Origin of the sequence: Pseudomonas sp. NY15354 (genome assembly GCF_048068075.1) — a bacterium.
GTDB lineage: Bacteria > Pseudomonadota > Gammaproteobacteria > Pseudomonadales > Pseudomonadaceae > Aquipseudomonas > Aquipseudomonas guariconensis_C.
Genome location: NZ_JBLUPV010000034.1, coordinates 1 through 54,354 on the forward strand (window position 1 = coordinate 1; position 54,354 = coordinate 54,354).

Annotated in this window: 39 protein-coding genes and 10 pseudogenes; 15 read left to right on the top strand and 34 right to left on the bottom strand. The window is 60.5% G+C overall.

Annotated elements, in window-relative coordinates; translation table 11 throughout:
- Window positions 1-138 (bottom strand): annotated as a pseudogene (locus tag ACNFCH_RS22605) (IS3 family transposase); the annotation flags it as partial.
- A gap of 33 nt (window positions 139-171) precedes the next feature.
- On the opposite strand from ACNFCH_RS22605, the gene ACNFCH_RS22610 reads away from it, so the two are divergent.
- Genes ACNFCH_RS22610 through ACNFCH_RS22620 form a run of 3 tightly spaced genes read left to right on the top strand, consistent with a single transcriptional unit; the run spans window position 172 to window position 3,873 of the window.
- Window positions 172-1,116: an aldehyde dehydrogenase family protein gene (locus ACNFCH_RS22610; protein WP_416743914.1), complete on the top strand. Its 945-nt coding sequence runs from the start codon at window positions 172-174 to the stop codon at window positions 1,114-1,116.
- Between the two features lie 10 nt (window positions 1,117-1,126).
- Entirely contained in the window at window positions 1,127-2,209 is a 1,083-nt protein-coding gene (locus tag ACNFCH_RS22615) for an alpha-hydroxy-acid oxidizing protein (protein WP_416743916.1), read from the top strand.
- Window positions 2,206-3,873 carry an acetolactate synthase large subunit gene (locus tag ACNFCH_RS22620; protein ID WP_416743917.1) on the top strand — a complete coding sequence of 556 codons (1,668 nt, stop codon included), beginning with the start codon at window positions 2,206-2,208 and terminating at the stop codon, window positions 3,871-3,873. Before ACNFCH_RS22615 ends, ACNFCH_RS22620 begins: the two co-directional genes overlap by 4 nt.
- 138 nt (window positions 3,874-4,011) lie before the next feature.
- On the opposite strand, the gene ACNFCH_RS22625 is transcribed toward ACNFCH_RS22620, so the two are convergent.
- Window positions 4,012-5,040 (bottom strand): zinc-dependent alcohol dehydrogenase family protein, encoded by a 1,029-nt coding sequence (locus ACNFCH_RS22625; protein ID WP_416743919.1) that lies wholly within the window; start codon window positions 5,038-5,040, stop codon window positions 4,012-4,014.
- A gap of 104 nt (window positions 5,041-5,144) precedes the next feature.
- Here ACNFCH_RS22625 and ACNFCH_RS22630 point away from each other — a divergent pair.
- A pseudogene (locus ACNFCH_RS22630) lies at window positions 5,145-5,522 on the top strand (winged helix-turn-helix transcriptional regulator).
- Here ACNFCH_RS22630 and ACNFCH_RS22635 read toward each other — a convergent pair.
- The gene (locus ACNFCH_RS22635) at window positions 5,519-6,436 is read right to left on the bottom strand and encodes a LysR family transcriptional regulator (RefSeq protein ID WP_416743921.1); all 918 of its coding nucleotides are present in this window, start codon (window positions 6,434-6,436) and stop codon (window positions 5,519-5,521) included. The pseudogene ACNFCH_RS22630 and the gene ACNFCH_RS22635 sit on opposite strands and share 4 nt — an antisense overlap.
- A 109-nt stretch (window positions 6,437-6,545) precedes the next feature.
- Here ACNFCH_RS22635 and ACNFCH_RS22640 point away from each other — a divergent pair, with 109 nt between their 5' ends.
- Window positions 6,546-7,733 (top strand): MFS transporter, encoded by a 1,188-nt coding sequence (locus tag ACNFCH_RS22640; RefSeq protein WP_416743979.1) that lies wholly within the window; start codon window positions 6,546-6,548, stop codon window positions 7,731-7,733.
- A gap of 13 nt (window positions 7,734-7,746) precedes the next feature.
- Here the strand turns inward: ACNFCH_RS22640 and ACNFCH_RS22645 are convergent, their stop codons facing one another.
- Both ACNFCH_RS22645 and ACNFCH_RS22650 read right to left on the bottom strand, forming a co-directional pair.
- Window positions 7,747-8,577 carry an SDR family NAD(P)-dependent oxidoreductase gene (locus ACNFCH_RS22645; RefSeq protein ID WP_416743923.1) on the bottom strand — a complete coding sequence of 277 codons (831 nt, stop codon included), beginning with the start codon at window positions 8,575-8,577 and terminating at the stop codon, window positions 7,747-7,749.
- 4 nt (window positions 8,578-8,581) lie between these two features.
- Window positions 8,582-10,246: a GMC family oxidoreductase gene (locus ACNFCH_RS22650; RefSeq protein WP_416743925.1), complete on the bottom strand. Its 1,665-nt coding sequence runs from the start codon at window positions 10,244-10,246 to the stop codon at window positions 8,582-8,584.
- A 124-nt stretch (window positions 10,247-10,370) separates the two neighbouring features.
- Between ACNFCH_RS22650 and ACNFCH_RS22655 the strand changes: the two genes are divergently transcribed.
- On the top strand, window positions 10,371-11,384 hold the full coding sequence (locus ACNFCH_RS22655) for an AraC family transcriptional regulator ligand-binding domain-containing protein (RefSeq protein WP_416743927.1): 1,014 nt from the start codon (window positions 10,371-10,373) through the stop codon (window positions 11,382-11,384).
- Window positions 11,385-11,590: 206 nt separating this feature from the next.
- On the opposite strand, the gene ACNFCH_RS22660 is transcribed toward ACNFCH_RS22655, so the two are convergent.
- Window positions 11,591-12,205, bottom strand: a complete 615-nt coding sequence (locus ACNFCH_RS22660) for a recombinase family protein (protein WP_416743929.1) — start codon at window positions 12,203-12,205, stop codon at window positions 11,591-11,593.
- 292 nt (window positions 12,206-12,497) lie between these two features.
- Here ACNFCH_RS22660 and ACNFCH_RS22665 point away from each other — a divergent pair.
- From ACNFCH_RS22665 to tnpC, 5 genes and pseudogenes are all read left to right on the top strand, one after another.
- Window positions 12,498-12,719 (top strand): annotated as a pseudogene (locus tag ACNFCH_RS22665) (PAS domain-containing protein); the annotation flags it as partial.
- A 201-nt stretch (window positions 12,720-12,920) separates the two neighbouring features.
- Complete coding sequence (locus ACNFCH_RS22670) at window positions 12,921-14,006, top strand: methyl-accepting chemotaxis protein (protein ID WP_416743981.1); 1,086 nt, start codon at window positions 12,921-12,923, stop codon at window positions 14,004-14,006.
- Window positions 14,007-14,042: 36 nt separating this feature from the next.
- Window positions 14,043-15,737 (top strand): putative bifunctional diguanylate cyclase/phosphodiesterase, encoded by a 1,695-nt coding sequence (locus ACNFCH_RS22675; RefSeq protein ID WP_416743983.1) that lies wholly within the window; start codon window positions 14,043-14,045, stop codon window positions 15,735-15,737.
- 331 nt (window positions 15,738-16,068) lie between these two features.
- A pseudogene (tnpB, locus tag ACNFCH_RS22680) lies at window positions 16,069-16,299 on the top strand (IS66 family insertion sequence element accessory protein TnpB); the annotation flags it as partial.
- A gap of 87 nt (window positions 16,300-16,386) precedes the next feature.
- Window positions 16,387-17,896: pseudogene (gene tnpC / locus ACNFCH_RS22685) on the top strand (IS66 family transposase).
- Between the two features lie 372 nt (window positions 17,897-18,268).
- Here the strand turns inward: tnpC and ACNFCH_RS22690 are convergent.
- The 16 genes and pseudogenes from ACNFCH_RS22690 to bcsQ all read right to left on the bottom strand — a co-directional run bounded on the left by ACNFCH_RS22690 (window position 18,269) and on the right by bcsQ (window position 39,596).
- Entirely contained in the window at window positions 18,269-19,132 is an 864-nt protein-coding gene (locus tag ACNFCH_RS22690) for a methyl-accepting chemotaxis protein (RefSeq protein WP_416743984.1), read from the bottom strand.
- Window positions 19,124-19,930 (bottom strand): annotated as a pseudogene (locus ACNFCH_RS22695) (MCP four helix bundle domain-containing protein); the annotation flags it as partial. The pseudogene ACNFCH_RS22695 and the gene ACNFCH_RS22690, both read right to left, overlap by 9 nt.
- A gap of 2,060 nt (window positions 19,931-21,990) precedes the next feature.
- Window positions 21,991-22,494, bottom strand: a complete 504-nt coding sequence (locus tag ACNFCH_RS22700; protein WP_416743931.1) for a hypothetical protein — start codon at window positions 22,492-22,494, stop codon at window positions 21,991-21,993.
- A 328-nt stretch (window positions 22,495-22,822) separates the two neighbouring features.
- On the bottom strand, window positions 22,823-23,431 hold the full coding sequence (locus ACNFCH_RS22705) for an SDR family oxidoreductase (protein WP_416743933.1): 609 nt from the start codon (window positions 23,429-23,431) through the stop codon (window positions 22,823-22,825).
- Window positions 23,432-23,694: 263 nt separating this feature from the next.
- Window positions 23,695-24,093: a carboxylesterase family protein gene (locus ACNFCH_RS22710; protein ID WP_416743935.1), complete on the bottom strand. Its 399-nt coding sequence runs from the start codon at window positions 24,091-24,093 to the stop codon at window positions 23,695-23,697.
- Window positions 24,094-24,241: 148 nt separating this feature from the next.
- Window positions 24,242-24,439 carry a hypothetical protein gene (locus ACNFCH_RS22715; protein ID WP_416743937.1) on the bottom strand — a complete coding sequence of 66 codons (198 nt, stop codon included), beginning with the start codon at window positions 24,437-24,439 and terminating at the stop codon, window positions 24,242-24,244.
- Window positions 24,440-24,466: 27 nt separating this feature from the next.
- Window positions 24,467-24,799, bottom strand: a complete 333-nt coding sequence (locus ACNFCH_RS22720; RefSeq protein ID WP_416743986.1) for a carboxylesterase family protein — start codon at window positions 24,797-24,799, stop codon at window positions 24,467-24,469.
- Window positions 24,800-24,868: 69 nt separating this feature from the next.
- Window positions 24,869-26,017 (bottom strand): alginate O-acetyltransferase AlgX-related protein, encoded by a 1,149-nt coding sequence (locus tag ACNFCH_RS22725; RefSeq protein WP_416743939.1) that lies wholly within the window; start codon window positions 26,015-26,017, stop codon window positions 24,869-24,871.
- A gap of 10 nt (window positions 26,018-26,027) precedes the next feature.
- On the bottom strand, window positions 26,028-27,443 hold the full coding sequence (locus ACNFCH_RS22730) for an MBOAT family O-acyltransferase (protein WP_416743941.1): 1,416 nt from the start codon (window positions 27,441-27,443) through the stop codon (window positions 26,028-26,030).
- Between the two features lie 18 nt (window positions 27,444-27,461).
- On the bottom strand, window positions 27,462-28,115 hold the full coding sequence (locus tag ACNFCH_RS22735; protein WP_416743943.1) for an alginate O-acetyltransferase AlgF: 654 nt from the start codon (window positions 28,113-28,115) through the stop codon (window positions 27,462-27,464).
- Window positions 28,112-28,771 carry an SGNH/GDSL hydrolase family protein gene (locus tag ACNFCH_RS22740; RefSeq protein ID WP_416743944.1) on the bottom strand — a complete coding sequence of 220 codons (660 nt, stop codon included), beginning with the start codon at window positions 28,769-28,771 and terminating at the stop codon, window positions 28,112-28,114. The genes ACNFCH_RS22735 and ACNFCH_RS22740 overlap by 4 nt, the downstream gene beginning before the upstream one ends.
- 18 nt (window positions 28,772-28,789) lie before the next feature.
- On the bottom strand, window positions 28,790-32,773 hold the full coding sequence (locus ACNFCH_RS22745) for a cellulose synthase subunit BcsC-related outer membrane protein (RefSeq protein ID WP_416743946.1): 3,984 nt from the start codon (window positions 32,771-32,773) through the stop codon (window positions 28,790-28,792).
- Entirely contained in the window at window positions 32,749-33,948 is a 1,200-nt protein-coding gene (gene bcsZ, locus ACNFCH_RS22750) for a cellulose synthase complex periplasmic endoglucanase BcsZ (RefSeq protein WP_416743948.1), read from the bottom strand. Before bcsZ ends, ACNFCH_RS22745 begins: the two co-directional genes overlap by 25 nt.
- 4 nt (window positions 33,949-33,952) lie before the next feature.
- Window positions 33,953-36,220: a cellulose biosynthesis cyclic di-GMP-binding regulatory protein BcsB gene (gene bcsB / locus ACNFCH_RS22755; RefSeq protein ID WP_416743950.1), complete on the bottom strand. Its 2,268-nt coding sequence runs from the start codon at window positions 36,218-36,220 to the stop codon at window positions 33,953-33,955.
- Entirely contained in the window at window positions 36,217-38,439 is a 2,223-nt protein-coding gene (gene bcsA, locus ACNFCH_RS22760) for a UDP-forming cellulose synthase catalytic subunit (RefSeq protein WP_416743952.1), read from the bottom strand. Before bcsA ends, bcsB begins: the two co-directional genes overlap by 4 nt.
- Window positions 38,436-39,596: a cellulose biosynthesis protein BcsQ gene (gene bcsQ, locus ACNFCH_RS22765; RefSeq protein WP_416743954.1), complete on the bottom strand. Its 1,161-nt coding sequence runs from the start codon at window positions 39,594-39,596 to the stop codon at window positions 38,436-38,438. The genes bcsA and bcsQ overlap by 4 nt, the downstream gene beginning before the upstream one ends.
- A 448-nt stretch (window positions 39,597-40,044) precedes the next feature.
- On the opposite strand from bcsQ, the gene ACNFCH_RS22770 reads away from it, so the two are divergent.
- Complete coding sequence (locus ACNFCH_RS22770; RefSeq protein ID WP_416743956.1) at window positions 40,045-41,616, top strand: methyl-accepting chemotaxis protein; 1,572 nt, start codon at window positions 40,045-40,047, stop codon at window positions 41,614-41,616.
- Between the two features lie 88 nt (window positions 41,617-41,704).
- Here ACNFCH_RS22770 and ACNFCH_RS22775 read toward each other — a convergent pair whose 3' ends face one another.
- Window positions 41,705-42,448, bottom strand: a complete 744-nt coding sequence (locus tag ACNFCH_RS22775) for an SDR family oxidoreductase (RefSeq protein WP_416743958.1) — start codon at window positions 42,446-42,448, stop codon at window positions 41,705-41,707.
- Between the two features lie 106 nt (window positions 42,449-42,554).
- Here ACNFCH_RS22775 and ACNFCH_RS22780 point away from each other — a divergent pair, with 106 nt between their 5' ends.
- Window positions 42,555-43,595, top strand: coding sequence for a LysR family transcriptional regulator (locus tag ACNFCH_RS22780; RefSeq protein ID WP_416743960.1), 1,041 nt, complete (start codon window positions 42,555-42,557; stop codon window positions 43,593-43,595).
- Between the two features lie 70 nt (window positions 43,596-43,665).
- On the opposite strand, the gene ACNFCH_RS22785 is transcribed toward ACNFCH_RS22780, so the two are convergent.
- The 3 genes from ACNFCH_RS22785 to ACNFCH_RS22795 form a co-directional block, all read right to left on the bottom strand.
- Entirely contained in the window at window positions 43,666-44,262 is a 597-nt protein-coding gene (locus ACNFCH_RS22785; protein WP_416743962.1) for an alginate O-acetyltransferase AlgF, read from the bottom strand.
- A 125-nt stretch (window positions 44,263-44,387) separates the two neighbouring features.
- Window positions 44,388-45,245 (bottom strand): alginate O-acetyltransferase AlgX-related protein, encoded by an 858-nt coding sequence (locus ACNFCH_RS22790; RefSeq protein ID WP_416743964.1) that lies wholly within the window; start codon window positions 45,243-45,245, stop codon window positions 44,388-44,390.
- A gap of 41 nt (window positions 45,246-45,286) precedes the next feature.
- On the bottom strand, window positions 45,287-45,595 hold the full coding sequence (locus tag ACNFCH_RS22795) for an NfrA family protein (RefSeq protein WP_416743966.1): 309 nt from the start codon (window positions 45,593-45,595) through the stop codon (window positions 45,287-45,289).
- Window positions 45,596-45,669: 74 nt separating this feature from the next.
- Here ACNFCH_RS22795 and ACNFCH_RS22800 point away from each other — a divergent pair.
- Window positions 45,670-46,882, top strand: a pseudogene (locus tag ACNFCH_RS22800) (IS3 family transposase).
- 200 nt (window positions 46,883-47,082) lie between these two features.
- On the opposite strand, the gene ACNFCH_RS22805 reads toward ACNFCH_RS22800, so the two are convergent.
- From ACNFCH_RS22805 to ACNFCH_RS22840, 8 genes and pseudogenes are all read right to left on the bottom strand, one after another.
- Entirely contained in the window at window positions 47,083-47,289 is a 207-nt protein-coding gene (locus tag ACNFCH_RS22805; protein WP_416743968.1) for a hypothetical protein, read from the bottom strand.
- A 225-nt stretch (window positions 47,290-47,514) separates the two neighbouring features.
- Window positions 47,515-48,225, bottom strand: coding sequence for an FAD-binding oxidoreductase (locus ACNFCH_RS22810; RefSeq protein ID WP_416743970.1), 711 nt, complete (start codon window positions 48,223-48,225; stop codon window positions 47,515-47,517).
- Between the two features lie 13 nt (window positions 48,226-48,238).
- A complete protein-coding gene (locus ACNFCH_RS22815) occupies window positions 48,239-48,484 on the bottom strand; it encodes a hypothetical protein (RefSeq protein ID WP_416743971.1) in 246 nt (81 codons plus the stop codon).
- Between the two features lie 837 nt (window positions 48,485-49,321).
- A complete protein-coding gene (locus ACNFCH_RS22820; protein ID WP_416743973.1) occupies window positions 49,322-49,552 on the bottom strand; it encodes a glutaredoxin domain-containing protein in 231 nt (76 codons plus the stop codon).
- A 215-nt stretch (window positions 49,553-49,767) separates the two neighbouring features.
- Window positions 49,768-49,896: a hypothetical protein gene (locus ACNFCH_RS22825; RefSeq protein ID WP_416743975.1), complete on the bottom strand. Its 129-nt coding sequence runs from the start codon at window positions 49,894-49,896 to the stop codon at window positions 49,768-49,770.
- An 86-nt stretch (window positions 49,897-49,982) separates the two neighbouring features.
- Window positions 49,983-50,735: pseudogene (istB, locus tag ACNFCH_RS22830) on the bottom strand (IS21-like element helper ATPase IstB); the annotation flags it as partial.
- Window positions 50,736-50,752: 17 nt separating this feature from the next.
- Window positions 50,753-52,204: pseudogene (gene istA, locus ACNFCH_RS22835) on the bottom strand (IS21 family transposase).
- Window positions 52,205-52,570: 366 nt separating this feature from the next.
- A complete protein-coding gene (locus tag ACNFCH_RS22840) occupies window positions 52,571-52,807 on the bottom strand; it encodes a hypothetical protein (RefSeq protein WP_416743977.1) in 237 nt (78 codons plus the stop codon).
- A 314-nt stretch (window positions 52,808-53,121) separates the two neighbouring features.
- On the opposite strand from ACNFCH_RS22840, the pseudogene ACNFCH_RS22845 reads away from it, so the two are divergent.
- Window positions 53,122-53,637, top strand: a pseudogene (locus tag ACNFCH_RS22845) (IS5 family transposase); the annotation flags it as partial.
- Between the last annotated feature and the right edge of the window lie 717 nt (window positions 53,638-54,354).

Consider the following 54,354-nt stretch of genomic DNA (forward strand, 5'->3'; position numbering starts at 1 on the left):
GAGCTGGGAAGCATGCAGGCCGAGCTGTTCGGCAGCCTTGCTGACGCCAATGCGCTCGGCCAAAGCCAGCGCTTCGTCCTTGTAGGCTTGGGAATGGCGGGTGCGGGTCTGTTTCATTGGGGTTGCTTGTCTTGCCATGATTCACCTCGTTGCAGTTTATCGCTTAACGGGGTGTCCACTGGGACTGGGCAAGATCAGTTCAGCGACGCGAGCGAGGATGGCCAGAGCATCGGCCCGCTGTTCACCCAGTTGCCGTTCAACCATCTGTTCTTCACCGGCTCGCCGCAGACCGGCAAGGCGGTGATGGCCAACTGCGCCGCCAACCTCACTCCGGTGACGCTGGAACTGGGTGGCAAGTCGCCGGCCATCGTCGCGCCCGACTATCCTCTGCAAACGGCTGCCGAACGCATCCTCTGGGTGAAGATGCTCAACGCCGGGCAGATCTGTACCAACGTCGATTACCTGTTTGTGCCCGAGGGTCAGGAGCAGGCCTTCATCACCCACGCGCAGCGGATCGTCGCGCAGCGCTACCCCGACCTGCTGAGCGGCGACTACACGGCCATCATCGACCAGCGCCAGTACGACCGCCTGCAAGCCATGCTGCAGGACGCCATCGACCAGGGCGCGCGAGTCGTGCCGTTGTGCCCCGGCCAGGCCGGCGACGCGGGGCGGCGCATCATGCCGCCGGTGGCGCTGCTCAACGTGCACGACGGCATGCAGGTCATGCAGCGCGAGATCTTCGGCCCGCTGCTGCCCATTCGCAGCTACCGCAACCTGGATGAGGTGCTGCACTACATCAACGAGCGGCCCAACCCGCTGGCGCTGTACCTGTTCAGCCACTCGCGCCCGTTGCAGGAGCAGGTACTGAGCCAGACCCTCTCCGGCGGCGTTACGCTCAACGACACGCTGCTGCATGCCGGCCAGCACCATCTGCCGTTTGGCGGTGTGGGCCACAGCGGCATGGGCCATTACCACGGCCGCGAAGGCTTCCTGACCTTCTCCAAGCTGCGCCCGGTATTCCAGCAGGGCCTGCTGCGCACCGTGAGTTTTCTGCAGCCGCCCTACGGTGGCCTGCCCAGCAAGATGCTGGATATCATGCTCTGGCGTAACCGCTGAGGAGTCGCCCATGTATCCCGCCACCGTTGCCGACTGGCGTGTCTTGGCACAGCGCCGACTGCCGCGCTTTCTGTTCGACTATGTGGAGGGCGGTGCGGGCGACGAAGCCACGCTGGCCGCCAATGTCGCCGACTTTGCCGCCATCAGGTTGCGCCAGCGCGTGCTGCTCGACGTGGCGCAAGTAGATACCCGCAGCCAGCTCGCCGGGCAGGCCTGTGCCCCGCCGCTGGCCGCAGGCGTGCCGTTCACGCTGTCCACCGTCGGCATCTGTCCGCTGGCCGAGGTGGTGGCCGCCACCGGGCAGGCGCCCTGGTTCCAGCTCTACATGCTGCGCGACCGTGGTGCCGTCCGCGCCTTGCTGGAGGCGGCCTGGGCCGGCGGCTGCCGCACCCTGGTATTCACCGTCGATCTGCCCCTGCCCGGCATGCGCTGGCGCGACGTGCGCAACGGCATGGCGGCCAGCAGTGCGCGGGCCGCGCTGTTGCGTGCTCGGCAAGTGCTGGCGCGCCCCGGCTGGGTGAGCGACGTGGTCATCGGCGGCAGGCCGCTGAGCTTTGGCAATTTGCACCGGCAGGTGCCCGGCGGGCGCGACCTGAATACCTTCAAGGCCTGGATCGACGCGCAGTTCGACCCTGGCGTGAGCTGGCGCGACATCGACTGGCTGCGCGATCAGTGGCAGGGTCGATTGCTGCTCAAGGGCATTCTGGAGGTGGATGACGCCCGTGCCGCCGTTGCCAGCGGGGCCGATGGCATAGTCGTTTCCAATCACGGCGGACGCCAGTTGGACGCGGCCCCGGCCAGTATCACCGCGCTGCCGGCCATCGCCCGTGCGGTGGGTAGTCGGACCGAGGTGCTGATGGACGGCGGCGTGCGCAGCGGCGTGGACATCTTCAAGGCCCTGGCCCTTGGCGCGCGCGGCGTGCTCATCGGCCGGCCCTGGGTCTGGGCCCTGGCGGCGCAGGGCCAGGCCGGCGTCACCCGGCTACTCGCGCACTGGCAGCGCGAACTGCTGTTGACCATGACGCTGGCCGGCGTCAGCCGAATTGCCGACATCAACCCCAGCCATCTCATCACCCCACCGGAGCGCCCATGAACGGAGCCCAAGCCTTGCTGCAGACCCTGGCCGATGCCGGCATCGAGGTCTGCTTCACCAACCCCGGCACCAGCGAAATGCACTTCGTTGCCGCGCTCGACAGCGAACCGCGCATGCGCGCCGTGCTGGCCCTGTTCGAGGGCGTGGCCACCGGCGCCGCCGATGGCTACGCGCGCATGGCCGACAAGCCTGCCGCCACGCTGTTGCACCTGGGCTGCGGCCTGGGCAACGGCCTGGCCAACCTGCACAACGCACGCAAGGGCCGGGTGCCGGTGGTCAACATCGTCGGCGACCATGCCATCTACCACACTCAGTACGACGCGCAGTTGCAGTCGGATATCGAAACCGTGGCGCGCAACGTCTCGCCGGGGTTTGTGCGCACCAGCGCCAGTACCGCGCAACTGAGCCAAGACGCGGTGGATGCGGTGAAGGCCGCTCAGGGCTTGCCGGGCCAGGTGGCCACGCTGATCCTGCCGGCCGATGTATCCTGGGGGGAGGGGGCTCAGTCGTGCGCCATGCCCGCTCGCCGTGCCGCACCGGTGGCCGATGACTCCGTGGTGCAGGCCATCGTTCAGGCCATTCAGAACGGCAACCAGAGCGGCGGCAAGACTGCGTTGCTGCTCGGCGGCCAGGCGCTGCGCGAACCGGGCCTGCTGGCGGCGGCGCGGATTGCCGCGCAGGCCGGGGTCAAGCTGCTGGCCGAAGTATTTCCCACTCGCCTGACACGCGGTGTCGGCCTGCCGCCTGTCGAGCGTATCGCCTACCTGGCCGAGATGGCCGGGGTACAGTTGGCCGACATTCAGCACCTGATCCTGGTCGATGCCAAGGCGCCGGTGTCCTTCTTTGCCTATCCCGGCAAGCCGAGCTACCTGGTGCCCGACAGTTGCACGGTGCACACCCTGTCCTCCCCCGAGCAGGACGCACCGGCCAGCCTGACCAAGTTGGCCGTCGCCCTTGGCGCCAGCCAGGCTCAGCCGCAGTTGCAGGCCGCCCAGCGTCCCGGCCGGCCTCGCGGCAAACTGACCGCGCCCAAGGTGTGCAAGGCGGTCGGCCACCTGCTGCCGGAGAATGCCATTCTGATCGACGAAGCCATCACCTCGGGGCTGATGCTCGGCGCGATGACCGCCGGCTGCCCGCGCCACGACCTGATCACCCTGACCGGCGGCGCTATCGGCCAGGGCCTGCCCAACGCCGTCGGCGCGGCCGTGGCCTGCCCGGACCGGCCGGTGGTGGCCCTGATCGGTGACGGCACCGCGATGTACACCATCCAGGCGTTGTGGAGCATGGCCCGCGAGCATCTGCACGTGGTCAACATCATCTTCAACAACGCCAGCTATTCGGTGCTCAACGTCGAACTGGAGCGTGTGGGGGCTGGCAGTGGTGGCGACAAGGCGCGCGCCCAGCTGGATCTGGACGGGCCGCGGCTGAACTTTGCCCAGCTGGCCCAGGGCATGGGCGTGCACGCGGTGCGCACCAACAGCGCCGAGGACTTCACCAAGGCGCTTGAATATGCCCTGACCCACCCCGGCCCGCACCTGATCGAAGCTCTGGTGCCCGAGTCGCTCAGTGGTGCCAAGCGCAAAGTCCTGCCCTGGTTGTTGCGCTCGCTGCCGAATCTGCCCCGGCCGTTGGCACAGGCGCTCAAGCGTAAGATCGCGCCCTAGCAGGCGCCTGAAAAAGGCGATCTCGCGCTGCTGGCAGCGCTCTTGCCCGTCAGTCGCGTTACTGAAAGCGCATTGAGGTCAAGAATGCTGTTTGCGTTTCACCGGTATGGCTGGCCGGTCTTCGACCGTGGCTTGTGCTCAATCGGCGCCAAGCCACTGATCTGCCTCGCTCGCGACCTCGATAACCACTTTGCCGACTGCCTGGCCACTCTGTACAAGATCATGCGCCTGATGGGCCTCTGAGAGCGTGAAGCGATGCTTGTCCAGAATAGGGCGCACTTCTCCCTTCTCGATGAGTCGCGTCGCGTTTGCCAGCACCTGTCCCTGGTGGGCGCGTCCCTGGCCGCTAAGCATTGGCAACAACACGAACACCCCGGTTAGCGTCGCGCAGCGCAGTGAGCTGGTGGCCAGGTTGTGTGTGCCGAAGGCTGCGCAGCTGGCGATGTGGCCATATGGCGCAATCGCCGCCAGTGAATCGTCCAGGCTTTTGCCGCCAGCAGAATCAAAGATGACCTCGAACCCCCTGGCCTGCGTGTGGCGGGATATGTACTGCTCTACCGTGCTGCTGTGGTAGTCGATCGGCACCGCGCCCAGTTGCTCGACCAAGCTGTGTTTTGCCTGGCTGGCAGTGGCAAAGACGTTCGCGCCTAAGCTGCGGGCGATTTGCACTGCCATGTGCCCCACGCCCCCGGCGCCGCCTTGGATCAGGACGCTTTGGCCTTGCTTGAGTTTGGCGCCATCCACCAGCCCTTGCCAGGCGGTGAGAAATGTCAGCGGGACGGCTGCGGCTTCTCGGAAACTCAGGTTCTTCGGCTTGTGCGCGAGCAGGTCGGCGTCGGCAACCTGATAATGCGCCAGGCTGCCTTGCAACCCTCGCACGCCGCCCGTCATGCCGTACACGGCATCGCCCGGCTTGAAGGTGGTGACCCCCGCGCCGACGGACTCGACAATGCCAGCCATGTCCGTACCCAGCACGGCGGGTAGCTCAGGCATGGCATAGGACGCGATACCTGTGCGGATCTTGTAGTCGATTGGATTTACGCCGCTGGCAATCACACGAACCAGCACCTCACCCTGGCCTGGGGCGGGGCGTTCGATCTGTACGTCACGAAATTGTGCGGATTGGTAGCTCTCCAGGAGCAAGGCCCGCATGGTGGGTTTCGACATGGCAACCTCAAGGCAAAGGATCAGAAGGTGTGCATAATGCTCAATCTTCAGTCTATGTTTGTCTACTAGGCACTTTTTGGTTGCCTAGTCACCTTGAGGTAACCATGACTTATCTGGTGGTTAATGAAACCTGTGCGCCGCGGCGCGTTCATCAACTGCTCACGCCGAAATGGACGTCGATGGTGCTCTATATCCTGCACTTCCAGGCGCAGCGCACCGGCAGCCTTCAGCGCAGCATGCCGGGCATCTCGAAAAAGATGCTGATCCAGACGCTTTAGGAGCTACAGGGTGATGGTCTCGTGCACCGCGAGGTGTTCAACGTTGTACCGCCGATGGTGGAGTATTCGCTAACGGAGCTAGGTAAGCGTTGTGTGCAGCCGTTGCTCGCTCTGTACGAGTGGGCAGAGACACATTCAGATGTTCTCGATGAAGTGGAAGCCAACCGGCTGGCGGCACAGCGTTTGGCTGAAGAGGTGAGCTAGCCGACCATTTCCGCTATCCCGTTGTAGAGCGCATCTACAAGGAGCCGCACCTTGGGCAGCGTTTCTCGGCTCTTGAGCCAGGCCAGGTTGATGGGCAGGCCGCGCGTACTCAGCTCTGGCAGCACCTGAACGAGCCTGCCCTCGCGCAGATGCCCTTCGACCAGCCAGGTCGGTAATTGAGCGATGCCGAGCCCCGCAAGAATCATGGCCAGCTGCCCTTCGCTGTGGCCAATCGCAATTTTGCCCGATACTACCCGCATTTCGCCGTCGTTGGCATGGGCTCCGGGAAAGTGGAGCGGGTAAACGCTTCCGTCAGTTTTTCCATAGAGCACGCATCCATGCTGGTGGAGTTCGCTTTCGGAGGTGGGCGTCCCATGCTCTTTCAGGTAGCTCGCAGAGGCGCAGAAGATCAGGCGCTGCGTGCCTAATAGGCGCCTTTCCACACCGGCCGGCCAGGTTTCCGGCCCGCCGATTCTGATCAGGATGTCGATACCGTCTTCGACCTGATCGACAAACCGGTCAGTCAGTGTGATGTGCGGCATCATCTGCTGGTGCTGCGCCACGAAGCGAATGATTTCAGGCAACACCTGCAGCCTGCCATAGGAGGCCGGCATGTCGATGCGAACACGGCCCCTAGGTTCAATTTGTTCGACGTGCATCTGCATTTCGGCTTCGTCCAACTCCGTCAGCACTTCCTTGCAGGTGCGGTAGTAAGTCTGACCCGCATCGGTAAGCGCCAGGCGCCGCGTCGTCCTCTCCAGCAGCCTGATCTGCAGACGCTCCTCCAGCCGTGCCAGGCTTTTGCTGATGGCTGATGTGGTGAGGTTCAAGCGCTCTGCAGCGGCAGTGAGACTCCCGGCCTCGGCTACGCAGACAAACACGGCGATGCCTTTCAGGCTCCGTTCGCTGAGCATTCCGCTCTCCAGCATTGTTGAAATTTATTCCAATTGATTGCGTATTAATTACCAATGATAGGGTTTTATGTACAGGATAGCCTATCGCTCCGTTACTTACCCTTTGGAGTTGGCCCTTATGCAAGCCACTTTTGGCCCCGCTGCGTCCGCACCGGATACACGAGCAGCAGGCAGTATCCTAATCCTCACCATTGCGGCCTTTGCGCTGCTGACCACCGAGTTCATCATTCTCGGCGTCCTGCCCGGGCTGGCGCGCGACCTGAACATCAGCATCACCACCGCGGGCTACCTAGTGACGCTGTTTGCCTTTACCGTGATGCTGGTCGGGCCGTTTCTCACGGCAGCAATCTCGCACTTCGATCGCAAGAAGACTTTTCTCGCGATTCTGGTCATTTTTGCGCTTTCCAACGCGCTTTCAACGATGGCCAGCGGCTTTTGGAGCATGGCCTTTTCCAGACTTTTGGCGGCCATTGTGTTGCCGGTGTTCTGGGGTACGGCGAGCGAATCGGCCGCGCAACTGGCCGGTCGTGGGAACGAAGGAAAAGCCGTTGCGCGCGTCTATCTGGGCATCACTGCCGCGTTTGTGTTTGGTATTCCGCTCGGTACGCTGGCGGCCGCCTCGGTGGGCTGGCGCGGGACGTTCTGGATCCTGGCAGGGTTGTGCCTGGTGATTGCCGTGCTGATGTGGCGGCTGATGCCGCAACTGCCCAAAGCTCCCGCGCAACAGGCTGGGCAGCGGCAAAGTGCGATCCTGAAGGATTCACGCTTTGTCCTCCATGTCGTGCTCTCCGTCGTGGTATTTACCGCAATGTTCACCGCCTACACATACCTGGCAGACATGCTTGAGCGACTTGCCCGGATCCCGAGTGAGCAAGTGGGATGGTGGCTGATGGGCTTTGGCGCGGTGGGGATGATCGGGAACGCTATCGGTGGTCGGCTGGTCGAGCGTAGCCCCTTAGGGGCAACTATGGTGCTTCTGATCGTGCTGGGGGCGGGGATGTCTGCGGTTGGCCCAACGGCAGACAGACTTTGGCTGCTGGTAGTGGCGTTGGCGACCTGGGGGATCGCCTACACCGCCTTGTTTCCTGTCTGCCAGGTGAGGGTCATGATGGCCGGGGCGAAGGCTCAGGCGCTTGCCGGCACGCTGAATGTGTCGGCCGCCAACGGCGGTATTGGCCTCGGCGCGGCGGTAGGTAGCGTGAGTATTCAGCACCTTGGCCTGGTTTCCTTGGGGTGGGTTGGCACGGCGATAGCTGCACTCGCATTGGCGATGTCCTGGGCGATGAATCGCAAGTAATCGATGCGGCCAGTTAGCGTGTGCGCAGCCGGCGCGCATACCACCTGGTCAGCAGGTGACTGAGCGGGCGCATGAACCCGGGCGCATGGCGGTAGCCCCAGGCGGTCAGCCGGGGCAGCAGCCCCACGCCGATCTCGAAACGCCGCCGGGCGATGCCGCGTAACATGCCCCGGCAGGCCGTTTCGACATCCAGCACGCCGGGGAACTCGGCCAGCGCGCGGGTCAGCGGGTGCTCGACCTCGTGCTCTGCCTGCACCATCGGAGTGAGGATGACGCCGGGACAACACACGCTGACATCCACGCCCAGCAGGGAGAGTTCGATGTCCAGCACCCGGGCCAGGCCGACCACGCCGAACTTGGAGGCGCTGTAAGCGGCATAGCCGTAGTTGCCCAATAGCCCGGCCAGTGAGGCCACCAGCACCAGGTGAGAGCCGGGACTCAGGTACGGCAAGGCCGCCGCGCTGGTATTGCGCGAACCGATCAGGTTGACCCGCACCACCCGTTCGAAGTCATCCGCCGACAGCTCGGCAAAGGGCGAGGAGACGATGATCCCCGCCGAGTTGATGATCAGCTGCGGCGAACCCAGTTGCGCGGCAGCCTCGGCGAACGCGTGGCGCAACGCGGCCTCATCCATGACATCGGCCGCAAAGCTGCTGAAGCGCTGGCTCGGCGACCGCGCGAGGGTCTGCAGCTCCTCGACCACCGTCGGGGCCAGGCGTCGATTGAAGATCGCCACGCTGCCCCCTTCCTGCGCCAGTCGGCGGGCGAACTCACGGCCGATGCCGCTGCCGCCGCCGGTGATGAACACCACCCGTGGCGCGCCTTTTTTCCAGGCAAACGTCATGGCATTACTCCGGGTAATAGTCGGCAGGGTTGGAGGCCAGCGGCATGTTCCAGTCCTGGCGAATCATCTCGGCGCCTTTCTCGCCGATCATGATCGACGGGGCCATGGTGTTGCCGCCGACGATGCGCGGCATGATCGAACTGTCCACCACGCGCAGCCCCTGCAGCCCGTGCACGCGCAGGCGGGCATCGACCACCGAATCGGCGGCATCGCTACCCATGCGGCAACTGCCGACCGGGTGGTAGTTGGTGCCGGCGGCGGCGCGGGCGAACTGCGCCCAGTCGGCATCGCTGCGGCAATGCGCGGTGCGCATGTCACGCTTGACGCGGCCGGCGAAGGTCGGCGTCTGGGTCATGATCGCGTGCACGCGCTTGAGCCCCTCCACCATGGTCGTCAGATCCTGCGGATCGCTGAGGTAGTTGAACTGGATAAGCGGCGCGGCGTACGGGTCGCTGCTGGCCAGGCGCACCGTGCCACGGCTCTGCGGATGCAACAGCAGCACGTGCACCGACATGCCGTGCTTGAAATACATGTTGCGGCCGTGGTTGGTGGCCAGGGCGTTGAAGAACTCGTACTGGATCTCCGGCTTGCGCGACTGCGGCGTCAGGCTCATGAAGCCGGTCACCTCGACGAAGTTGGTCGCCAGGCGGCCCGTGCCATCGCGCTTCCAGTCCTGCCAGCCACGCCACATCACCCCGGCGGCGGTGGGCGAGATGCCGATCAGGTCGGCGTCGCCGGGGATATGAAAGCCCATGATCACATCGGCGTGATCCTGCAGGTGCTTGCCCACGGCCGGCAGCGCATGAACCGTTTCGATGCCCAGCGGCTTGAGCCACTGTGGGTCACCAACGCCGGAGAGCTGCAGCAGCTTGGCCGAGAGAATGCCGCCGCCGGCGACTATCACTTCCTTGCGGCAACGCACGATGCGCCGCCGGCCCTGTTGCTCGATCTCCACGCCCACGACGCGCTTGTTCTCGAAGAGGATGCGCGTGCACTGGGTGTCGGCCCACAGCTGCAGGTTACGGCGGCGCTCCAAAATCGGGTGGATATAAGCCTTGCCCACGCCGTAACGCACGCCATTTTTCATGAACACCTGGGTGCGCCGACAGCCGTCCTGGCTGGCCCCGTTGAGGTCGAGATTGTGCGGCAGTCCCGCCTCCGCGCAGGCCTGCAGGCACAGCTTTTGATAGGGATTGCCGGTGCGCGGCTCCTCCACCCACATCGGCCCGTCCGTGCCATGCAGCGGGTCGTCGCGAAAACTCTGGTTGTTCTCCGACTTGCGAAAATACGGCAGCACCTCATCCCACGACCAGCCGGCGTTGCCCATGGTGGCCCAGTCGTCGTAGTCCTGCTGGTTGCCGCGCATGTACATCAGCGTGTTGATGCTGGAGCCACCACCGAGGCCGCGTCCCAGTGGATGGAAATCGCGGCGGCCATTGAGGCCGGCCTCCGTCTCGGTGCTCAGCCCATAGTTGTTGCTGCTCTTGCGCGGCACCAGTGCCAGGGTGCCCAGCGCCAGATTGTCCGCCAGCAGGCCACGACGATCGGGGCCGGCTTCCAGCAGCAGCACCTGACAGTCCGGCACTTCGCTCAGCCGCGCCGCCGTGACGCAGCCACCGGGGCCGCCCCCGATCACGATGAAATCGAAGGTATCTGTTGCGCTTGCCATTGTCTTACCTCGCCTGTGCCAAGCTGGAGTTTTCCGAATCATGCGTTGACTGGTGGGCGAGGTCTTGACAGCTTCGGACACCTGCATGACATTTCACGACAAATAAAAATATGAGCGAACAGTCATGAGCGTTTTCGTGCGCGCCGCCGCCCTGACCGGTTACCAGCCGCTGGCTCAAAGCCTGGGGCTGGATGTGCCAGCCCTGCTGGCACGCTTCGAACTGCCACTGGCGGCCCTACACGAGCCGGACCGGCTGATTTCCTATCCGGCCTTTATCAACCTGCTGGAAGAGTCCGCCGTGCTGGGCCACTGCGCGGATTTCGGACTGCGCCTGGCGCATGTCCAGGGCATCGGCATTCTCGGTCCGATTGCCGTGCTGCTGCGCCAGGCGCGGCATGTCAGTGAGGCCATCGAGCTGGGGGTGCGCTACCTGTTCGTACATAGCCCGGCCCTGAGCCTGCAACTGCAAGCCGATGCCGAGCAGCCGGACAGGATCAATCTGCAGCTGGACATCCGCCAGGTCAACCTGGCCGCCCGCCTGCAAATCACCAGCCTCTCGCTGAGCATCATCTGCCAGTGCCTCAGGCAACTGACCGCCGATCGCGTACAACCGCTGCAGGTCAGTCTGCCGCAGGCGCAACCGGCGGATCTCGCCGTCTACCAGCGGGCCTACGGCTGTGCGGTGCGTTTTATGGCCGCCAGCGCCAGTGTGCAGCTGCTTGCCAGCGATCTGGAGGTGGTGCTGGGCGAGCAGGACCCGCAGATCAAGCAGTTGGCCCTGGATTACCTGCAACGCTACGCCGGACCCAGCGCAACACGTCTGAGCGAGCAGGTGCGGCGCCTGGCCGGCGAGTTGCTCGGTAGCGGGCTGGCAACGCAGGAGGCGATTGCCCGCAGCCTGGCCCTGCATCCGCGCACCCTGCAGCGCCGCCTGAGGGCCGAAGGCACCAGTTTCGCGGAACTTCTCGATAACGTGCGCCAGGAGCAGTTCAAAGCACTGATCGCGCTACCCGGTGGGCCGTCACTGACGCAGATCGCTCACTTCCTCGGCTACGCCGAGGCCTCGGTGCTTTCACGCAGTTGCACGCGCTGGTTCGGCAGCAGTCCCAGGGCCATGCGTGCCCTCCGAGTGCAGTAGGATGACGAAAGGTTTGCGCATCTTCGTGTGCTCCGAAGGCAGGGTCGTGGGTTCGAATCCCCGAGAGACGCAATATAAATCAAGAGCTTACCTCATAATTCTAGATGCTACCTTGGCAGCGTGGGTGCAAGGTGGGTGCAGCAGCAAAAGATAAGACCTCGTATAGATCGTTCTATACGGGCCTTTTTCGTTGCTCGGCGTCAGTCTCAACCTACGGTATCGCGGATGCGTAGCACGGTAGTGGTCGAGCAATTAGCGTGTCTAGCCGTGGCTCGGATACCCATACCGGCTCCCAGTAGTTCCTTGACCCGCTTGTGCAGTTCTGCATCCACCGGGCGTCCTTGGTACTTTCCAGCTGCTTTAGCTTTCTGAATGCCTTGTGCCTGGCGTTCTCGGCGCTGCTCATAGTCCTTTCTAGCAATCGCCGCCATTATTTCCACGAGCATTGAGTTGATCGCGCTAAGCATACGATTCGTGAAGTCGTCGCCGTTGGTATCGCGCAAACCCTGGTGGCTTGTGGGCAGGTCCAAAGCGACGATGCGAAGGTCCTTAGCATCTATGGCTGCTTTGAGTTTGTTCCAATCGTCGACAGGAAGACGGGAGAGACGATCAATGGACTCAACCAACAGAACGTCGCCCTTTCCAGCATCCTTCAGCAAACGCAACAACTCAGGACGATCCGATGCAGCCCCACTGGCATTCTCTATGTACTCACAAGCAATAGCCTTGTTTTGATCCTGAACGAACCTTTCCAGCGAGTCGTGGGCGCGACCGGCGTCCTGCTCGTCTGTCGATGCACGAAGGTAGACACGTATGAACATGACTCGTCCTGTATCAGTTAGGGTGTTCTCCTATCAGTGTTCCACTTTGGGTGTTACATATCAAGCAAAAATGCTGGTGCTGGCTAAGCTCGACCGTATCACCCTAGGTATACCTTAAGTTAACATAGACCAAGCTACTCTCATGAACACCTTGCAGGTACAAGCCTGAGCGTGGAATTGTAGAGTTTACCATGCTAGGGTGGCATGATGCCACTAGCACCGTTGGGGGTTAATTTTGCGCTCAAATCTACCTATAACAACCGTTGAACAAACATTCCCGGCGCAGCAACGATTGATTTCTGCTACAGATGTTAATGGAAACATACTGTACTGTAATGATGACTTCGTTAGGGTAAGTGGTTACTCTCGTGAAGAGCTATTGGGTAGCCCGCACAATCTGGTTCGCCATCCCGACATGCCTAAAGTTGTCTTTGAACTGATGTGGAGCTACTTGAAATCAGGGAGGAGCTGGATGGGTATAGTCAAAAATCGCTGCAAGAATGGTGATTTCTACTGGGTCAGTGCTTATGTAACTCCGATTCTAGAAAATGGGCGACTAGCTGGATATGAGTCAGTTAGGATCAAACCCACTAGCGCTCAAGTAAAGCGTGCAGAAACCTTATACAGGCGGCTGCGAGAGGGGAAAAACGCTATCCCTAAAGGCCATTATTACATGGTGCTTTTGAGAAAAATTGCCGTCCCCACATTAGCAGGCATGCTGGCAGTTATTAGTGCCAGTGTACTTCCGAGCCTGGCGGCTGCTACAGTAACGGTATTTCTATTCTTTGCTACGACATGGTGGGCTAATAAGCAGCAGGAATTATTCCTTGGCAAACTTATTAAAAACACCCCGAAAGCTTTCTCGGACTCAATGTGCGCCATTACATATAGCGACTTGCAAGGGCGCCAAGCACAGCTGGAAATGATCTTAATTAGCGAGGAGGCACGTCTAAAAACAGCCTTGACTCGATTAAGTGACTTGGCCAGCCAGGTAGCTGAGGCTGCCGGGCATACCAGTCAGCTCTCGAATAATACTGAGCATGCTTTGCTAAAGCAGAAAGCTGAAACAGACATGACAGCAATCGCTATAACAGAAATGGCGACTTCAATAAGTGAGGTTGCGGGGCACGTTCAAATAACAGCAACTGAAGCACACACTGCAAGCAAACTAGCTGAGCAGGGAGGTGAGATAGCTGAAATTTCTCGAAATGCAATTCAAGTTCTAGCTAGCACCGTGACAAATATTAGTGCAGCCGTAGATAAGCTTGCAAGTGAAACTCAGCAAATCATGGTCGCCACTGGTGTAATTCAAGCTATATCCGATCAAACAAACTTGCTTGCGCTTAATGCTGCGATTGAAGCTGCTAGGGCTGGCGAACAAGGTCGCGGCTTTGCTGTGGTAGCTGATGAAGTTCGCGCGCTAGCAAGTAAAACCAGGCTCTCCACCGAACATATTCAAGGCGTCATTGAAACCCTCAGAAAGGGGGCAGATGAAGCGGTGAGCATTGCCAAGCTTGGTATTCATGAGGCTGAGTGTGGTGTGCAGCACGTTGTGGATACACAGAGCGCTCTCCAAGGAATTCGAGAGGCTGTTGAGAGAATCAGCGCAATGAGCCAGCAAATGGCTGCCGCTTCGGAAGAGCAAGCATACGTTGCCGAAGACATTTCTCGGCAAATTAACAGTGTAGCAGGTACTGTAGATGTAACCGCAAAAAATGCTAACTCCGCAGTGCTTCGTGGCAACGAACTAAAAAGTGCTTCTCGTGGGTTGCATGCAATTGTTGAGCGTTTTAATAGGTAGGATTTTATGTTTGACCTTGAGGGGATAGAAGTAGCCATGGGTGTAGGATATCGAGCAGCAGTGGACGCAGCAGCTATCTTTTCAGAGGCCGACTTGTCGGGCAATATCACTTATGTCAACAAGATGTTTTGTGAGATTTCGGGCTATGCCGCGGATGAGTTGATTGGGCAAGATCACCGGATGTTAAACTCTGGCCAACACCCACCAGAGTTCTTCAGGAACTTGTGGAGAACCATTTCACAGGGGAGGGTTTGGAAGGGTGAAATTTGCAATCGCCGTAAAGATGGAAGTCTTTACTGGGTGGAAAGCACCATAGTTCCTATATTTGACGCTGCCAGGCAGCGGCCAGAGAGCTACGCTTCCATTCGCTTTGATATTACCGAAAAACGGCAATTGATGAAAGCGCTTCAATGGCGAGCAGAGCACGATGAACTTACTGGCCTACCCAATCGATCTTCACTATTCAATTACATTGAGCACGCCATTTCTAAAATAGACCATAATAGCATTAAGCTTGCGATTTGCATGCTTGATCTTGATGGGTTTAAACTGATAAATGATCGGCATGGCCATGCGATAGGTGATCGCATCCTAATTAAAGCTGCTGATCGCTTGCGGCAAGTTATCCGTTGCGATGATATTTTGGCTCGCCTAGGCGGCGATGAGTTCGTGGTTTCTTTGCATGTGCGAAATCTCAATGATTTAAACAAAGCAATGAAGCGCATGCTAAGCACTCTTTCGAAAACCTATACGATCGATGGTATAGATTTATCTATTTCTGCCAGCGCTGGAGTTACGATCTACCCGAATGATAGTGCGGATGCAGAGACATTATTGCGTCATGCTGATCAGGCCATGTATAAAGCAAAACAGAGCGGGCGCAATCGATACACTTTATTTGATATCTCTCTAGATAAATTTGACAAAATGACATTTGATACTGTTAACAGGGTCAAAGAAGCGCTATTGAATGGCGAGCTGTGCCTGCACTATCAGCCAAAAGTAAATTTAAATAACGGCGTCGTTATTGGGTTTGAAGCTTTATTGCGCTGGAACCACCCACATAAGGGATTGGTGCCACCTTTAGACTTCTTGCCTGTGGTTGAACATAATGAGCTAATTGTAGAAATTGGTGAGTGGGCTATCAATACAGCGCTTACTCAAATAGACGAGTGGGCTAAGATCGGCCACTTATGGCCTATAAGTGTTAATGTCGGGGCCTTGCATTTTAACAAGAGTAACTTTCCAGAGTCTATCAAAGAGATTTTAGCCAACCACCCAAATGTTCCACCGCAAATGCTGGACATAGAGATTGTCGAGTCAGTGGCGTTAGAGAATATTTCACGTGTCAGTAAGCATTTGGAGCAATGCATGGGACTTGGGGTTCAATTTTCGCTGGATGACTTTGGGACAGGATACTCATCACTGAGCTATCTCAAACAGTTGCCTACACACGCCATAAAAATTGACCAGTCCTTTGTCCAGCAACTACCTGATAATGAAAGTCTTGCTCTTGTCAGGGCGATTGTAAGTCTAGCCAAATCCTTTGATCGAGAAGTTATCGCTGAAGGAGTAGAGAATGATGATCAAGCGGAACTGCTATTAAGCATTGGGTGTAACGTAGCACAAGGCTATGGCATAGCAAAACCAATGCCCGCAAGACAAGCGTTTGAGTGGGCGGTCCAACAGAACTCTAGTCAGGATATGAGGGCGCCTTATAAAGGAAGGTAATCATGATCAAGCAGTGCCCTACCTGTAATGCAGCGATTCAAAATACCTCACGTCAGTGGAGCAACAAAACTTACTGTCCCCAAAAGTGCCTGAAAGTAGCTAGCCGGAAGAAACAGTCGCAGAGTGTACGCGCACAACAGCGCAGAGCTAACATGCGCCAGAATGACGAGTTTCTTTGCCTTGTGCGTGGTAAGCGCTCCATGAACCCCACATTCAAAGCCGTTTGTTGATGCCTGATGCTGTGCTCCGATTTCTCAAGAGCCTGTTCACCATGATGCGACCCTACCCCAAAGTCGAAAAAGTTTACCTCTATCCCTAGCCTGTCGACTTCCGAAAGTCCATCGATGGGCTGGCCGCTCTGGTGGAGCTTGATATAAAGATAGCCGATTTCGACCTGGTACTTTTCGTGTTCCTCAACAAACCAAACAGCCGCGTGAAGATCCTTTATTGGGAGAAAAACGGCTTCTACCTTTGGCTCAAGCGTCTGGAGTCCGAACGTTTCAAAACCTCGCCCGACCCCACCGACGAAGCGATTGCCCTGACTGTCCAGGAACTGAATTGACTACTTGATGGCTTCGACCTCTGGCGTAACCGTCCTCATCAGGTTTTGACGCCACGATTTGTGGCCTGATTCGGTATAATCCAGGGCATGAGTTTCGTGCCCGACAACCTCCCTGATGATCCTGAATTGCTCAAACAGATGCTTGCAATGATGCACAGGATGGGTGTGCTCGAAGAACAAGTTGTCCTGCTAAGGCAGCGCCTGTTCGGTCGACAATCGGAGCAGACCGTCGATCTGGCAACGCCTCAAATGGCGTTGCTCAACGAAGCGGAGCACGAGGTAGAGCTGGCATACGAGGCCGCTGGAGAGGAGGTCGTTGCCCCCGCTAGGCGTCGTGGCAAGCGTAAACCACTGCCAGCCGATTTGCCACGCATCGAAGGCATCCATGAACTACCCGAGCATGAACTGAACGGTGTCTGTTGCTGCCATAAGCACGCCATTGGCGAGGAAATCAGCGAGCGACTCGAAATCGTGCCGATGCAGATCCGCGTGATCAAGCACATCCGTAAGGTTTACGGTTGCCGGGGCTGCGAAGCCGCACCAGCGACAGCCGACAAGCCTGCGCAGTTGATCAAGAAGAGCATGGCCTGCCCCAGCGTATTGGTCATGCTGCTGACCACCAAGTGCGTAGATGGTTTGCCCCTTCATCGTTCCGAAAAGGTTCTAGGCCGCCACGGCATCGATATTCCAAGGCAAACCTTGGCGCACTGGGTCATCCAGTGCAGTGGGCATATCCAGCCGCTGCTGAACCTGATGCGCGACAGTTTGCTGAACAGCCAGATCATCCACTGCGACGAAACCCGCGTCCAGGTATTGAAAGAGCCTGACCGTGAGCCGAGCAGTCAATCCTGGATGTGGGTACAAACGGGTGGCCCACCAGGCAGGCCGGTCATTCTGTTCGACTATTCCACCAGCCTGGCGCAGGACGTGCCGACGCGCCTGCTCGATGGTTATCGCGGCTATGTGATGACTGGCGATTACGCAGGTTACAATGCATTGGCTGCCCAAGCGGGTATTGAGCGTTTGGGCTGTTGGACCCATGCGCGGCGCACATTCGCTGAAGCCAAGAAAGTGAAGCCGTAAGGGAAAGCCGGGCGTGCAGGTATTGCGCTAAACCTGATCAACAAGCTGTACGGTGTTGAGCGGGATTTAGGCAATGTGGGCGATGAATCCCGCAAAGCCGGTCGTCACGAGCACAGCGTGCCGCTGCTCGGGCAACTAAAAAGCTGGATGGAAAAGACTCATCCACAAATGACCGCGCAGAACGCACTTGGCAAAGCGGTGAATTACCTGCGAGCAACTGGAGCAAACTCGAACGGTATGTCGAGGAAGGCTTCCTACCCATGGATAGCAATGCTGCCGAACGCTCCATCCGCCCCTTCGTGATCGGCAGGAAGAACTGGTTGTTTAGCGACACACCGAAAGGCGCGGTAGCCAGCGCACAACTGTACAGCCTGGTTGAAACCGCCAAAGCCAACGGCCAGGAGCCCTATGCGTGGCTACGCCACGCACTGGAACGGCTGCCGCATGCCCCTCGTCGGTAGAGGGCTACGAAGCGTTGTTGCCGTGGAACTGTAAGCCAGTAATGCCATGTTAAACCGGGACCTCACCTTGTGGTAGGTGGGGTACATGGATCGGTTACACAACACTTTGGATCATTGCAGAGCATGCCGCAGTCGAACACTTCAGAAAAGCTCAAAAGGCTTGGGATGCAGAGAAGTCGGAGTTTTGGGAAAAACTCAAACCCTTATCGATGAAAATGAACAACTACGATATGAACTTGACCTTGCAAAAAATATCAATTTTGACCAAGTAGGTGAACTACTTGATGAAATGACCTATCAAAAATTGCAGAAACCATGTTAGAGGAAAGAAGCAAAAAATCAAAAAATGACAGGACTTTTAAACCTCCAGGAATAAAAAAGCCCCGGAATGGGGCTGTTAACGTTTTTACGCTCTATTGCCTTATTCAAAGCCTGAACTTCGAAACCATAGCATGTAGATCCACAGCAAGACGCGATAGCTCTTGACTGGATGCATTCGTTTGATTTGCTCCAGCAGAAGTCTGCATTGATAAATCTCGGATATTCACAAGATTTCTATCTACTTCACGGGCAACCTGTGCTTGTTCTTCAGAAGCGCTAGCGATAACCAGATTCTTCTGATTAATCGAAGTAATAGCCTCTCCAATCACCTCAAGAGCCTCATTAGCCTCCCGAGCGACCTGCAACGTGCCATTAGCTCGCTCTTGACTCTCACTCATAGCATCAACCGCACGACTAGTGCCAGATTGAATGCCATCAATCATTTTCTCAATTTCGGCTGTCGATTGTTGAGTGCGGTGTGCTAGTGCCCTTACTTCATCAGCGACAACTGCAAAACCACGTCCAGCCTCACCAGCCCTAGCGGCTTCAATTGCAGCGTTAAGCGCCAGCAAATTGGTTTGTTCAGCGATTGAGCGAATAACCACCAGAACTTGACTGATCTCGCTTGCATTCTGAGCAAGCAATTGAACCTCTTCCGAAGTAGCCGAAACATTTCCGACAAGTTGACTGATTGATTCTAGCGCCTGATTAACTTTTTCACGCCCATCATAGGTGCTCTTGTCAGCAGCTTTGGAATCATCAGCAGTATTAACAGCGTTGCGAGCCACCTCTTCAACCGCTGCCGTCATCTGATTAACTGCCGTGGCCGCTTGATCAATTTCAGCACTTTGCTGATTAAGTCCGCGATTCGTATCCTCAGTTACAGCATGTAGCTCCTCCGAGGCAGAGGCAAGCATATTGGACGATTCAGAAATTTTCTCTATTGTCTCATGCAGGCTATCTTGCATCCGCTTCAGCGCAATCAACAGATGAGCAGGCTCATCGCTTCCAGTCACATGAATATTTTGAGTAAGATCACCACTGGAAACTCTATCAGCAACTATAACTGCCTCAGATAATGGAGACACAATGCTGCGAGTCAATACAATAGCAATTGCGACCATTAGCACCAAGATCAGGATCAGCGCTACAATAATCATAAACACTGCAGCATCGAATGCCTTGCTTGTCTGATCGGCGGCGTGAACAGCACCTTGTTCGTTAAATTTGATCAGCTTATTCAAGGCAGCCATCATTTGGTCCGCTGCACTGGCAAGCGGACCATTCGCCACTTCAATTTCATCACCACGCTCTACTGATGCAAGTACCCCATCGAGTATTCTCCCTTGATAGGATAAATATACAGCGTAAGATTTCTTGAAGCTCTCAAAAAGCTGCCGATCATCTGGTGAGTCTATCGCTTTCTCATAAGTATTCAGAAATCCAAATACTTCTTGATTTATACGCCTTACCAAATCCACTGTTTCATTTAACTGATGCCCGTCTTTCATGGTAAGCGTCCTGAGCGTCAGCGCTCTGGTGCGTCCCAAGCCACTACCGACCTCACCTATCTCCTGCACTGCTGGCAACCATTCGTCACGGATTTCAGCGGTTGCACTATCCATCTCATGAGCTTGGAATAGAGCAACCAGCCCCATCATTAACACCAGCATTCCAATTATCGTAAAGCCGAGGCCCGCTCGACTCCCAATATTCATATTTCTCAAGCTCATAACCCCTCCTTTCATCGCGGTATGTGACGACATTATCGGCAGCAACTCAAAATCCTTTAAGGATATTTTGTTGGTCCTTATTTTATTTCGCAATATATCTTCGACTAATTGACGAGCCTTGTGCTTTCAGGTATGATCTTACCGTCTACGAGGAATGGATTTTCCTGCTTGATCGACATTTGCCCGCCTAGTGCGGGCTTTTTTATGGCGACAAAAAACCGATTAATACGGGTTGTATTGCTTTAACAGTTGGAGCAACCCAGGCAGGATACATGTTGAGAATCCCTCTTGAGCAAAGCCAAGACGGGGTACTCCCTAATGGCTCGATAAATATCACTTCTAGAACTCCGGGCCTACCAGTCGAAAACTGGTAGCCAGCCGAGCTGCTTTATGGTAGTTGGATAAATTATGGAACTTATTTTTGGTGCCAATGAGAAATGGGAAGGAGAGAGAGCAGTCTATAGCACGATGCCGTGCAACAAACTCCACCTGTAACCTAAGTCAGATGAGAACGGTTCAAAATCGTGAGGTGGAAGAAACTACATTGGTGTAACGAGGGTATGCCATTTAGACGTTTGCCAGCCGACCTATTGGCTCTGGTAAGAAAACCCGCACCAGTGGCGATCTCTCTACAGCCAAATTAGGAAAAATAGCTACACTGTTGAAAAGACAAAGGAATTTAGCGAGGAGCCTCGCCATGGAAATAAAAATCAACGATAATCACACCAGAATTGCATGTGGCAACGTAGCAGGATATGTAAATACCGAAACTGAGCTTAAAGCAAGCTCGAGCGGAGCGAAATAGCCCTCGATTTTATTAGGGCGTGGGAAGGGTGGCCGAGGAAACACTCTCGCCTCATATAACACTGTACTTTTCAGAGAAGATGCTCAACTATTTTCAATGCAAATAAAAAGCGACTGAGTCCACTTCGCTAGTATCTAGTTTCGCCCAATGGTTGGAGATGGTAAAGCTTATGCTTCCTCATTAAACTGGTAGGCAAATTTTCTAAAAATTTGTGCAGAATAACAAAATCTAATCTTTGAACTTGCCAAGTGCCGTATTAGCCAGTCTCACCATTTCCAACCACTCCGAGCAGCAAATTTTTGCATTATGCATTAAGCACTCTGCTGCTTTCAATGCCTTGTCATAGTCATCTTCGTTTAGCTCGGCACGTAAATATTCACACACCCAATCGTGAAAAGCCTTAGGTCTAGACTTCGACTTGATTTCCATACTCACTACAATACCAATCCCTGTAATCCCTGTCAGCAATGCACGCCAATAACCTCATGCATTGTAACTGGGATCTTGCCATCATTACTACCACTCGTCGGGAAATGCACGAATGCCACCGACTTCTTGACAATCCTTACGATCTCAAACCCTGTCTCTGGACGACTATCGTTGCAAATTTTGCTTTGATAACTAATATAACATAATAATTGCCAGGCCATATTGCTGATACAGGTCAAGCTCAGTAACTGAAGGGTCGGTAGTCTTCAAATACTTTAGAGATTGGTCAGTTTTTTTGGGGTCGTTAGTTGCTTTTCCAGCAAAGTCCTCACAAGCCCCACACTTCACTGTCATGGCGACTGCTTTGGATAGTAAACCATTAAGCCAAATAACAAGCATCCATCTAATTATGGAAAAGACGATTCCAATGAGAGCGATTGACTCAACCACGTCAGACATTTCAAATCTTACTTAATGCATTTGACAGGTAAGCAGAGCACTTCTCTCGGCGCTCAGACAACTTCGCCAGTACGATGCTATAACGAGCTTGCGAGATCAATCCGCGCTCAAAAAATATTACTCAGACACAGGCGCCTTGAATAACAATCGCGTCAACCTTTCACTGCTACCATCATCCGCGAGACTAGAGCGATAGTGTAACAAGATACAAGGAGCAATCTCGTTAGCATTAAAGCCAGCTCTAATGAGTCATTTTAGTAAAATATAATATTGCAACTCACTCACATGCAACAAAAGCATATAAAAATTCAAACAAAAGTCATCAACTGAATTACGCTTAACCAATTCTTTGAATTTTTTGCTTTTTGAAATAATCAGTCTGCATCCCCGCCACCAACTCTCAAATGAGTAAAAACAAAGCAATAGTGCGACCGCATGGTATCACGATAGTGTCACATCGTTTCAACGTAAACACACCAACCCTACCAGCGAAGCGACCACCAGAATAGGCGGCCACTGCACGCCACCGCTTTTCCATACCATCCACCATTTCCGGTCCCCATCTGCACGGGTAACAAGTACCCGCACCGTTAGTGATCTCTTTTATTAGAAAGGGTTTACCTTGCGACAGAGGGGCGATGATCAGGCTGAGTTCATCCACCAAGCCGGCTTGCAGGAAAAACATCAAGGTGTCGATCCAGAACAGGGCCTTGAGCTTCTCTGCGGCAAGTTTGCAATCGAGTTGCTCCTGCCCTGCGACGATGTAGGAAATCTCCAGTCTGCGCAAAATGGCGCGGTAGGTGTTGCTGGCTTTTTCGCTCAGCACCTCAATGATGTGCGCCTCGGGGCGGCCTGCATACTTCAAGCTGTTGCTTTGCCAGCCGATTTTCCCGGGCACGGCCACGTAGTCGCCCTCCAGCACCGGCGGAGCATGCTCGTCCAGCGCGAAGGACTTGTAGAAGGTGAAGTTTGCGTCAGTGGTAACGCGCCCGCACAACTAGGCCTGCTGCTGGTAGCTGGCATTGATGCGTTCGTAGGCCTCAAAGGCGCCGTGGACGGCCGGCGCTTTCATGTAGGGCCAGTGATCTTGCCGTCCAGTGCGGTGAGCATGTGGCAGACGATGTAGGGTCGATTCATGGTGCAATTTTCGCTTTCTGGGTCGATGGCATGGGCATGGCCTCGACCATGCAGCAGGGGAGGCTGCTGGTGTTGTGACACGTGTTTTCCAGGGCTTACTGTACGGTGATGCCGCCATCGACAACCAGCGAATGCCCGACCACGAAGCTCGACGCATCGCTGCACAGCCACAACACCGCCTGCGCGATCTCGTCGGCGTGGCCCAGGCGCTTGATCGACACCTGGTCGATCAGCGCGTTCAGCACATCCGCTTCGCCGGTCATCATCGTGGCGACCATCGGCGTGTCGATCACGCCTGGGCACACCGCGTTGATGCGAAGGCCCTTGGCCGCCCATTCCAACGCGGCGCACGTGGTCATGCCCAGCACGCCGTGTATGGCCGAGCAGTAGCTGGCGCGGTTGGCGACGCCGTCGCCCTGCTTGAGCATCTGGTACTTCATGCACAGCCACACGCCCTTGAGGTTGATACCGTGCACGCGGTCGAAGTCCTCGCTGCTGGTCTCGGTGATCGGCGCCAGTGGCGGCTGCCAGCCGGCGTTGTTATAGGCGGCATCGAGGCGTCCGAAGTGTTTGACGGTGTTTTCCTTCATCGCCTTCACTGGCGCCTCTTCGGCCACGTCGCACGGCTGCGTCAGCGTGTTGCCGCGTACGGCCAGGCGGTCGGCCTGTTCCTTGACCTTGTCGTAGTGGTTGCCCGCGAGCACCACGGACGCGCCAGCCTCCAAAAACAACTCGGCGAGGCCAGGCCCACGCCCGAGCCTGCGCCGGTGATGAGGGCGACTTTGGCGTATAGATGGATTTTCATCGCGGTATTTCCGCTGTTGTAATGAGTGGTCAGTAGATGCCGCTTTGTTCCCGGAAGCTGCATTGGTGGCCTTCGCCGAAGGCGCTGGACAGGCGCGCTTGCGGCAACGTCAGCTTCAGAAAGTTGTCCTGCGCGGGCTGGTAACGTGGCCACAGGGTTTGCTCAGTGTTCGCCTGGCCGGTGCTGGTCCACAGCTGCACCATCTGTTCGGACAGGCGCGATTGCAAGGCATTCAAGCATCACCGGGATGCCGGCGCTGCCGTGAAAGCCAGGGAACAGGTAAGCCAGTTCGAAGGTGTGGGAAGCGCCCAGCGCAAAGCTGGTCGATTTCGGATACGAAAGGGCCGTGCAGTCGGAGAACCCGTAGGCATAAGTCGGCGTGTAGTCGGCAGCCCAACGGCGGACGGCCCGTGATGGGCAGGCGAACAGCATGTCGGTCACCGCGGCGGCCATGGCGTCACTTGGGGTCGGGAAGCTGTCCACGGGGTACTGCTGCTTGACAGCGTCCGCCAGCGGGCCGAAGTAGAACTGCATGGCGGTCTCATAGCCGGCATCGTCCATCGGGTGGCCGGATTCGTTCTCGGGAAAGCCGGCGAAAAAACGTGCCTTCGTCGCGAGTGATGCCCTGTATCAGGGTTACGCGGTTGAACTGACGGCTGCGAAAGGCATCGCCCGGGTGCATGGACAGCACCTGGCCATCGAGGATCGCCTAACTGGTCAGATATGGCCTTTGCGCGGCCAACACGATGGCCGCAGGAAACGCGCGCGGGCAGACCAACGTGGCGGCGCCGCTGGTGCGTGCGCAGTCCATCATCTGGGCGAAAGCGTCGCACTGCTGCTTGGCAGCCGCCGGTGGCAGCGACGCGCCGAAGGCCGGGTAGCGCAAGGCCACTGCGGCGCCGCTCATGTCGATGGCGTGCTGAAATTTGTCGGCCTAGCCCGGAGAGGTGACATGCATCAGCACGCTGCCGCCGGACGATTCACCGGCAATGGTGACGTTGTCGGGGTCGCCACCGAAGGCGGCGCTATTGCGCTGCACCCATTCCAGCGCCAGTTGCTGGTCCATGATGCCGTAGTTGGCCAGCGTCCGGCCTTCGACCTGCAACGCCGGGCGGGCGAAGAAACCGAACAGGCCAAGACGATAGTTGAGCGTCACCACGTCGGCCTGGCCCTGGAAAGCGAGTTGACTCGGTTCGTAGTCGCCGCCCGCGCCCACCCACAGGCTACTACCGTGGATTGCCGGCGATGGGGTGCGAAGCGTCCTCAGTGACCAACAGTGCCGACCTCATCGCTGGCAAGGCCAGCTCCCACAGGTATCGCGGGGAACCAGACTAAGTCAGTCCAGCTTCACATCCCCTGCATACACCGTCTGCAGATCCCGCTCCGGAATCTCCCAGATCACCAGCTTCGGCGGCGTCTGGGTAAACGCCGGGCTCTCGAAGTAAGCCTTCGCTGCCCCGGAAAACTCACCCCCGTCCTTGGCAAAGTTGCCAATCACCGCCCCCAGCGATTGCTGCAGGAACCCGGCAAAGTTCGAATTGCGCGAGAACGACGTGCCGATCAGCGCCACATTCGGCAGGTTATCGTCGCCGAACAGATCATCGAGACTGTCACCGCCTGTGCTGGCCTCAGCCACATGCTCACTGATCTTCGACGGCGCCACTTCCTCGGTAGCCGGCTGCAAATGCAGCGGCAACCAGTCCAGCCCCGCCAACCGCACCAGATCCCCCGGCCGCACGGCCTTCGGCTCCTGGCTCACGTCGAAGCCTTTCTGCGGCGTGGCCGCGATCCCCAGCGCCTTGACCTGCCCGGCAATCGCCCCGGCCGCCGCCTTGGCCCCAGCCTCACTCCAGTGGGTATCGGTACGCAGGTAAGCCTCGGCGCCCAGCGGTCGAACGGCCGGCGCCAGGTCCAGCGTCGCCACACCTGCCGCCTTCAACCCCGCCGTCCAGTCCTGCACCCGCGCCTCAAGGCTCACCGGTCGATACAGCGCACACAACTGGCTGGCCGCAATCCGGCTCTTGTCCGGCACCACGCTCACCAGCAACTCGATACCGCGTTTCTTCAGGCTCTGCTGCAACGCCACCACGGCTTCGGCCTTGGCCTTGGCGTTGTCCTGCGCATGCCGGTTCAACTTGAATTCATCGGCCAGGAACAACCAGCCCGGGCACCCCTGGCGCACCCGTGGCCCAGTGTCGGCAAACACCAGCCAGCTACCAGCCCGCTCAAGGTTGGCCGCCTGCAACGGCAACGGCGCATTGGCCAGTTCCTTGGCAATCCGGTGGGTGATCTCGCCATGGATCACCGCATCATCGGACATCGGCTTTTCCGGCAGCAGGCTGAACGAGCCCTTGGCCACCAGCCAGCCACAGGACAGCAAGCCTGCCCCCAGGAACACCGCCAGGGTCACCCCGGCGATCTTGCTGGTGTGCATCGCCAGCGGGCTTGGCGGAGTCGGTGCGGTGCTTGGAGAAGAAGTCGTCATCGCACGGTCCTCAGAACTGGAAGTATAGGAAAGGCACCGATTCACGGCTGGCGATCAGGGCAAAGCACAGCATGAACCCGAGCACCGGCCACAACGCGACCATCCACACGAACGGCCGCACATGACCGAAGCGGTGCAGCACACGCTTCTGCCAGATCGGCGCGATGACGCACAACACACCCAGCAACGCCGCCAACCCATGCAGCGGCCGTACCGACACCGCCAGCGCATCACCCAGGGCAAACCCGTGCATACCGAACTGGCCGGCATACATGTCCAGCGCGGTATGGAAGTCCGGCGCGCGGAACAGGGTCCAGGCCAGGCACACGAACAGCAGGGTCAGCACATGGGCCAGCCACTTCGGCAGCCCCGGCAGCGTGGAACGGCTCCAGGCCCGGTCGACGCACAGCGCCACACCGTGCGCCGAACCCCAGAGCAGGTAGTTCCAGCTGTCGCCACCGTGCCACAGGCCGGCGATGGCCATGGTCAGGAACAGGTTGCGGTAGGTCTTCCAGGTGCCGAAACGGTTGCCGCCCAGGGCGATGTACAGGTAGTCGCGCAGCCAGCTGGACAGCGACAGGTGCCAGCGCCGCCAGAAGTCCTGGATGCTGCTGGCCAGATAAGGCCGGTTGAAGTTCTCCGGGAAGTGGAAGCCCAGCATCAGCCCCAGGCCGATGGCCATGCAGCTGTAGCCGGCGAAGTCGAAGAACAGCTGCAGCGAGTACGCCAGGCACCCCAGCCAGGCATCGAGGAACGACGGGTTCTCCAGGTGGAAGGCGATGTCCACCAGCGGCGACAGGGTGTCGGCCACCAGCACCTTCATGCACATGCCGATCATGAAGCGGCGCGCACCGAGGGAGAAGTTGGTCCAGTTGAAGTAGCGCTGGTTCAGCTCGCGGCGCACCCAGTCATAACGAATGATGGGGCCTGCAATCGAGTGCCCGAACATCGAGATGTAGGTGGCGTAGTTGACGAAGCTGCGCTCCACCGGAACTTTGTGCCGGTGCACGTCCACCAGGTAGGAGATGGCCTGCAGCACGATGAACGACAGCCCCGCCGGCAACGCCACGCGCTGCCACTCCATGGGCAGGTGCCCGTAGGAGGTGATCAGCTCGTTGTAGGTGGCGGCGAGGATGTTGGCGTACTTGTACCAGCACAGCACCAGGGTGTTCAGCCAGATCAGCGCCGCCAGCAGCCGCACCCGGCCACGGCCGTCCTCGCGGCTGCGGTCCACCAGCAGGCCGCCGACCCAGGCGATCACCGTCAGCACCATGTGCAGCAGCAGGAACAGCGGGCTCAGCCAGCCGTAGAACAGCCAGCTGCCGATCAGCAGGACGACGTTGCGCCCGCCCGAAGGGCTCAGCGCATACACCAGCATGAACAGCGGGAGGAACAGCGTCAGAAACTCGAGCGAGGCAAAAACCATGGTGGGCCGGACGTCCTGTCAGTGAGCCAGTGTATCGGTGGTGGCCAGCAGTTGCGGACCTTTTTCCCCGGGCAGCAGCATCACACTATAGCGCTCGCCGGCCTTCAGCTCACCCAGGTCCACCGGGGCGCCGACGTTGGCGTTGGCGCACACCAGCTGTACCGAGAGTTTTACCGGGTTGATCGAGCGACGTTGCACGCTGCCTTCAGGGGCGTCCTTGAACAGGTCGGCGTTGCGCCCGGCCGGGCGCAGGCTGGCGCCGCTGCAGGCCGGGTCGACGTTGATGAAGGCCAGCGAGGCCTTCAGGCCGTTGAAGTCGTCCGGCTGCTCGCGCACCACCACCTGGCGCCCGGGCAGGGCGACCACGGTGGCGAACTCGCCCGGGGCGACGCTCAGGTCCAGCGGCGCATTGCCGGCAGCTTGCTTCAAGGTGCCCTTGATGGCCTTGCCGGCCGGCACCGAGAGGTAGTCCGAAACGCTGTTGGTGGTCTTCAGCTCAAGGCTTGCGCTGGAACCGGCCGCCACCAGCTGCAGCGCGCCGGGCGTGGCATTGACGAAGCGCAGGAACGCCGAGTCTTCGCTCGGGCCGGTGGGGTACAGGGCGATTTCCGCCTGGGCGGTGCCGGCGACCAGGGCGCCGGCCAGGGACAGCAGGAGGCTCGCGCGCATCATTTCTTCGCTCCCTGTACGGCCGGGGTCTTCACCACGGCCTCACCGATGGCCTTGCTCCAGGCGGCGTAGCCCGGCGCGGTCAAGTGCTGGCCGTCGACGGTGGCCCACTGGCCCTGCTTGGACATGGCCAGCGAGTCGATGTAGTCGCACGGTGCGACGTTGGCGGCGAGGAACTTGGAGGTCATTTCCACGCGGGCGTAGGTCTTGCCGTACTTGCCACCTTCGCTGCCCCAGTTCGGGCCGACCCACACGCACTTGGCGCCACTGTTCTTGATGGCGGCGGTGAAGTCCTTGGTCTGTTGCCACAGCCAGGCTTTCGGGAAGGCCGGCTTGGTGTAGCTGGCCATGGTGTCGCCCATCACCACGACGATGAGGTCGGCCTTGTCGGCCTTGATCAGCTGGTCCACCGGCTGGGTGGCGGCCTTGGTGCCGAGCACCACCGGCTTGTCGCTGCCACGGCGCTCGGCGCCGCCACAGGTACCCGGGGTGGCCTTCAGCCAGTCGCCGGCATTGGCGCCGCAGATACCCAGGGAGTGCACCTGCGCACCTTGCTGCACGAAGTTGTCGTGCAGGCTCTTGATCAGGTAATCGGGCGTGGCCAGGTGGCTGTCGCCGATCATCAGAATGGTCAGGCCTGCGAGAAGGGAAGATGCCATTAACAGAACTCCTGGGGCTTAATTCGAATAAGGGGAACGGTAGGGGCTGACCGGCAACGGCATGGTCGAGCCGGTGCCTTCGAACAGGTAGCGCAGGTACAGGCCGCCGGTCCATTGTTCGTAGTCGCGGGCGTTGTCCACGCCCAGGCTGCCACCGAAGAAGAAACCATCGCCCAGGCGGTACTCGCCGCTGGCGCCGAGCGAGTAGCCGACGCCGGACTTGTTCTGGGACTCGTACTGTGTACGCAGGGTCACGCCGTTGGCGGCGTAGTCACGGCCCAGCTGGTCCAGTGCGCCCTGCATCGCCGCATCGCGGAAGTACGGCGCGCCGTCCTGCTCGATGTGCTGCAGGCCGACGGCGCCCTGTACCTGGTAGCTCCAGCGCGGCCCGCGCTGTGCCCAGGTCACCGGCACACCGATGGAGAAGTAGTTCTGCGGGCTGAAGTAGCCGCCATGGCCGTAGGTGAAGAAGCTTTCGTTCTTGTCGTACTGGGTACCGGAGATGGCCAGGCCTGCAGTCAGGCGCTCGTCGAGGTTGTTGACCAGGTACCAGTAGATGCCGCTGCCCAGCTCCGCGCGGGTGTTGGATTCGACGTTGTGGCCGTCCAGGCTGTGCCAGGAACCGTACACGTAGCTGCCGAATTCCTGGTTGTCGTAGCCCAGTTGCAAGCGCCCGCCGGTGGCAGTCACGCCGCCCCATTCCAGGCCGCTGCGCGCATCTTCCACGCCGGCCCAGGACATCACGCTGTCGGTGACCGAACGGCGCGAAAGGTTCAGGTTGTAGCGGAAGTTGCTGTTCTCGGCGAACGGCCGGTCCAGGCTGATGCCGCCCACCACGGTGGTATAGCGGAAGCCGATCGGGCTGGTGCCGATGTCGGTCTTCAGGCCCATCGACGGGCTTTCGAAGGCTACTGCCAGGCCTACGCCGTTGTCGGTCTGCGAGCCGGCACCGCTGCCGAAGAAGCTGTCGGCGGCAGCGACGCGCTCGGCGCTGGTGGGCAAGGCCTGCAGCGCATTGAGCTGGGTGCCGTTGAACCCGCCGAAGCGCGAAGCGGCCGAGAGATCGTCACCCACGCTGCCAGCGTTCAGCGACACCGGGGTGATGCGCAAGGCCACGCGGTTGTCGTCCCACGGCATGCTGATTTCCAGCGGCGTCTCGACGTCGGTGATCTTGCCCATGCCCGACTCGCTGTCGTTACCGCGGTAGGTCACGCCTTGCTTGAGTTGCGGGCTGCGCGAGTCGCGAATCTGCTCCAGCTCGCGCTCGATCGAGGCGCGCGGGTCGACCTGGGCCGGTGCGCTGTCGCTGCTCGCCACAAGATCGGCACTGCTGCTGCGCAGGCCAGGCTCGGCGTCGCGGCTGGCGACCAGCACCGGCGCATCGAACGCGGCCTGCTGGCGCGCGGCGACCTGCACCTTGGCGGGCTCGGGGATTTCCGTCAGCGCCGTTTCGCTCAAGGTCGACTGCTTGCGCTGGCCCGGCTGGCCAACGAACGGGTTGGCGGCAATGGCCTGGCCGAACGGGTTGAGCACTTCCTTCTCTTGCGGCGCCTGCAGGGCCAGGGCCTGGGCGTACAACTGCTCGGCCTTGGCCAGTTTGCCGCGGCCACGGTAGTAACCGGCGGCGCTGGTGAGGATCTGCGGGTTCTGCGGGGCCAGTTGCAGGGCCTTCTCGACGGCGTCTTCGGCCTTGCCGGCATCGCCGGCTGCCAGGAAGGCCTGGGCCGCACCCATCTGCACGTCGGCGTTGTCCGGCTGCTGGCGCAGCAACGGGGCGAACAGCTCGACGGCTTTCTGCGGGTTGCGGTTGTCCAGGTACATGCGCGCCAGCGACGACACCGCCTGGGCGTCGTCCGGGCGCTGGGCCAGGGCCGGGGCCAGGGTGTCGTAGGCAGCCACCAGGTCGCCTTTCTCGCGCAGCAGGTCGGCCTGGCGCACGGTGTACTGGAACAGCAGGTCGTCGTACTGGCGCTGGTCGTTGCCTTGCAGCGGTTCGCTGCGCAGTTCACGCAGCAGCTTGCTGACCTCTTCGTCCTTGCCGGCCTTGAGCAGGGCATTGGCGTAGGCGATGCGCAGGCCCGGTGCCGGGCTCTGGCTCTGGGCGATGGCACTGCGCAGCAGGGTCAGGGCGCGGTCGGTCTGGCCGATGTCGATGTAGGCCGAGGCCAGTGCCGAGAGAGTGGCCGGGTCGTTGCCGGCTCCGGCCTCGGCACGCTGCAGCAGGCGCACGGCCTGCTGGCGCTGGCCCTGGCGGGCGAGGTCCTGGGCCTGGCTGGTGAGCAGGTGCAGGTCGATTTCGTCGGCCAGGTTCTGCATCGCCGCGCTGCGCTGGGCACCCGGGATCTGCGCCATGTGGCGCTGGGCCGTCGGCCACTCGTTCAGGCGGCTGGCGAACAGGGCGTTGGCGTAGAGCGCCTCGACCTGGCCGGGGTTGTTCTTGAGCAGGTCGTCCATCACCTGGCGGGCCTTGGCTGGTGCGCCGGTCTTCAGGTGGATCTGCGCCAGGTCATAGCGTGCCCAGACATTGCGCGGATCGTTGCGCACCGCTTCTTCCAGCGCCTTGCGGGCGCCAGCCAGGTCTCCACTGCGCTCGGCTTCCTTGGCCTGGCCGATGGCGATGGCCGCGTTCAGGGTGCGCAGGTCGCCCAGGCGCTGGCGCTGGGCATCGCTCAGGCCGTCGATCAGGCGCTGGCTCTGGGCAAGCTTGCCGTTCTGCGCCAGCACCGTGGCCAGGCCACGCAGGGCATTGGGGTTGCCGGCGTCCAGCGACAGGGCATGGCGGTAGGTGGTTTCGGCGGCGTCGAACTGGCCCTGGGCGGCCTGCAGGTCGGCCAGGCTGATATGGCCCTGGATCTCCCGCGGGTTCATGGCGATGGCCCGTTGCAGGCGCTCGCGGGCGTCCTGCGGGTTGCCGGCATCGCGGGCCTGGCGCGCTTCGTCGAGCAGCACCCAGTAGCGGTTGCCCTGCAGCGCGCTCTGCCAGCGGTTGCTGTTACCGCGGCTGATCGCCTGCTTGAACAGCGCGTCGGCGTCGTTCAGGCGGCCCTGGCGCTGGCGCACGATGCCCAGGCCACCGAGGGCGTCGGCATCCTGGGCCTGTTCGCGCAGGCGGGCCTGGAAGGCCTGCTCGGCGGTGGCCAGGTCGTTGCTGTCCAGTGCCTTGAAGCCGCGGGTGAGGTTGGCGTTCTGCTGGAAGGCCGCCGGCTGCGCGGCGCGGGCGCCGTTCTTGAGCTGGTCGCGGATCTCCTCGTCGTCCGGGTAGGCCTTGAGGTAGGCCTCGAACAGCGGCACTTCGGCCGGGCGCGGGGTGCCCAGCCAGGACAGGCCCTGGCGCCAGGCTTCCACCGACTCGCCACCGATCACCGGGTCCTGGGCGTAGGAGGCCAGGCGACGAATGCCTTCGGTGCGGGTGCCCTCGTTGCGCAGCAGCAGCTTGGCCAGGTTGAGCTTGATCTTCACATCACCCGGCGACAGGCTCGCCAGCCGCTCCAGGCCCTGGCGTGCTTCCTGCCAGCCGGTGGCGGTGTAGCCCAGGTAGCTGTAGAACTCCAGGCCCAGGTCGCCTTGCGGCTGCTGGCCGGCGAACAGCTTGCGGTAGGCCGCCACGGCCTGGTCCAGCTCGCCGGACTCGGCCAGTTGCCGGGCCGTGTTGAGCTGGTCTTCGTTGCCGTCGTTGCGCAGGGCGATCTCCTGCTCCAGCAGCAGCGTCTGGCGCTCGCCCGGGTGGGCGGTACGCAACTGGTCGAGGTAGCGCTGGGCACCCTGCGGGCGCTTGCCATCGAGCTCCAGCAAGCCGAGCCCGTAGAGCGCGTCGGCTTGCTGCGGGTCGATCAGCAAGAGCTTGCGCCAGGCTTCGGTGGCGCGGTTCTTGTCCTTGCGGGCCTGCCAGTACTGACCCTGTTCGAGCAGGACCTTGCCGTTGGCATTGAGCTCGGCGTATCCGCTGTTGTGGATCAGGGCCACCAGGACCCCCAGGGCTAGCGTGTTGCGACGGGCGGACATGAGGACTCCCAGAAAGGTTGCAGCTTGCCGTCATCGAGGAACTGGTAGCGCGCGTCGATGTAACCGAGGGCAAAGAGGCTGAGCACGAAATCGTAATAGGGCGGCTGGCGCGCCTGCACCGCTTCTGCGGTGAGGCTGGCGGCCATCATCTGGTCGACCCTGGCGCGCTGCTGGTCGAGCAGCCACGGCTGTTTCAGGGCCTTGAAATAGGGCAGCAGGGCGGCGGAGAAGCCGAACGGGCCGGTGCCGGTGAGCTCGCCGGTCTGCATGACGATCTTTTCCGGCGGCGTGCCGTGGGTGGCCACCGCGCGGCTCATGCCCAGCAGGCTGTCGAGCACGGGCTTGGCCAGGGGGTCTTTCGCCGGGGTGACGCCGGCCCACAGGTACACGCGGATGGCGTCGTAGCTACCCAGGTCGCCCTTGGCCGGATCGACCACGAACATCCCGCTGTTCGGGCTGGTGCCACGGTAGCCGACCCAGTCGGCGACGAAGCCACGCTGGCTCACGCCCTTGAACAGGGTCGCGGTGTTGCGCGCGATCTCCTTCCACGGGCCTTTCGGGTCGGCACCGTCGAGCCGGCGCAGCACCGGGACCGGCAGGTAGCTGGGGTTCAGCTGCCAGAAATGGTCGGGCTTGGCGAAGCTGATGAAACCGGGCAGCAGCATCTTGCCCAGTCCCGGCAGGTCGGCGACTTCCTGCTTCGCCACGTTGGCGAGCAGGGTGCGGGCTTCGGCGGTGTAGCGCTCGTCCTTCCACAGGCGCGCGGCTTCGAGCAGGGCGTAGGCGAACCACAGGTCGGCGTCGGAGGCCGAGTTGCGGTCCAGCAGGCGCCAGGTGCCTTTTTCGTCCAGGCCCCACCACCAGCCCGGCAGGTTTTCGCGGATATTGCCGCCGGCAAGGTTGTTCTTGGCCCACAGCCAGAGCTTGTCGAAGGTCGCCCGGTCGTTGCCGACCAGGGCGAAGAACATGCCGTAGGACTGGCCTTCGGACGAGCTGTGCTGCTGCGGCGTGCTGGCGTCGAGCACGCGGCCGTCGGGCTGCACGAAGTGCTCGCGGAAGGTCTGCCACAGTGGCCAGGCGTTGGTGTCGCAGGCCTGCGCCTGGGCCAGGGCAAACCCGGGCGCCACGCACAGCGCCAGGGCCGCGGCGAGCCTGCGCAAGCGGGAGGTCGCCATCGGCTTACTCACCTTCGTTCAGCCGGCGACGGGCCAGGGCGCGCAGCCACAGGTAACCCACGGCACTGATCAGGCCGACACCCACCAGGGTCAGCACCAGCAAGGCCCAGACGTGCTGCGAGAGCAGCCACTGGATGTACTTGAACGGTCCGAGGCTGCCGACGTAGTAGCTCTGTTCGGCCACCAGCGAGTCGACGTGCTTGCCCTTGATCACCGCGAGGCTCCCTTGCAGGGTCTGGGTGTAGGCTTCGCCGCCGATCAGTGCGTCGGTGACTTCGCCGAGGTTCTCCGGCCGCGGGCTGGACAGCACCACCACGCTGCGCCCGCCCTTGAGCGGCGATTCGAAGCCGGTGACGTAGGAGCTGGCGGCATCGCTGCTGAAGGTGAAGGCGCCACGGGCGGTACGCAGGTTGGCGGCCGGGTCCGGGCTGATCCATTCACGCAGGCGCAGCGGCAGGTCGGAGAACTCGACGTACTGCTGGCCGTCCTGGTTGCGGTTCGGCAGGCGGTCGGCCCAGGTCTGCAGCAACGGCTGGTTGTTGCCCGAGGCCAGCACCAGCAGGTCCTTGTCGGCCACGGCCTGTACCTGCGCGGCCTGGGTCACGGCCACGGCGGTGGCCGGGTAGCCGGTGGAGTCGCCGAAGCGACCGAGCACGGTCAGGTAGGCGCTCCATTCGGCCGGGCCGGATTCGTCCGGCAGCACCACGGCGGTCTGCGAGAGGTCGGCCAGGCGGGTGAACGGGAAGCCGCTGTCCTTGAACACGCCCAGGTTCGGCATGGCCATGAAGTGGTCGTAGCCGCTCAGGTCCAGGGTCGATTCCGGGTCGATGGCGCCGCGCATGTTGTCGATGATGATGTCGCGGCATTCACCCTGCTTGATGTAGTCGTACATGAAGCGGAACTGCAGGCGCGACTGCAGCGCCACGGCGTCCAGCGGCAGCAGCAGCTTGACCTCGCGGGCCAGGCTGTCGTCGGTCTTCAGCGCCGCCAGAAGCGACTCGCCGGCGCCCATGGACTCTACCGACGGCAGCGGCATGGACTGGATGAAGCTGTCGTTGAAGCTCACCAGCAGCGACGAGTTGGTCGAGGCCTGCTGCGGGGTGTAGCGGTATTTCAGGTTCAGCCTGGCGCCGTGTTCGCGCCAGTTGAACAGGTCGGGCGGCAGGCGCACCGGCACGGTGATCATGCCCGAGTTGTAGCCGGCGACATTGAGCTGGCGGCCTTCGATCAGCTCGCCGATCCGCACCGGGCGGTCCGACGGCAGCCAGTTCGGCGCGTCGTACGGCTTGCGCGGCGCCAGCACGTCGAGCTTGTCGATCTGCACGGAGCTGCCGGCGAAGCTGCGGTTGCCGATCACCAGGGCGGTGGCGGCGCGCTTGAGCTCGGCGCCGTCGCGGCCGGCGACGATCAGCAGCTTGCCGTGGGGATCGTTCGGGTTACCCACCAGCGACAGGGTCGGGCCCTGCACGGCGGGCAGGTCCAGGCCGTGCCACTGGCGCGCTTCGCCACTGTTCACCAGCACCACCGCGTTGCCTTTCTCCGGCAGGCCCTGGACCTGCACCGGGAAGTTCGCGCCACGGTAGCTGGCCAGTGCGCCCATCCACGACGACACCGCGCCGGCGGCTTCGAGCATGGTGTTGTCCGGGGTGCCGGCGAACACGAACGGCAGGTTCAGGGTGCGCGGGTCGCGGCGGTCGAACAGCGGCAGCGGCAGGATCGACAGGTCGTTGGGCAGCGCCACCGGCGCCACCTGCACGTTCAGCTGGCTCTCGTTGCTGACCTTGGCCCACAGGCTCGAATGCAGCGGGTCTTCGCACTGCATGGTGTAGTGGCCGATCAGCTGCACGCCGACCCGGTTGAATTCGGTGAGCAGGTACGGCGGGATCTCCACCGTCTGCTTCTGCACGGTGCCGGCGGCTTCCTTGGGCAGCGGCAGGCTGGCGGCCACCTCGTCGTTGACCATGATGTTGATCTGCGACAGGTCGCTGAGCAGGGCCGGCGAATAGGTGTACTGCAGCGTCAGTTGGGCGCCGGTCACCACCTCGTCGGCACGCACGTCGAAGTTCACCGTGTCGGTGGACTCGATGCCGCGCAGGCTCATGGTGTAGTTCTTGCCCAGTTGCTTGAAGGTCAGCTGGTAACCGTCCTGGGGCGCCGGGCTGCTGGCGACTGCCGGGGCGGCGACGGCGGCGTCTTCGGCCTGAGCGTGCACAGACAGGCTGCCAAGGCACAACAGCGAGCAGGCGAGCAGGGTGCGGGGCATGTCAATCATTGCGAGTCCAGGGAAGATTCGGGAGAAGAAGGGTTCCGGCGCTTGTAGCGGCGATGCACCAGGGCGGCGAGGGTGGCGCGGGCGAGGTCGAGCATGCCGCGCAGGCCAATGCCGCTGACGTCGCGCAGCGCGCCCAGCGGCGTGTCGACCTTGCTGCCGCCCCAGGCCTGGGCCCAGGTGTCGGCTCGGGAGAAGGTCATGCGCACCATGTCGCTCTGCTGGCGCAGGGTCAGTGGCTTGAAGCGCGCACCGGCCATCCGGCCCTTGGCGAACACCAGTGTGGCCGGCAGTACACAGACCTGGTTTTTACGCAGCAGGGTGACCTCGACGTCCATGCCCTGGCTGACCAGGTTGTCGGCCGGCAACTTAAGGCCCACGCCGCTTTGCGAGAAGTCCACGGTGGCGCAGTCGATCACCTGGCCGTCGGCCAGCGCCAGCTTCACCGGCAGCTCGGCGCGCACCCGCGGCTCGTTGCGCACCTGGCGGGTTTCCGAGGCCACGGCTACGGCGGCGCTGGTGATGATGATGTTGTAAACGGTCCAGGCCAGGTTGATCAGGATGGTCACCATGGCCGCCGACTCACCCCAGATCAGGCCGAAGATGCCGAAGCCCAGGCCGATCAGGTTCAGGGTCAGCAGCACGATGTAGGGCCGGGCGAGCTTCCAGTCGAAGTATTCCTTGTCGACGATGCCGCCCTTGTCGGTCACGTTGAAGCCACCGAACTTGGGGTTGACCAGGGCCATCAGCACCGGGCGCATGATGTACCAGGCCAGCACCGACTCGTACACCTCGTTCCAGAACGAGTGGCGGAAGCGCCCCTGGATCTTCGAGTTGGTCAGGCTGGCGTGGAAGATGTGCGGCAGCACGTAGGCGGTGATCATCAGCGCCGAGGCGTGGAAGATCTGCGCGCCGAAAATCAGGTAGGCCAGGGGCGCGGTGAGGAACACCAGGCGCGGCAGGCCGTAGAAGAAGTGCAGCATGGCGTTCACGTAGCAGACCCGCTGGCCGAAGCTCAGGCCCTTGCCGATGAATGGGTTGTCGGTGCGGAAGATCTGCGCCATGCCCCGGGCCCAGCGGATCCGCTGGCTGATATGGCGCGACAGGCTTTCGGTGGCCAGGCCCGCCGCCTGCGGAATGGCCAGGTAGGCGGTGTTGTAGCCCTTGCGGTTGAGCTTGAGCGCGGTGTGGGCGTCCTCGGTCACGGTTTCCACGGCCACGCCACCGACTTCCAGCAAATGGGTACGGCGGATCACCGCGCACGAGCCGCAGAAGAAGGTGGCGTTCCACAGGTCGTTGCCGTCCTGCACCAGGCCGTAGAACAGCTCGCCTTCGTTGGGCACCGAGCGGAAGGTGTCGAGGTTCTTCTCGAACGGGTCGGGCGAGAAGAAGAAGTGCGGGGTCTGCAGCAGCGCCAGGTTCGGGTCCTTGAGGAACCAGCCCATGGCGATCTGCAGGAAGGAGCGGGTCGGCACGTGGTCGGCGTCGAAGATCGCCACGTACTCGCCGTCGGTGACCTTCAGCGCTTCGTTGAGGTTGCCGGCCTTGGCGTGACGGTTGTTGTCACGGACGATGTAGTTCACCCCGATCTGCCGGCAGAATTCGCGGAATTCGTCGCGGCGGCCGTCGTCGAGCACGTGCACGCGCAGCTTGTCCTTGGGCCAGTCGATGGCCTGGGCGGCGAACACGGTGAGCTTCACGATGCTCAGGGCTTCGTTGTAGGTGGGCACGAACACATCGACCGTCGGCCAGTGTTCCGGCGCCTGCTGGAGGATTTTCGGCTTGCGCTGCAGCGGCCAGGCGGTCTGCAGGTAACCGAAGGCCAGCACGATCAGCGCGTAGGTTTCGGCGGCCACCAGGCCATAGCCGAAGAACATGTCCAGCCAGGTGTCGAAGCCCAGGGTGTCGGTCAGGCGCCAGTACACGTAGCGCAGGGTCGCCACCAGCGACAGCACGATCATCGCCAGCACCGGCAGGCGCCCGGGCAGCTTGCGCAGCACCAGCAGCAGGCCGAAGCACAGTGCGGCGAAGGCGAACTGCCGCTCCAGCTCCAGCGGCGCGGTGATCACGGCGGTCAGCAGCAGGGTGCCGAGCACCGCGGCGATGATCTGCAGCGTGCGCTTGAGCGGCTGCGGCAGCAGGGCCAGGCGCGCGGCCCAGGCATTCGGCCGCGCTCCTTTGGACGCCTGCTGAACGGGCGTCGGGTCGATTCGGGCAGTCATGAACGGTGGCTTTCGCTGGCAGGTTTGACGAGCAGTTGACCGATGGCGTGGGCAGCCGCGCGCAGGTCCTGGCAGCCAGGGCCCTGCGGTATCAGCTGGAACGGGTCGTGTTCAAAGGCCAGGGCGTCGGCGAGGCTGTAGTCCTGGCGTACCGGGTTGAGCAGTTGCGCGCCCAGGCGTTGCTTGAGCACTTCGCACATGTCCAGGCTGAGGGCGCGGTCCGGGTTCACCTGGTTGACCAGGTAGCGGCATTCGGCGGTGTTGGCCAGGCGTGCCTGCAGGTCGTCCAGCGCCTGCCACGAGGCCGCGTCGGCCAGGGTCACGGCGACCACCACGTCGGCGATCGCCAGCACCGGGTCCAACCACGGGCCGTGGCCGCTGGCGGTGTCGATCACCAGCAGGTCGTCGTCGGCCAGGTCAAGCTGGGACAGGCGTGCCAGCAGGCCGTTGGCCTCGCTGTACTGGGCCAGGGCCAGGGCGCGCAACTCGGCGTCGCTGGCGTGGCCGAACGGCAGGCATTCCACGCCCGATACGCTGGCGTGGCAGTAGCTGTCCCAGCGGGTGTTGTTCTGCAGGGCCTGGCACAGGCCGGGGGCGCCGCGGTTCAGGCCGAACTGGCTGGCCAGGGCGTTCTGCGGGTCCAGGTCCAGGGCCAGGGTACGCCGGCCGGGGCGGGCAAGTAGGCGGGCGAGGGTGGCGGCCACGGTGGTCTTGCCCACGCCGCCCTTGGCCGAGACCACGGCGACGATGCGCGCGCGCGGGCGGGAAGCGAACGTCGGGGTGTGCAGGGCCAGGTCCAGTGCACTGCGGTTCAGCCCGTCGGCAGCGGCGCGGCGCTTGCGCGCGGCGGCTTCCAGGCGATCACGCAGGGACGCCTGGGCATCGGCGCTCGGCAGGGGCATGGGCGCGAGGGTCGGCACGGCAACCGGGACTTCTGGCGCAACCAGCGGGGCAGGCTCGGGCAGGGCGGGCGCGACCGCTTCAGGCTCAGGTGCAACCTCGGCCTGCGCAATGGCTGCAGGAAGCGCTGGAGCGCTTGGCTCGGGCACGGGCAGCGGCGGCTCCAGGTACTCGAAATCCGACTCGATTTCCTTGTAGCTGTCTGCGCTTGCCCCGAATCGCTCGAACAGATTCCCTATATCGTCTGCATGGCTCATGTATGTGGTCGGCCTACGGCTATCTGGTCTGAAGGGGGCAGATAAGGTCTGGTTTCACCCAAGCGGGCAAGGGTGCAAATGTGTGATATCAAAATAGTAGTGTCAATATTCTGGTTTGTTTTTTTCAGCGTTTTCGGCTGAATGGTTCGCAATAAAAGAATAGCGCCGAAATGTTGACGTTTTTTGACGGTATTTTAAAGCGCACGCGTCAAATGGCGACCTGGGTGGCCTCTTGATCGGCGTTTTCCTGCAAATGTTGAGCCTTATGTCCGACACGTCCGTCGGCAGATTGGTTCTATGTAGAAGGCTTGTACAAGATTCGTGTACAAGATTCTGACCGAAGGCAATACGTGATCGCGATCGGCGGCAGTGGTATGGTTGATGGCTTTCTAGTGGCATTGGTCACGTATCCCTACCTCTATCTACCTATCAAGGAAGGTCGCTGTTCATGGCTAAAGGCTTCGCGCTGGAGAATCTGACCGTTACCCGCAAACTGGCCCTGGGGTTTGGCCTGTTGCTGGCGCTGACGGTGCTGTTGGCGGCAACCGGGTTGTCGGGGCTGCGTAGCGACAAGCAATCCTTGAGCCGGATCAACCAGCTGGGCAGCGTGTTCGACAGTACGGTGTTCGCCCGTGAGGCCAACTATGCCTACGCCCTGAATGCCGACGCCGGCAAGCTGGCCGAGCATGACCAGAACATGCAGAGCCTGAGCGCGCAGCTGGCGGACATTACCGGGCAGGCGCGCAGTGGCGACTGGCCCGCCGAAGACCTGGGCGAGCTGCAGCAGATCGGCCGGTTCCTCGCGGCCTATGGCGATGCCCATCGCCAGGCGCTAGCCGCGACGGATGCCCGGCAGGCGCTGATCAAGTCCAATGAGTTGCTGTCCAGCCTGCAGGACCATGTCAACGTCCTTTACAAGGCCGAGGAAACCCGCGCGGCGAAAAGCGTCGATCGGGTGACTACCCAGCTGGGCGTGGTGACGCTGGCGGTGCTGTTGCTGGGGGCCTTGACGGCGTGGCGCATCAGCCGGCAGATCGTGCTGCCGTTGCAGCAGACCCTGCAGGCTTCCGAGCGCATCGCCAATGGCGACCTGACCGTGGAGCTGCACAGCGAGCGGGCGGATGAGCTGGGGCAACTGCTGCGTGCGACCGGCAGCATGAGCCGGCGTTTGCGCGAAGTGATCGCCCTGATCGGCCACAGCTCGCACCAATTGGCGGCATCGGCGGGCCAGTTGGCCACCATTACGGCGCAGACGCGTGCCGGCATCGACACCCAGAAACACGAGACCGACCACGTGGCCACCGCCATGAACGAGATGACCGCGACCGTGCATGAAGTGGCGCGCAACTCGGAAGAGGCGGCGACGGCAGCGCGGGCGGCGGACATCAAGGTCAGCAGTGCCGTGCAGGTGTCGCAGCAGGCGGTGTCGCAGATCATTGCGCTGGCCGATGACGTGGGTATTTCGGCCGAGTCGATGGCGCGCTTGCAGGCGGAGAGCTCGCGCATTGGTGGCGTGCTCGACGTGATCAAGACCGTGGCCGGGCAGACCAACCTGCTGGCGCTCAACGCGGCCATCGAGGCGGCGCGGGCGGGGGAGGCCGGGCGCGGGTTTGCCGTGGTGGCCGATGAAGTGCGCAGCCTGGCGCAGCGTACCCAGCAGTCGTCGGAGGAGATCGAGCAGTTGATCGCCGGGTTGCAGCGTATTGCCCAGGAGAGTGCGCAGATCATGCAGGCCAGTGTCGAGCAGACCCAGAGCACGGTGACCGGGGTGCGGGATACGGGCGATGCGTTGGCGAACATCACCCGGCAGGTGTCGGAGATCCAGCAGATGAGCCTGCTGATTGCCACCGCGGCCGAGGAGCAGACGGCGGCGGCCGAGGAGATCAACCGCAGCGTGGTGAGTGTGCGCGATACGGCGGACCAGTCGGCGGTGGCCAGTGCGGAGATCGCGGCGTCGAGCGTGGAGCTGGCGCGGTTGGGTGGGGAGCTGCATGAGCTGGTGGTGCGGTTCAAGGTTTAAGGGCCTCATCGCGGGACAAGCCCCACACACAGGGGAGGGCATGCACCCATCCACTGTCGGAGCGGGCTCGTCCCGCGATAAGGCCAGATCAGAATTCCTGGGAAGTCGGCCGAAGAACGATCTCGTTGATGTCCACATCCGTCGGCTGCTCGATGGCAAAGGCAATTGCCCGGGCAACGGACTCGGCCGGAATGGCATGCTCGTAGAACGCCTGCACCGCCTGCGCACTGGCCTCATGCCCGCTGCCGAACTTCAGCTCCGAATCAACCGCACCCGGTTCGATGGTGGTGGTGCGGATGGTCTTGTCCACTTCATGGCGCAAGCCGTCCGAGATGGCGCGCACGGCGTACTTGGTACCGCTGTACATCGAACCGCCCGGGCTGAAGACCTTGATGCCGGCTACAGACGAAATGTTGATGAAGTGTCCCGACGCCTGCTGCTCGAACCGCGGCAGGGCGGCGGCAATGCCGTACATCACGCCCTTGATGTTGATGTCGATCATCCGGTCCCACTCCTCGACGCGCAGTTCACCGATCGGGGCGATGGCCATGAAGCCCGCATTGTTGATCATCACGTCGATCCGGCCGAACGTGTCCACGGCGTGCTGCACCAGCGCCAGCATGTCTTCACGACGGGTCACGTCCACGGCGTGCGCCGTAGCCTGGCCACCCGCGGCCTGGATCTCCTGCGCGATCGCATTCAGGCGATCCTCACGCCGTGCCGCCAGCACGACAGATGCACCCAGCTTGGCCAGGTGACGTGCAGTCGACTCGCCGAGCCCGCTGCTTGCGCCAGTGATCACGACGACTTTGCCTTCGATACCTTTGCTCATTTCAACAACCTCAGTGGGGGGGGGATGGCGCCGATTATGGGTTGTGGTTTTGTCTCGGAGAATGGAATATTCAGGATTTGAAAATTCCGAAAAATGGAATGAATCCATGCTGAACCGGCTTGAAATGGTGCGGGTGTTCCTGGTGGTGGCGGACAGCGCCTCCTTCCGAGAAGCCGCGAACCAGCTAGGCACCTCCGCACAGAAGATCACCCGTGCCGTCCAGGAACTGGAACGGCTGATGGGCGAGCCGCTGTTTCACCGCAGCACCCGGCAGATGAAGATCACCGATTTCGGCAGGGCGCTGGCCCAGGAGGCCCGGGCCGCGGTGGACAGCTTCGACCAGCTGTTCGTCAGGGCCGACCAGGCGGGTGACGAGGCGCTGAGCGGGCGGGTTGGCCTGACGGCGCCGCATGCCATCGGCAAGCTTTACCTCACGCGTTTTCTCGGCGAACTGCGCAAGCAGCATCCCGGGCTGCTGATCGACCTGTCGCTGGACGACGAACTGACCGATGCCGTGGCCTCGAAGATCGACATCGGGGTCCGGGTGGGAACGGTCAAGGACCGGCGGTTCATCGCCCGGGCGGTGGCGAGTGTGCCGTTGCTGGTCGTCGGGTCGCCTTCCCTGGTCGCAGCGACCGGGGTGCCGCTGGAGGTCGATGAGCTGCAGCGCATGCCGATGTCCACGCTGGTGGATCGCCGCTCAGGACGGCCCTGGCCCTGGACCTTCTCGGATGACCTGAGCTTCATACTCGGGGCGCCGGCGTTCACCTGCGACGACCCCGAGACCGAGCTGGAAATGGTGCTGCAAGGTGTGGCGTACGCGCAGATGCCTGGGTACCTCGCCGAGCCTCACCTGTCTCAAGGCACCTTGGTGCAAGTGCTGGCCCATCGAGCGCCGCCTCCGCTGGACCTGATGCTCTACCGGACCCGCCCAGGAGGGTCAGGCTGGACTACGACTACCTCCTCGCCAAGCTCAGCGACCCGCAAAGCTTCCCGCGATCCCTGTAGGAGCTGGCTTGCCTGTGATCGGCGGCGAAGCAGTCGTAAAGCCTGTATCCTGGGTGTGTCAGGTGAAACGCATAGGCAGGTTTTACGACTGCTGACGCAGCCGATCGCAGGCAAGCCAGTTCCTATAGGTTCGGTGTAGTCCGCTCAAGGCGTGTACGGATCCATCGCACTCAATTGCCCTCGCAGCACCGGTTTCCCGGCAGTACCGGTCAGGAACAGGGCATAATGATCCCAGCCTTGAGCCCCGACAGCGGCCACTGATCGGCCTGCACCTCACCACACCCGGCACTGAGCGCCACGTTCACCGGGTTGATCGCCCGCGCGGTGGTGCCACCGGCCGGCACATCCGGGAACAGCATGGTCTTGCCATCCGCCGTCGTCAGGCGCCCCTTCGGGCATTCACCTGCGAGGTTGTAGAAGCGCAGTTCCGCCTTCAGCGCATTCTCACTGCCGGTCTCGTCTTCGATCACTGCATAGCCACCGGCCTGCGGCACGACGGTATTGAAGCTGCCCGGCGTGACTGTCCACTCACCGACCCGCTTGCCAGCGACGGTGATGACGAACGCCGTGGACCCCTTCAGCAGTGCATAGCTGCTGGCGATCTGCTTGGGGCCGATAGACTGTTTCGGCCCCTTGGCCACCTGCACGTCCAGCGTTTCACTGCCCGGGTTGACCATCCGCACATAGGCCATGTCCGCCGGCGCCTTGGCCGGGTACAGCACGGCGAACTTGCCTTCTGCCTGCGCCTGGGCGCTGGCCACCGCGACCAGCATCATCGAAGCCAGCAGGCCAGGTTTCATCTTCATTTGCCCGCCGCCGCATGCAGTCGTTTACGCCAGGTATCGGCCGGCATGATCGAGGTCGTGTCCCAGTAACCCTACGCTTGCGGGCCTAGGTTGTAGGTCGATTCGAACAGTTGCCAGACGATGACCTATGGCGGGCTCTGCTTGAATTCGCTCGATTCCACATACTCCAGCAGCACCTTCCACGGCCCGACGTTGCCCGGCTTCCAGCTCACCGACACCGGCCGGTTGAGCACGTTGGACAGCTTCTGTGGATAGCCGAAGTACGGCTGCACCATGCTGTGCCCGGTCACGTGCACCGGCGCCGGCGCATCGTCCAGCAAACCGCCGGCCGCCACGTCGCGGCGCACGGTGAAGGTGTCGCGGCCCAGCTTCTTCTTCTCGTCCGGGGAAAGGAACAATTCGGCCAGGTCGCCATAGCGACAGTCCTTGAACTCGGTGCCCAGCTGCATGCCCGTGCCGGCACTGCCCGCCAGGTTTGGCACCTCGGCCTTCACCTGCTTGGCCGTGGGCTCGGCGGTGGTGTTGGCGGCAGCCTGGGTCCAGTGCTGGACGGTGCGGTAGAACACGTCCTTGCCAACCTGCTGCAGCGGGCGCAGCACGGCATAGTCGTCGAACGCCGGCACGCCGGCCTGGGGCAGCTTGCCGAGGATCGCCTTGTAGCGTTGTTGCATCTGCGGGCTGATGGCCTTACCGGCCGGCAGCTTGTCCTGGTAGAACAGGCTCTTGTCTGGCAGCAACACGATCTGCAGCTTCACGTTGCGCGCCGCCAGTGCCTCGAGGGCTTCCTTGATCAGCGCGGTGTTGGCCTCGGTGCTCTTGTTGTCTACCTCGGTCAGGCTTCCCCTGCCCGGGAACAGCCAGCCGTCCTTGCCCTGGGTGACCATGGACTCCTGCGCGGCGTATGCACTGCCCACCGCCAGGGCAAGCGAGGCTCCGAGCAGGGCAGGGGCCAGGCGTTTGAGGTTGAATGTTCCAGGTTTCATGGAAATCACCTTGGGTCCGGTTCAGTAGGACAGGGTCAGGTTCATGAACAGGCCCTCGGCCCGATCTTCGGCGCCACCACCGACGGCGAAGCGGTATTGCACCGACCAGTCCAGGTAGGATCGGGGGCATGATAGTGGTCCTTGCGGAACCAGTAACGCACGGCAATGCCAGGGCCCACGCCGAGTGACCAGGAGGTCGAGTCGCTGGTCAGCGAGATATCGCCTTTGGGGAGTGCAGCCCTTACATCACCGTTTGGATCGTTAATACTGCTTTGGGTAACCTTCAGGTCTTTAGCCTGGTCCTTCTGCCAGATCCAGTCCAGTGCGCCTACCACATGGGGAAAGATCACGAGATGGACGAGCCCCGTGAAAGACAGGACACCGTTTCCCCCTTAACATAAGGGATAGGCAAACGACTGCGTTTATGACTAATAGCAACGATAAGAATGTAGAACTCCTCGGCCAGGAGCGGCGTCGCCGCTGGAGCACAGAGCAGAAGCTGGCGATGGTGCGCGAGAGCCTGCAACCGAGGCAAAGTGTCTCGGTGGTGACCCGACGTAACGGCATCAATGCCAGCCAACTCTTCCAATGGCGCAAGCTCTATCAGGATGGCAGCCTCTCGGCAGTCAGTGCCGGAGAGGCGGTGGTGCCCGCTTCTGAGCTGGCTGATGCCCTCAAACAGATCCGCGAATTGCAACGGATGCTTGGCAAGAAAACCATGCAGGTCGAAATTCTTCAGGAAGCGGTGGAGATTGCTCGGTCGCGAAAATGGATTGCGCACTCACTCTTGTTGCCGGGACCAGTGAAACTGATCAGTGAAAGTCTCGGTGTAGCGTGCTCGCAATTGACAGCCCGACTCAACGCCACCGCTGCGCCTGATAAACGTCGTCGAGTGCTGGACGATGCCGCTCTGGTTGAAGAAATTCGCACCGAAGTCAGCGAGTTGCCCAACTATGGTTACCGCCGGGTGTGGGGCCTACTGCGTCGTCGGCGTGAAAAGCAGAATCAGCCCCCATCAACGTCAAGCAGGTCTATCGCGTCATGCGCGATCACCAGTTGCTGCTTGAGCGAAGGATCAAACAACCCGCTGTGGCACGCCGTCACGAAGGTCGCATCGCCGTAGAAACCAGCAACACCCGCTGGTGCTCAGATGGCTTTGAGTTTCGCTGCGAAGACGGCGCCAAGCTGAGCATGACCTTTGCCCTGGACTGCTGCGACCTCGAAGGCATCGGCTGGGTGGCCAGCCCGACGGGTTACAGGGACGACGATATCCGTGGCCTGATGCTGGAGGCCTTGGAAAAGCGCTTCGGTGAGCAGCTCCCCTCCACACCGGTGCATTGGCTCAGCGGCAACGGCTCGGCCTACATCGCCCCGAACAGACACGGCTGTTTGCCCGAGAGATCGGCTTACAGCCGGTGACCATGCCGGTACGCAGCCCACAGAGCAATGGCATGGCCGAAAGCTTCGTCAAAGCGATCAAGCGCGACTACGTCGCGCACATGCCCAAGCCTGACCGGGAAACAGCACTACGCAACTTGGCGATTGCCTTTGAGCACTACAACGAGGAGCATCCGCACGGCGCGCTGAAATACCGTTCACCATGGGAGTTTAGACGCTTGGCGGCGGCATCAATTTAACGGGGTATTGGTGTCCGGTTTGGCAGGGGCCAGTCCAATCACCTGCTCGAATATCTCGGAGCTTCAAAATGCCATGATGACCTTTTGATTGCTGGGAAGACTGAAGTGTTAAGGATCAACTACTGTTGAGTCGCCATCAGGTGTATTCCTTGCACTGGAAGGCCATCGTTCTTTCTGCGCGGTGACTCAACCAATACGAGTTATCTTCGAAGGTGATTGATGCTGCTAGTAATGGCACCAGAATTCATGTCTAGGATCGATAGAACTGACAGCACATTTTCATGTACGTTTGTTGACCCTTGCTGTTTCGCCCAAAGCGAGAGCTCTTCAAGTCCAGCTCGGAGCGCCTGTTGGTTGAGCGCCAGCAGCTCCAGCGTGTCTGCAATGTCTGAGGTGTGATCATGCATGAGAATTGTCCTTGTTGGTGTGGATAGACCCAATATAGAGTCGATCTTCCGGTTCATATGACTACAGACCTTGACGCAGATCGGAGAGGGGTATGCACAAGCCGTCAGCTAGCGTCCTGGCCATTCCAATGAGATTTGTATGGATCCACATGTGAGTATTGACGGCGTGGGCGCTGGCCAAGGTGGTGCCTTGGCCGAGCGTCAGACGTTTTTCCTAGATTTCTATTATTCAGCAAAGAGATCCGGGCCAAACACTTCATAATGAATGCGCTTCTCATGGATGCCGAGGTGTCGCAGAGCGTCGTGTTGCATCCGCATGAACGGAGTTGGACCGCAAATGTAGTAGTCGGCCTTAGGTAATAAGATCGACTTCTCGATTTTCTTGACATCGACCAAGCCAAGGTAGTCGTAGTCCTGCCCTTGGACATCTTTCGACAACGGCTGATCATAGAATACGAAGAGATCAAAATTGTCGTAGGTATTTGCCGCTTCACGGAGTCTGTCGCGCATAGCGTGTACTGCGCTATTGCGTGCGCCGTGGACGAACACCACGTGCCTCGGTGGAGTCTGCAGTGCCACTTTGAGCATGCTGATCATTGGGGTCAATCCGACGCCGCCGCTGATCAGGACGATGGGTGTCTTGGCACTGACATCGATATGGAAACTGCCGTAAGGCGTTGTCAGCTTTACCTCGTCTCCAACCTTGATGTGATCGTGTAGCAGGTTAGAAACGTAGCCCAATGGCTGTGATCCACCACCTTCACGTTTGACGGAGATGCGATAGCTTTGTCCATTCGGCATGTCCGACAGGCTGTACTGACGAATTTGCTGCACTCCCAGTGCAGGTACATCGATTGCGACGCTGGTGTATTGTCCGGGCGCGAAATTCGCCACTGGACCGCTATCGACCGGCTCAAGGACGAATGACGAAATCACGTTGCTTTCCGGGTCAGTCCTCGGGTGCAACTTGTTCCTCTGGTTTCCACCTGGCGATCAGATCGACCAGCAATTCAGCAATGGCATCACTGTTGTCAGTCAGTATTTCCAGATGTTCGCTGACTCGATCATTCACCTCTGTCGCGCCACGCTGATCGATCCATGTACTGATTTCTTCAATGGCGGCGCCGAGCGCAATGACATTCTGGTTGAGGCGGCTGAGCAGGGCAGGGACTGGATCGTCGGGAAGAACAGACATAGTGTTTCCTCTGGCGATGGAGAGCAGTGCAGTGGTAAAAACGCCCGCCGAGGCGGGCGGTACCTCTACATGGGGCGCTAATCCTTTAGCTCATTGGACTATAGGTGATGACGCGACAGCTAGCCAGGAATGAACGCTCGTGGACGCGAGTCTGTAGTGTCCGATCAGCGACCAGTCTCGTGTCAGTTGAGGAGCACTCGCTCCAGGTTTGTTTGCATCTGCCGATGAGCTCAAAATCGGAAAATTGCATCTGACTCGTGGGCAGGGGGCTGAGGGGGCGAGGGGCGTACCGGTGTGACTTAGGCTGGCTGCGTTGACTTGAGTGCGCAATCAGGGCAGCATCAAGGTATAGAGCGCAATACAAGCAAGCGTGCTAATCACTTGTATGGCTAGCGCGAGCAGCAGTCGTATTTGCGTGTCTGTTTTGTTTTTCACTAGGAGTGCAGCGATTAATAGGCTGGTCAATAATAGCCAAATTATAATGATGATGATGGTTAGATAAGGGGTTGGCACGGTACTAAATCTGTGGCATAAATTTTGAGTGTTTTGGCGAAAGCTGCGTTGGCGAGCTCTGTGTGTTTGCTCGTTTCGATATGTTATTAATTGTGATTGCTGGGCGATCTGGGGTTAGGCTTGTTGGCGTTTTTGTTGTGTATGGCTCTATGAAGGATTGGTTGGCGCGCAGTTGAGGGTAGCAGTCTGCGGTTACGTGAAGTTATGGGGCGGTTTGCTCTGTCAGCTTATTCGGTGTGGTGATCTATAGGGTGTTTGATCAAGCGGACGCCGCTCGTTCCTAAGAAGAGAGTGAGCGAGGAGACGCCGCGGGTATTGAAAAAGTTACTTGAGATCCTGCAGGGCGGCGCCGAAGTTCAAATGTAGTACCTGGCCATCGACCACTAGTGCCGGTACCGAGACGACACCGACGTTTTCGGCTTCAGCCAGGCGGTCCGGTTGCTCCCCCAGATGCACAACTTCAACCTCCACCTTTGGATCAAGCAGATGGAGTAGAGTCTGCTCTGCTGAGACGCAAACAGCGCAACCGGCGTGATAGAAGCGAGCTTGGAGCATGGCGAATCTCCAGATCCAACCGTATCGAATGATACGGATTCATCCTGCTCGTGCTTTGACTTTTTGTCAATCCTGGCATTCGTGCAGATGTTGCCAGGCGTCGCGGTCTGATACCGTACAGCTTGACGGTTTCCAGGTTGTGGGTGGCCATGTTGCGCTCAGGGTTGAAGGCGATGCACGGTTTTTCGTAGTACCCGGCTGGTCATGAGTTGGGGCTAGGTCAGCAGCGGGTCAAGCAGATCCAGGTAACTGAGCGATTTACTCGAACCGCTGTTGCCCGCCAGTAGGTCGGCGCGAGCGGCGATGCGCAGGTCGTGAACTGCAAGGTGCGGATTCCACGCCATTCGGACACTCAGCCCACGCTGATCACACCTGTTCCACGCTCATTCGGACAGGCAGTCGGAACGCAGCGACGCGGGGGGTACTGTAAGTCTGAGGTGCCTGACGTCGTAAATTCCTTTACCTGCTTGCGCATCGATTCGCCCTTGAAATTGATCCGATACGCGTTGTGCACCAGGCGCTCGAGGATGGCGTCGGCCAGGGTTGGATCGCCGATCAATTCGTGCCAGTTATCCACCGGCATCTGACTGGTCATCAGGGGCGAGCGTTGGCCGTAGCGGTCGTCCAGCAGTTCCAGCATGTCGCGGCGTTGGTCGGCGGTGAACGGAGCCAGGCCCCAGTCATCGAGGATCAGAAGGTCGGTCTTGGCGTAGCTGCTCATCAGCTTGGCGTAGCACCCGTCGCCATGGGCCAGGCCCAGTTCTTCCAGCAGCCTCGACAAGCGCAGGTAGCGCACGCTGCAGCCGTCGCGACAGGCTTGGTGGGCCAGGGCGGAGTCCAGCCAGGTTTTGCCGACGCCGGTGGCGCCATCGATGATCAGGTTGAGACCGTCACGCAGCCACTGGCCGCTACGCAGTTGCAGGATCAGCGCCTTGTCCAGTCCGCGCGGGCTGCGATAGTCGATGTCTTCGAGGCAGGCGTTATGGCGGAGTCGGGCTTGGCGCAGACGGCTGCTCAGGCGCTTGTCGTCGCGTTCGGTCAGTTCACGGTCGACCAGTAGGCCGAGCCACTCCTCGAAATTCAGGCTGTCGATGTCCGAGGTCTTCAGTTGCTCTGTGAGGGTCTCGAGCATGCCGTTGAGACGCAGGGTCTGGAGCTCATCCAGGGTCGGATGAGGCAGCATGGTGGATTGTCTTGGCGTCAGTGGTAGCAGCCGGGGCCGCGCAGATTGGCGTGGTCGTCCGGTAGCAGGGGCAGGTTAGCTTGAGCCAGGGGCAGGTTTTCCAGGCCTTGGCGCAGGATCGATTCGAGGTTCTTGTAACTGCACGCGCCGAGGCTGATCGCGCGACGGCAGGCGGCCTCCAGGCGTTTCTCACCGTAGTGCTTGCCCAGGCGCAGGATGCCCAGGCAGGCGCGGTAGCCCTGTTGCGGATGGACGCGGCGTTCGAGGATGTGGCTGATCACGCCGGCGGTGTTCGGCCCGGTCTGCTCGGCCCAGCGGATCAGCCGCTGCGGCGTCCGCTCGGCATGCTCGCGATGGCTCTTGGGCATATGCTCGGGCAGCGTGCTGTGCCGGCCCTTGTGCGGCGAGCGCAGGTGGCTGGCCACCCGCTGGTTGGCGTGGAAGCACTCGATGGTTTGCGCGGTCATGCGCTCTTCGAGTTGCTTCACCATCTGATACGGCACCGAGTAGTAGTGGCCATCGACCTCGACGTGGTAGTCGATATGCACCCGCGCTTTCTTCCACTCCGCATAGACGTACGGCTGTTCCGGCAGCTTCTTGAGCGGGCGCTGGTTGAGTCACTCTAGTAGCAGACCGATGGCCATGCTCAGTTCCGCCAGGGAGAAGAACTGGGGGTTGCGCAGGGCGGCGAGAATCCAGCGCTCGACCACCTGCACGCCCACCTCGGCTTTGGCCTTGTCGCGGCTTGCGCGCCCGCGTCGGCACCACTGCCACCTCATAGTGCTCGGCCAGATCGAGGTAGCTCGGGTTGATATCCGGCTCGTAGCGATGGCTCTTGCTCACCGCGCTGCGCAGGTTGTCCGGCACCACGATCTCCGTCACCCCGTCAAGGAAAGCGAAGCAGTGGGTATGCGAGCCCAGCCAGTCCGGCAACTGCTGCGACCAGGTGGCCTCGGTGAAGGTGTAGCTGGAGACACCCAGCACCGCGACGAATACCTGCGCCTGACGGATCTCACCGCTGTGGCGGTCGATCACCGGTACTGTTTGCCCAGCGTAATCGACGAACAGTTTCTCGCCGACGCGATGCTCCTGACGTATCACCACGTCCAGCTTGCCCTGCCAGGCTCGGTAATGCTCACAGAACCAGCTGTACTGGAAGCCCTGCGGCTGGCTCAGGCGGTACTCCTGCCAGAGCAGTGCCAGGGGCACGCCGAGGCGGCGCAGTTCGGTATGCACCCAGGCCCAGTCGGGCAGTGGCCGCCGCTCACTGGAAACCACCGGGGCGGCGGGAACAGTTGCTGCTCCAACTCGGCATTGGACAACGAGCAGGGCCAGCTGAGGCCGCTGGCGGCAAAGCGACAGAGGTAATCACCGGCACTTCTGTGACCAATGCCCAGGCTGCGGGCGATCTTGCGCACGAACAGGCCGCAGTCGAACTTGAGGCGCAGCACCTCTCGTGTTTTACGCATGGACAAACGCTCCACGACGACCTCTTCGCTTCGAAAAAGAGGTCGATGGTAGTGAAGAAATCCTGTGTGGCTGCTTGCCAGGAAAGTGTCCGGATCGCTGTGGAATCGGTGTCCGGATGCGCGTGGAATGGATGTTCGAGTCAGCGTGGAATCCGCAGGCTAGCACATGCCACATCTACTTGACTCTCAGCTGAGGCAGCTTCAGCGTACAGATGCACCTGAGGTTGGATTGTAGAATGGATAACCTACATATCCCTTCTCGCCGCTGTTGCTGTAGAGCATCTCCCGGTCAGGAGTGGCTAGTGGCCATCTTTAGGTGGAGTGATGGCTGCAGAGGCCGGTTACAACGAATCCTCAATGGGATGCTCATTCGACACGCGGCAGCGGGAAAAGCTCTCCGGGGTTACCAGACTCGGCGTTCATTCGAGCACATTCCTGTTCAGCTGCCGCACGACTGGAAAATCCCCGCTTTATGCGAATCTTGTCTTGATTATCATATATGTCAAAGCCATCTGAGACCGTTGTCGCATAGAACCGAACTCCCACGCGGAAGGAGTCTTGATCTTTTGGTATTGCCGGAACGATAACGAATCTTGATTGCATATGTAGCCCTCCGTGCTTGAGGCTAAGTAATAGCCATGCTCACGCAAGGAGGCAAGCTGACTAATGGACATTGCAAAGCCAACCTCATCTGCTTACTGGATTCCGTTGACAGCGTATCTTTGAGAGCGCCAGCCCATCGCTCAACCGGACGCCCATAAACCTAACCAGAAGCTGACAAAACTACCAATCAGGTAAAATCCCTTAATATCAGCCAGCATACGCGGCCAGTTAGGGAAACTCCGATCAAGTCAGCACAGGCAGCCTGACCTGTGCTGAAATAGCGCTCCGTTCATCCACGCCAACAAGTCTTGCCCATGAGTCAGATGAGCTTCTCCGATTTCGAATATGCCGGTAAGCGCAAGCAAACCCGTCGTGAGCGTTTCCTGGCCGAGATGGAACAGGTCGTACCGCGGAGCGGACTGATCGCGTTGATCGAGCCGCATTACCCAAAGGCAGGTGGCGGTCGCAAACCCTATGCATTGGAAACCATGCTGCGCATTCATCTGCTGCAAAACTGGTTTTCACTGAGCGACCCAGCCATGGAGGAAGCGTTGTACGAGATCACCTCGATGCGCCAGTTCGCTCGACTGGCGCTCAGCGCCCCGATCCCCGAAGACACGACGATCATGAACTTCCGGCACCTGCTGGAGAAGCACCAGTTGGCGGCGGGCATTCTGGAAACCATCAACGCGTACCTGCGAGATAAAGGCTTGTCGCTGCGCCAGGGCACGATCGTCGATGCCACGATCATCCACGCACCCAGTTCGACCAAGAACAAGGAAGGCAAACGCGACCCGGAAATGCACCAGACGAAGAAAGGCAACCAGTACTGTGTGTCACGAACACAGGTCGTATGACCTGTGATGCTGTACCGAAGATGGAAGTAGGCCTTCCGAAGTCGGCTTGCAGGAGCAGGCTTCAAACCACCCGGTGCTGCTGCATCCAAGGGTGCGGTGGTGAGCAACCGAGGAAAAGTCATCCCATGATGATGGCAGGTGAGTATGGAGAAGATGAGCGAAAGCAAACCGTCCGATGACGCATCGTTATTCCCTAAAGTGCTGTCGAAACTGAGGTTGAGTACTGGCTTCAGGACGAGTTGGGGCGTTACCTGCTTACGGCCCCAGTGGCAGCCGGTGTAAAGGCGGCATGATCTCCATACAGGCTTGGGTACGGAACGTGAGAACCTTGTTCCAGATGCAAAGGAAAATGACAAATGGCTAAAACCATGAGGAAGAATACCAATGCTGGAATGAGGGGCGGAGCCTCCTGTAGTAGTGATGAAGCCTTTGTAATGAAGGCGGAGCGAAGGGGAGGCGTTATCCTGTCAACGAACGCTGTCAACCTCAGGGGATGAGTGGCGTGAGTTCGAACAAACCTTACAACATAGCGAAGCGCGTGATATGGGAGGCCTATCAGCAGGTCAGAACCAACCGGGGAGTGAATCGCCCCTGGTTTCGTAGACACCTCCAAGCCTCATAATGAGGCCCAAATAGGAGGTGCCATGAGTCGTCAGCGTTACCCCGAAGAATTCAAGATCGAAGCGGTCA

Coding starts and splice junctions, on each gene's coding strand:
- ACNFCH_RS22710 (WP_416743935.1), bottom strand. CDS start 24,093: ATGGACGATGCCGGCTATGAGACCGCCATGCAGTTCTACTTCGGCCCG.
- ACNFCH_RS22780 (WP_416743960.1), top strand. CDS start 42,555: ATGCTGAACCGGCTTGAAATGGTGCGGGTGTTCCTGGTGGTGGCGGAC.
- bcsQ (WP_416743954.1), bottom strand. CDS start 39,596: ATGAGCCATGCAGACGATATAGGGAATCTGTTCGAGCGATTCGGGGCA.
- bcsZ (WP_416743948.1), bottom strand. CDS start 33,948: ATGGCGACCTCCCGCTTGCGCAGGCTCGCCGCGGCCCTGGCGCTGTGC.
- ACNFCH_RS22660 (WP_416743929.1), bottom strand. CDS start 12,205: ATGTTCATACGTGTCTACCTTCGTGCATCGACAGACGAGCAGGACGCC.
- ACNFCH_RS22815 (WP_416743971.1), bottom strand. CDS start 48,484: ATGTCTGTTCTTCCCGACGATCCAGTCCCTGCCCTGCTCAGCCGCCTC.
- ACNFCH_RS22745 (WP_416743946.1), bottom strand. CDS start 32,773: ATGTCCGCCCGTCGCAACACGCTAGCCCTGGGGGTCCTGGTGGCCCTG.
- ACNFCH_RS22805 (WP_416743968.1), bottom strand. CDS start 47,289: ATGCATGATCACACCTCAGACATTGCAGACACGCTGGAGCTGCTGGCG.
- ACNFCH_RS22770 (WP_416743956.1), top strand. CDS start 40,045: ATGGCTAAAGGCTTCGCGCTGGAGAATCTGACCGTTACCCGCAAACTG.
- ACNFCH_RS22625 (WP_416743919.1), bottom strand. CDS start 5,040: ATGTCGAAACCCACCATGCGGGCCTTGCTCCTGGAGAGCTACCAATCC.
- ACNFCH_RS22740 (WP_416743944.1), bottom strand. CDS start 28,771: ATGGCATCTTCCCTTCTCGCAGGCCTGACCATTCTGATGATCGGCGAC.
- ACNFCH_RS22655 (WP_416743927.1), top strand. CDS start 10,371: ATGAGCGTTTTCGTGCGCGCCGCCGCCCTGACCGGTTACCAGCCGCTG.
- ACNFCH_RS22620 (WP_416743917.1), top strand. CDS start 2,206: ATGAACGGAGCCCAAGCCTTGCTGCAGACCCTGGCCGATGCCGGCATC.
- ACNFCH_RS22650 (WP_416743925.1), bottom strand. CDS start 10,246: ATGGCAAGCGCAACAGATACCTTCGATTTCATCGTGATCGGGGGCGGC.
- ACNFCH_RS22715 (WP_416743937.1), bottom strand. CDS start 24,439: ATGAGCGGCGCCGCAGTGGCCTTGCGCTACCCGGCCTTCGGCGCGTCG.
- ACNFCH_RS22820 (WP_416743973.1), bottom strand. CDS start 49,552: ATGCTCCAAGCTCGCTTCTATCACGCCGGTTGCGCTGTTTGCGTCTCA.
- ACNFCH_RS22790 (WP_416743964.1), bottom strand. CDS start 45,245: ATGAAACCTGGAACATTCAACCTCAAACGCCTGGCCCCTGCCCTGCTC.
- bcsA (WP_416743952.1), bottom strand. CDS start 38,439: ATGACTGCCCGAATCGACCCGACGCCCGTTCAGCAGGCGTCCAAAGGA.
- ACNFCH_RS22635 (WP_416743921.1), bottom strand. CDS start 6,436: ATGCTCAGCGAACGGAGCCTGAAAGGCATCGCCGTGTTTGTCTGCGTA.
- ACNFCH_RS22690 (WP_416743984.1), bottom strand. CDS start 19,132: ATGCAAGATAGCCTGCATGAGACAATAGAGAAAATTTCTGAATCGTCC.
- ACNFCH_RS22730 (WP_416743941.1), bottom strand. CDS start 27,443: ATGGTTTTTGCCTCGCTCGAGTTTCTGACGCTGTTCCTCCCGCTGTTC.
- ACNFCH_RS22825 (WP_416743975.1), bottom strand. CDS start 49,896: ATGGCGTGGAATCCGCACCTTGCAGTTCACGACCTGCGCATCGCCGCT.
- ACNFCH_RS22615 (WP_416743916.1), top strand. CDS start 1,127: ATGTATCCCGCCACCGTTGCCGACTGGCGTGTCTTGGCACAGCGCCGA.
- ACNFCH_RS22785 (WP_416743962.1), bottom strand. CDS start 44,262: ATGAAGATGAAACCTGGCCTGCTGGCTTCGATGATGCTGGTCGCGGTG.
- ACNFCH_RS22645 (WP_416743923.1), bottom strand. CDS start 8,577: ATGACGTTTGCCTGGAAAAAAGGCGCGCCACGGGTGGTGTTCATCACC.
- ACNFCH_RS22735 (WP_416743943.1), bottom strand. CDS start 28,115: ATGATGCGCGCGAGCCTCCTGCTGTCCCTGGCCGGCGCCCTGGTCGCC.
- ACNFCH_RS22675 (WP_416743983.1), top strand. CDS start 14,043: ATGGGTGTAGGATATCGAGCAGCAGTGGACGCAGCAGCTATCTTTTCA.
- ACNFCH_RS22670 (WP_416743981.1), top strand. CDS start 12,921: ATGCTGGCAGTTATTAGTGCCAGTGTACTTCCGAGCCTGGCGGCTGCT.
- ACNFCH_RS22775 (WP_416743958.1), bottom strand. CDS start 42,448: ATGAGCAAAGGTATCGAAGGCAAAGTCGTCGTGATCACTGGCGCAAGC.
- ACNFCH_RS22725 (WP_416743939.1), bottom strand. CDS start 26,017: ATGACGACTTCTTCTCCAAGCACCGCACCGACTCCGCCAAGCCCGCTG.
- bcsB (WP_416743950.1), bottom strand. CDS start 36,220: ATGATTGACATGCCCCGCACCCTGCTCGCCTGCTCGCTGTTGTGCCTT.
- ACNFCH_RS22840 (WP_416743977.1), bottom strand. CDS start 52,807: ATGCAATCAAGATTCGTTATCGTTCCGGCAATACCAAAAGATCAAGAC.